Annotated in this window: 57 protein-coding genes and 1 pseudogene (1 of these 58 cut by a window edge); 35 read left to right on the top strand and 23 right to left on the bottom strand. The window is 69.5% G+C overall.

Translation table 11 applies throughout. The features are described from left to right. The 3 genes from DJ81_RS08050 to metG form a co-directional block, all read left to right on the top strand. Positions 1-624: the 3' portion of a thiamine-phosphate synthase family protein gene (locus tag DJ81_RS08050; RefSeq protein ID WP_094526654.1), read on the top strand. The gene continues 291 nt to the left of window position 1, outside the view; the window shows 624 of its 915 coding nt (coding positions 292-915); its start codon lies off the left edge, out of view; it ends in the stop codon at positions 622-624. 80 nt (positions 625-704) lie between these two features. Then, positions 705-1,157, top strand: a complete 453-nt coding sequence (locus DJ81_RS08045; RefSeq protein WP_094525366.1) for a pyridoxamine 5'-phosphate oxidase family protein — start codon at positions 705-707, stop codon at positions 1,155-1,157. 154 nt (positions 1,158-1,311) lie between these two features. Next, complete coding sequence (metG, locus tag DJ81_RS08040) at positions 1,312-3,501, top strand: methionine--tRNA ligase (protein ID WP_094589225.1); 2,190 nt, start codon at positions 1,312-1,314, stop codon at positions 3,499-3,501. A 25-nt stretch (positions 3,502-3,526) separates the two neighbouring features. On the opposite strand, the gene DJ81_RS08035 is transcribed toward metG, so the two are convergent. From DJ81_RS08035 to DJ81_RS08005, 7 genes and pseudogenes are all read right to left on the bottom strand, one after another. Next, complete coding sequence (locus DJ81_RS08035; protein ID WP_094589224.1) at positions 3,527-3,958, bottom strand: VOC family protein; 432 nt, start codon at positions 3,956-3,958, stop codon at positions 3,527-3,529. A gap of 82 nt (positions 3,959-4,040) precedes the next feature. Further along, positions 4,041-5,090, bottom strand: a complete 1,050-nt coding sequence (locus tag DJ81_RS08030) for a presenilin family intramembrane aspartyl protease PSH (protein WP_094589223.1) — start codon at positions 5,088-5,090, stop codon at positions 4,041-4,043. A 704-nt stretch (positions 5,091-5,794) separates the two neighbouring features. Further along, positions 5,795-6,497, bottom strand: a pseudogene (locus DJ81_RS08025) (nitrilase-related carbon-nitrogen hydrolase). Next, positions 6,494-6,922: a CoxG family protein gene (locus DJ81_RS08020; protein WP_094525370.1), complete on the bottom strand. Its 429-nt coding sequence runs from the start codon at positions 6,920-6,922 to the stop codon at positions 6,494-6,496. The pseudogene DJ81_RS08025 and the gene DJ81_RS08020 overlap by 4 nt, the downstream one beginning before the upstream one ends. A gap of 147 nt (positions 6,923-7,069) precedes the next feature. Beyond that, positions 7,070-7,297 carry a hypothetical protein gene (locus DJ81_RS08015; protein ID WP_094525371.1) on the bottom strand — a complete coding sequence of 76 codons (228 nt, stop codon included), beginning with the start codon at positions 7,295-7,297 and terminating at the stop codon, positions 7,070-7,072. Between the two features lie 52 nt (positions 7,298-7,349). Further along, positions 7,350-7,532 carry a hypothetical protein gene (locus DJ81_RS08010; protein WP_094525372.1) on the bottom strand — a complete coding sequence of 61 codons (183 nt, stop codon included), beginning with the start codon at positions 7,530-7,532 and terminating at the stop codon, positions 7,350-7,352. A gap of 125 nt (positions 7,533-7,657) precedes the next feature. Then, on the bottom strand, positions 7,658-8,689 hold the full coding sequence (locus DJ81_RS08005) for a phosphate uptake regulator PhoU (protein ID WP_094525373.1): 1,032 nt from the start codon (positions 8,687-8,689) through the stop codon (positions 7,658-7,660). A gap of 158 nt (positions 8,690-8,847) precedes the next feature. On the opposite strand from DJ81_RS08005, the gene DJ81_RS08000 reads away from it, so the two are divergent. Beyond that, positions 8,848-9,207 carry a response regulator gene (locus tag DJ81_RS08000; RefSeq protein ID WP_094589222.1) on the top strand — a complete coding sequence of 120 codons (360 nt, stop codon included), beginning with the start codon at positions 8,848-8,850 and terminating at the stop codon, positions 9,205-9,207. 48 nt (positions 9,208-9,255) lie between these two features. On the opposite strand, the gene DJ81_RS07995 is transcribed toward DJ81_RS08000, so the two are convergent. Beyond that, the gene (locus DJ81_RS07995) at positions 9,256-9,636 is read right to left on the bottom strand and encodes a hypothetical protein (protein WP_094525375.1); all 381 of its coding nucleotides are present in this window, start codon (positions 9,634-9,636) and stop codon (positions 9,256-9,258) included. A gap of 143 nt (positions 9,637-9,779) precedes the next feature. Here DJ81_RS07995 and aglJ point away from each other — a divergent pair, with 143 nt between their 5' ends. The 4 genes from aglJ to DJ81_RS07975 all read left to right on the top strand — a co-directional run bounded on the left by aglJ (position 9,780) and on the right by DJ81_RS07975 (position 14,061). Beyond that, positions 9,780-10,844: an S-layer glycoprotein N-glycosyltransferase AglJ gene (gene aglJ, locus DJ81_RS07990; protein ID WP_094589221.1), complete on the top strand. Its 1,065-nt coding sequence runs from the start codon at positions 9,780-9,782 to the stop codon at positions 10,842-10,844. 59 nt (positions 10,845-10,903) lie between these two features. Beyond that, positions 10,904-12,028, top strand: a complete 1,125-nt coding sequence (locus tag DJ81_RS07985) for an AI-2E family transporter (RefSeq protein WP_094525377.1) — start codon at positions 10,904-10,906, stop codon at positions 12,026-12,028. A gap of 81 nt (positions 12,029-12,109) precedes the next feature. Beyond that, a complete protein-coding gene (locus DJ81_RS07980; RefSeq protein ID WP_094589220.1) occupies positions 12,110-13,255 on the top strand; it encodes a cell division protein FtsZ in 1,146 nt (381 codons plus the stop codon). 71 nt (positions 13,256-13,326) lie between these two features. Further along, on the top strand, positions 13,327-14,061 hold the full coding sequence (locus tag DJ81_RS07975; protein WP_094589219.1) for a hypothetical protein: 735 nt from the start codon (positions 13,327-13,329) through the stop codon (positions 14,059-14,061). A 112-nt stretch (positions 14,062-14,173) separates the two neighbouring features. Here DJ81_RS07975 and DJ81_RS07970 read toward each other — a convergent pair whose 3' ends face one another. Beyond that, positions 14,174-14,389: a hypothetical protein gene (locus DJ81_RS07970; protein ID WP_094589218.1), complete on the bottom strand. Its 216-nt coding sequence runs from the start codon at positions 14,387-14,389 to the stop codon at positions 14,174-14,176. Positions 14,390-14,521: 132 nt separating this feature from the next. On the opposite strand from DJ81_RS07970, the gene DJ81_RS07965 reads away from it, so the two are divergent. From DJ81_RS07965 to DJ81_RS07900, 14 genes are all read left to right on the top strand, one after another. After that, positions 14,522-15,682 (top strand): 5-(carboxyamino)imidazole ribonucleotide synthase, encoded by a 1,161-nt coding sequence (locus tag DJ81_RS07965; RefSeq protein WP_094589217.1) that lies wholly within the window; start codon positions 14,522-14,524, stop codon positions 15,680-15,682. A 102-nt stretch (positions 15,683-15,784) separates the two neighbouring features. Beyond that, a complete protein-coding gene (purE, locus tag DJ81_RS07960) occupies positions 15,785-16,402 on the top strand; it encodes a 5-(carboxyamino)imidazole ribonucleotide mutase (protein ID WP_094525382.1) in 618 nt (205 codons plus the stop codon). 200 nt (positions 16,403-16,602) lie between these two features. Then, positions 16,603-17,019, top strand: a complete 417-nt coding sequence (locus tag DJ81_RS07955; protein ID WP_092562085.1) for an NADH-quinone oxidoreductase subunit A — start codon at positions 16,603-16,605, stop codon at positions 17,017-17,019. Continuing rightward, positions 17,019-17,717, top strand: a complete 699-nt coding sequence (locus DJ81_RS07950; protein WP_094525383.1) for an NADH-quinone oxidoreductase subunit B — start codon at positions 17,019-17,021, stop codon at positions 17,715-17,717. The genes DJ81_RS07955 and DJ81_RS07950 overlap by 1 nt, the downstream gene beginning before the upstream one ends. After that, on the top strand, positions 17,714-19,378 hold the full coding sequence (locus DJ81_RS07945) for an NADH-quinone oxidoreductase subunit D (protein ID WP_094589216.1): 1,665 nt from the start codon (positions 17,714-17,716) through the stop codon (positions 19,376-19,378). Before DJ81_RS07950 ends, DJ81_RS07945 begins: the two co-directional genes overlap by 4 nt. Next, the gene (locus DJ81_RS07940) at positions 19,378-20,451 is read left to right on the top strand and encodes an NADH-quinone oxidoreductase subunit H (RefSeq protein WP_094525385.1); all 1,074 of its coding nucleotides are present in this window, start codon (positions 19,378-19,380) and stop codon (positions 20,449-20,451) included. The genes DJ81_RS07945 and DJ81_RS07940 overlap by 1 nt, the downstream gene beginning before the upstream one ends. A 1-nt stretch (position 20,452) precedes the next feature. Next, complete coding sequence (locus DJ81_RS07935) at positions 20,453-20,914, top strand: NADH-quinone oxidoreductase subunit I (RefSeq protein WP_006113010.1); 462 nt, start codon at positions 20,453-20,455, stop codon at positions 20,912-20,914. A gap of 49 nt (positions 20,915-20,963) precedes the next feature. After that, positions 20,964-21,230, top strand: a complete 267-nt coding sequence (locus DJ81_RS07930; RefSeq protein ID WP_094525386.1) for an NADH-quinone oxidoreductase subunit J — start codon at positions 20,964-20,966, stop codon at positions 21,228-21,230. After that, on the top strand, positions 21,227-21,586 hold the full coding sequence (locus tag DJ81_RS07925; RefSeq protein WP_094525387.1) for a hypothetical protein: 360 nt from the start codon (positions 21,227-21,229) through the stop codon (positions 21,584-21,586). The genes DJ81_RS07930 and DJ81_RS07925 overlap by 4 nt, the downstream gene beginning before the upstream one ends. Further along, the gene (gene nuoK, locus DJ81_RS07920) at positions 21,586-21,906 is read left to right on the top strand and encodes an NADH-quinone oxidoreductase subunit NuoK (protein WP_008004452.1); all 321 of its coding nucleotides are present in this window, start codon (positions 21,586-21,588) and stop codon (positions 21,904-21,906) included. Before DJ81_RS07925 ends, nuoK begins: the two co-directional genes overlap by 1 nt. Before the next feature lies 1 nt (position 21,907). After that, complete coding sequence (gene nuoL, locus DJ81_RS07915) at positions 21,908-23,950, top strand: NADH-quinone oxidoreductase subunit L (RefSeq protein ID WP_094589215.1); 2,043 nt, start codon at positions 21,908-21,910, stop codon at positions 23,948-23,950. Then, positions 23,947-25,479, top strand: coding sequence for a NuoM family protein (locus DJ81_RS07910; protein ID WP_170938272.1), 1,533 nt, complete (start codon positions 23,947-23,949; stop codon positions 25,477-25,479). Before nuoL ends, DJ81_RS07910 begins: the two co-directional genes overlap by 4 nt. Then, positions 25,472-27,004 (top strand): NADH-quinone oxidoreductase subunit N, encoded by a 1,533-nt coding sequence (locus tag DJ81_RS07905; protein WP_094525389.1) that lies wholly within the window; start codon positions 25,472-25,474, stop codon positions 27,002-27,004. Before DJ81_RS07910 ends, DJ81_RS07905 begins: the two co-directional genes overlap by 8 nt. Before the next feature lie 93 nt (positions 27,005-27,097). Beyond that, positions 27,098-27,454 carry a hypothetical protein gene (locus DJ81_RS07900; RefSeq protein WP_094589214.1) on the top strand — a complete coding sequence of 119 codons (357 nt, stop codon included), beginning with the start codon at positions 27,098-27,100 and terminating at the stop codon, positions 27,452-27,454. Position 27,455: 1 nt separating this feature from the next. On the opposite strand, the gene DJ81_RS07895 is transcribed toward DJ81_RS07900, so the two are convergent. From DJ81_RS07895 to DJ81_RS07885, 3 genes are all read right to left on the bottom strand, one after another. Beyond that, on the bottom strand, positions 27,456-27,686 hold the full coding sequence (locus tag DJ81_RS07895) for an H/ACA ribonucleoprotein complex subunit GAR1 (protein WP_094526644.1): 231 nt from the start codon (positions 27,684-27,686) through the stop codon (positions 27,456-27,458). Positions 27,687-27,688: 2 nt separating this feature from the next. Continuing rightward, positions 27,689-27,967 (bottom strand): signal recognition particle subunit SRP19, encoded by a 279-nt coding sequence (srp19, locus tag DJ81_RS07890; RefSeq protein ID WP_094525392.1) that lies wholly within the window; start codon positions 27,965-27,967, stop codon positions 27,689-27,691. A 108-nt stretch (positions 27,968-28,075) separates the two neighbouring features. Next, the gene (locus tag DJ81_RS07885) at positions 28,076-29,974 is read right to left on the bottom strand and encodes an ATP-binding protein (protein WP_094589212.1); all 1,899 of its coding nucleotides are present in this window, start codon (positions 29,972-29,974) and stop codon (positions 28,076-28,078) included. A gap of 138 nt (positions 29,975-30,112) precedes the next feature. On the opposite strand from DJ81_RS07885, the gene alaS reads away from it, so the two are divergent. From alaS to citZ, 5 genes are all read left to right on the top strand, one after another. Further along, positions 30,113-32,893 (top strand): alanine--tRNA ligase, encoded by a 2,781-nt coding sequence (gene alaS / locus DJ81_RS07880; protein WP_094525394.1) that lies wholly within the window; start codon positions 30,113-30,115, stop codon positions 32,891-32,893. An 18-nt stretch (positions 32,894-32,911) separates the two neighbouring features. Further along, positions 32,912-33,718: an alpha/beta fold hydrolase gene (locus tag DJ81_RS07875; RefSeq protein WP_094589210.1), complete on the top strand. Its 807-nt coding sequence runs from the start codon at positions 32,912-32,914 to the stop codon at positions 33,716-33,718. Between the two features lie 94 nt (positions 33,719-33,812). Further along, complete coding sequence (locus DJ81_RS07870) at positions 33,813-34,529, top strand: type 1 glutamine amidotransferase (RefSeq protein WP_094525396.1); 717 nt, start codon at positions 33,813-33,815, stop codon at positions 34,527-34,529. 99 nt (positions 34,530-34,628) lie between these two features. Then, the gene (locus DJ81_RS07865) at positions 34,629-36,527 is read left to right on the top strand and encodes a PINc/VapC family ATPase (protein WP_094525397.1); all 1,899 of its coding nucleotides are present in this window, start codon (positions 34,629-34,631) and stop codon (positions 36,525-36,527) included. A gap of 127 nt (positions 36,528-36,654) precedes the next feature. Continuing rightward, entirely contained in the window at positions 36,655-37,806 is a 1,152-nt protein-coding gene (citZ, locus tag DJ81_RS07860; protein ID WP_094525398.1) for a citrate synthase, read from the top strand. A gap of 51 nt (positions 37,807-37,857) precedes the next feature. Here citZ and DJ81_RS07855 read toward each other — a convergent pair whose 3' ends face one another. The 3 genes from DJ81_RS07855 to DJ81_RS07845 all read right to left on the bottom strand — a co-directional run bounded on the left by DJ81_RS07855 (position 37,858) and on the right by DJ81_RS07845 (position 41,884). Next, positions 37,858-39,093: a digeranylgeranylglycerophospholipid reductase gene (locus DJ81_RS07855; protein WP_094525399.1), complete on the bottom strand. Its 1,236-nt coding sequence runs from the start codon at positions 39,091-39,093 to the stop codon at positions 37,858-37,860. A gap of 166 nt (positions 39,094-39,259) precedes the next feature. Further along, positions 39,260-40,123 carry a 2-oxoacid:ferredoxin oxidoreductase subunit beta gene (locus tag DJ81_RS07850; RefSeq protein WP_094525400.1) on the bottom strand — a complete coding sequence of 288 codons (864 nt, stop codon included), beginning with the start codon at positions 40,121-40,123 and terminating at the stop codon, positions 39,260-39,262. Positions 40,124-40,126: 3 nt separating this feature from the next. Beyond that, positions 40,127-41,884 (bottom strand): 2-oxoacid:acceptor oxidoreductase subunit alpha, encoded by a 1,758-nt coding sequence (locus DJ81_RS07845; protein WP_094589208.1) that lies wholly within the window; start codon positions 41,882-41,884, stop codon positions 40,127-40,129. Between the two features lie 297 nt (positions 41,885-42,181). On the opposite strand from DJ81_RS07845, the gene DJ81_RS07840 reads away from it, so the two are divergent. Further along, the gene (locus DJ81_RS07840; RefSeq protein WP_094589206.1) at positions 42,182-42,826 is read left to right on the top strand and encodes an FAD-dependent oxidoreductase; all 645 of its coding nucleotides are present in this window, start codon (positions 42,182-42,184) and stop codon (positions 42,824-42,826) included. Positions 42,827-43,154: 328 nt separating this feature from the next. Here the strand turns inward: DJ81_RS07840 and DJ81_RS07835 are convergent, their stop codons facing one another. Beyond that, positions 43,155-44,258 (bottom strand): pyridoxal phosphate-dependent aminotransferase, encoded by a 1,104-nt coding sequence (locus tag DJ81_RS07835; protein ID WP_094558531.1) that lies wholly within the window; start codon positions 44,256-44,258, stop codon positions 43,155-43,157. 149 nt (positions 44,259-44,407) lie between these two features. On the opposite strand from DJ81_RS07835, the gene DJ81_RS07830 reads away from it, so the two are divergent. Further along, positions 44,408-44,911 (top strand): metal-dependent hydrolase, encoded by a 504-nt coding sequence (locus DJ81_RS07830; RefSeq protein ID WP_094589205.1) that lies wholly within the window; start codon positions 44,408-44,410, stop codon positions 44,909-44,911. Positions 44,912-44,950: 39 nt separating this feature from the next. Here the strand turns inward: DJ81_RS07830 and DJ81_RS07825 are convergent, their stop codons facing one another. Continuing rightward, the gene (locus tag DJ81_RS07825) at positions 44,951-45,742 is read right to left on the bottom strand and encodes a PHP-associated domain-containing protein (RefSeq protein WP_241881348.1); all 792 of its coding nucleotides are present in this window, start codon (positions 45,740-45,742) and stop codon (positions 44,951-44,953) included. A 169-nt stretch (positions 45,743-45,911) separates the two neighbouring features. Here DJ81_RS07825 and DJ81_RS07820 point away from each other — a divergent pair, with 169 nt between their 5' ends. After that, positions 45,912-46,208: a hypothetical protein gene (locus tag DJ81_RS07820; protein WP_092561897.1), complete on the top strand. Its 297-nt coding sequence runs from the start codon at positions 45,912-45,914 to the stop codon at positions 46,206-46,208. 17 nt (positions 46,209-46,225) lie between these two features. Here DJ81_RS07820 and rocF read toward each other — a convergent pair whose 3' ends face one another. Further along, positions 46,226-47,131 (bottom strand): arginase, encoded by a 906-nt coding sequence (gene rocF, locus DJ81_RS07815; protein WP_094525406.1) that lies wholly within the window; start codon positions 47,129-47,131, stop codon positions 46,226-46,228. 104 nt (positions 47,132-47,235) lie between these two features. Here rocF and DJ81_RS07810 point away from each other — a divergent pair, with 104 nt between their 5' ends. After that, the gene (locus DJ81_RS07810; RefSeq protein ID WP_094526636.1) at positions 47,236-47,556 is read left to right on the top strand and encodes a hypothetical protein; all 321 of its coding nucleotides are present in this window, start codon (positions 47,236-47,238) and stop codon (positions 47,554-47,556) included. A 131-nt stretch (positions 47,557-47,687) separates the two neighbouring features. Further along, entirely contained in the window at positions 47,688-48,221 is a 534-nt protein-coding gene (locus DJ81_RS07805; protein WP_094525408.1) for an Rrf2 family transcriptional regulator, read from the top strand. A 145-nt stretch (positions 48,222-48,366) separates the two neighbouring features. On the opposite strand, the gene DJ81_RS07800 is transcribed toward DJ81_RS07805, so the two are convergent. The 5 genes from DJ81_RS07800 to DJ81_RS07780 all read right to left on the bottom strand — a co-directional run bounded on the left by DJ81_RS07800 (position 48,367) and on the right by DJ81_RS07780 (position 52,972). Next, positions 48,367-49,548: an NAD(P)/FAD-dependent oxidoreductase gene (locus DJ81_RS07800; RefSeq protein ID WP_094526635.1), complete on the bottom strand. Its 1,182-nt coding sequence runs from the start codon at positions 49,546-49,548 to the stop codon at positions 48,367-48,369. A gap of 80 nt (positions 49,549-49,628) precedes the next feature. Continuing rightward, positions 49,629-50,498, bottom strand: a complete 870-nt coding sequence (locus DJ81_RS07795; protein ID WP_094526634.1) for a nucleoside phosphorylase — start codon at positions 50,496-50,498, stop codon at positions 49,629-49,631. Positions 50,499-50,578: 80 nt separating this feature from the next. Next, entirely contained in the window at positions 50,579-50,980 is a 402-nt protein-coding gene (cdd, locus tag DJ81_RS07790; protein ID WP_094524592.1) for a cytidine deaminase, read from the bottom strand. Between the two features lie 73 nt (positions 50,981-51,053). Then, positions 51,054-51,644 carry a GNAT family N-acetyltransferase gene (locus tag DJ81_RS07785; RefSeq protein WP_094524591.1) on the bottom strand — a complete coding sequence of 197 codons (591 nt, stop codon included), beginning with the start codon at positions 51,642-51,644 and terminating at the stop codon, positions 51,054-51,056. A 101-nt stretch (positions 51,645-51,745) separates the two neighbouring features. Further along, entirely contained in the window at positions 51,746-52,972 is a 1,227-nt protein-coding gene (locus DJ81_RS07780) for a pyridoxal-phosphate dependent enzyme (RefSeq protein ID WP_094589204.1), read from the bottom strand. A 170-nt stretch (positions 52,973-53,142) separates the two neighbouring features. Here DJ81_RS07780 and DJ81_RS07775 point away from each other — a divergent pair, with 170 nt between their 5' ends. The 3 genes from DJ81_RS07775 to DJ81_RS07765 all read left to right on the top strand — a co-directional run. Further along, complete coding sequence (locus DJ81_RS07775) at positions 53,143-53,832, top strand: helix-turn-helix domain-containing protein (RefSeq protein WP_094524589.1); 690 nt, start codon at positions 53,143-53,145, stop codon at positions 53,830-53,832. Between the two features lie 89 nt (positions 53,833-53,921). Further along, on the top strand, positions 53,922-54,287 hold the full coding sequence (locus DJ81_RS07770) for a hypothetical protein (RefSeq protein WP_094589203.1): 366 nt from the start codon (positions 53,922-53,924) through the stop codon (positions 54,285-54,287). 139 nt (positions 54,288-54,426) lie between these two features. Next, a partial coding sequence (locus DJ81_RS07765; protein ID WP_094589202.1) for an NAD(P)/FAD-dependent oxidoreductase occupies positions 54,427-55,639 on the top strand: 1,213 nt, incomplete at its 3' end.

Here is a 55,639-nt window from a genome sequence, read left to right as displayed (position 1 = left end):
GAGGAGGGCGACCTCCTCGCGGACCTCCACGAGGAGGCGATGCCGGCGCTCGCCGACGCCGAGGTGGAGTTCTCGGTCCACGACCCGGACAGCGGGCTCCGCGAGCGCGAGCGGGTCCTCGGGTCGGTGCGGCGCGGGCTCCGCACCCTGACGAACGCCTCCGGCTTCGCCGCGCTCATTCCGAACGTCGGCGCCAACGTCGCCGAGTGCCTCGACGACGCCCGGACGATCGACGACGTCGCCGCGGTCCCCGGCCGCCTCGTCGACGTGAAGGGGCAGGCGATGGTCCCCGGCGAACCCGAGTTCGGCGTCAGCGAGCACGTCGCGACGGTCCTGCTCGCCGCCCGCGAGGCGGGGTCGACCGCCCGCGGCGCCGTGAACGTCCGGTACGACCCCGACACCGTCGCGGCGCTCGCCGCGTCGCACCCGACCGTCGAGTTCGACGCCGAACGCGAGACCAGCGAGGCGGTCGCCGGCGCGGTCGCCGCGGCCGACCTCCCGGCTGGCGACGACGCGGCGACGCTCGTCCTCTACCAGACCGGCGCGGTCGGCGTCGAGCCGATCGTGTACGTGATCGCCCCGACCGCGTCGGAGGCGGCCGCGGTCGTCCGCGGGATCGTGTAGGGGACGAGGCGGACCGACGCGGCCCGCTCTCACCGTGATCCGTGGCTGACATTCATTACCGCGCCCGTCCAACGTCAGGTATGACCGATCCCGACGCGGTTCGGATGGCGGACGACGAGCGCGACGAGTTCCTCGGGCGGTCGGGAACGGGAGTCCTCTCCCTGTCGACGGCCGCCGGCGATCCCCCGCACTCGGTCCCGGTGTCGTACGGATACGACCCCGTCGAGGAGGTGTTTTACTTCCGGCTCGCCGTCGGGGAAGAGAGTGGAAAGGCGAATCCGACCGACCGCGGAACCACGTTCGTCACCTACGGCGAGCGCGACGATCGGTGGAAGAGCGTGGTGGCGAGCGGTCGGCTGGTGTCGACCACCGACGAGTCGATCTCCACGGAGTCGCTCGCCGGGCTCGGACGGACGGACCAGATACCGATCGTCGACGTCTTCGGCGAGCCGGCGAGCCGGGTGGAGTTCGAGTTCTACCGGCTCGACCCGGACCGGCTCACCGCTCGCGCCGAACGGTCGATGGAACCCTGAGGGGCGTCCCCTCGGAACCGTCGCCGTGCCCGCGTGCGGAAGCCGTCTGAGCGATCGGCCGCGGCTTCCCCCCAGACCGAGCGACCCGCCTCGATTCCACCCGAAATCAGCGGGCTTTAGGCCCGTATCCACGACAACTCGATACACCCACCACATGAGCCACGACGACTTCCCCACCGACGACCCGGCGGTGGTGACCTGTGGACTGCCGTACGCCAACGGCGACCTCCACATCGGCCACCTGCGCACCTACGTCGGCGGCGACGTGTACAGCCGCGCGCTCGAACGACTCGGCCAGGAGACCGCGTTCGTCTCCGGCTCGGACATGCACGGGACGCCCGTCGCGGTCAACGCCGAACAGGAGGGCGTCTCTCCCGAGGCGTTCGCGCTCGACTGGCACGACCGGTACGCCGCGACGTTCCCGAAGTTCAACGTCGAGTTCGACAACTACGGCCACACTCACGACGAGACGAACACCGCGGTCACCCAGGAGCTCGTCCGCGACCTGGAGGACGCCGGTCACGTCTACGAGAAGGAGATCATGGTCGCGTACGACCCCGTCGACGACCAGTACCTCCCCGACCGCTACGTCGAGGGGACCTGCCCGTACTGCGGCGCGCACGCCCGCGGCGACGAGTGCGACGAAGGGTGCCAGCGCCACCTCGAACCGGGCGAGGTCGAGGACCCCGTCTCCACCATCACCGGCAACCCCGCCGAGTACCGCGAGCGCACCCACAAGTTCTTCGAGGTCTCGGAGTTCTCCGACTACCTCTCCGGCTTCCTCGACCGACTCGAGGGGACGTCGAACGCCCGGAACCAGCCCCGCGAGTGGATCGAGCAGGGGCTCCAGGACTGGTGTATCACCCGCGACATGGACTGGGGGATCGATTACCCGGGCGGCGAGGCGACGGAGTCGCCTCGGGGAGGCGGTGAAACCGCCGACAACGACCTCGTCCTCTACGTCTGGGTGGACGCCCCCATCGAGTACATCTCCTCGACGAAGCAGTACTCGGAGCGCGTCGGCGCCGACGCCTTCGACTGGGAGGCGGCCTGGCTGGAGGGCGCGAGCGACGCCCACCCCGAGGGCGGCGAGATCGTTCACGTGATCGGCCGCGACATCATCCAGCACCACACGATATTCTGGCCCGCGATGCTGGAGGCGACGGGCCACGCCGAGCCGCGCGCGGTGATGGCGAGCGGCTTCGTCACCCTCGGCGGGAAGGGGTTCTCCACGAGCCGGGACCGCGCCGTCTGGGCCGACGAGTACCTCGACGAGGGGTTCCACCCCGACCCGCTGCGCTACTACCTCGCGACCAACGGCGGCTTCCAGCAGGACGTCGACTTCTCGTGGGAGAAGTTCCGCGACCGCGTCAACACCGAGCTGGTGGGGACGGTCGGCAACTTCCTCTACCGCTCCCTCCTCTTCGCCCACCGCAACTACGACGACGCGCCCATCGCGGACGCGACGAGCGACGAGGTGCGAGACCGGATCGAGGAGGCGATCGACGACGTCGAGGCCGCGGTCAACGACTACTCCGTGCGCGCGCTCGGCGACGCCGTCACCGACCTCGCGCGGTTCGGCAACGAGTACATTCAGCGGAGCGAGCCGTGGAACCTCGTCGACGAGGACCCGGACGAGGCCGCGCGGGTGATCCACGACTGCGTCGCGATCGCGAAGGCGATCGCGGTGCTGTTCGAGCCGATCGCCCCCGAGAAGTGCGAGCGCCTGTGGGACCAGCTCGGCGAGGACGGCTCCGTCCACGAGGTCACCGTCGACGCGGCCCGCGAGGGGCCCGCCGGCGACCTCGCGGAGCCGACCGAGCTGTTCGAGCAGATCGAAGACGAGCGCGTCGAGGCGCTCAACGAGAAGCTGGAGTCGCGGGTCGCCGAGGCGGAGGCGGCCGACGGCGACGATGGCGACGGCGACGAAGGCGACGGCGATGAGGACGGATCGGACGACGAAGCGGCGACCGACGAAGACGCGACCGACGACACCGACATGACCGACATCGAGCCCCTCAGCGACGACCGCATCGGCTTCGACGACTTCCAGGAACTGGACATCCGGATCGGCCGGATCGAGGACGCCGAGGGGATCGAGGGCGCCGACGACCTCCTGAAGCTGCGCGTCGACCTCGGCGCCGAGACCCGGACGATCGTCGCCGGACTGAAACAGCTCCACGACGTCGACGACCTGCCCGGGACGAAGGTCGTCGTGCTCGCCAACATGGAGAAGGCGGAGCTGTTCGGCGTCGAATCGAACGGGATGGTGCTCGCTGCCGGCGACGAGGCCGACCTCCTCACGACCTACGAGGACGCCGGGCCGGGCACGAAAGTCAAGTAAGAACCGGTCTCGCTTTTCTCCGTCCTCAGGCGTCGAGCACTTCGATCAGGTTCCCGTCGGGGTCGACGACGAACAGGATCGTGGTCCCGCTCTCGGTCGTTCGCGGCTCGCTGAGGGTTTCGACGTCGCCGTCGAGACCGCGGTAGAACCCCTCCACGTCGTCCACGGAGAGCCCGAGGTGGATCGCGCCCGGTCGGTTCAGTTCCGGATTGGGCGTCGCTTCGCCCGCCGGTTCGTACGCGACGAGTTCCACGATCGTCTCGTCGCCCGCCCCGCCGGCGACGAGGTGCGCGAAGTCGGCGGCCGCGCCGTCGACGGCGACGGCGTCCGCGAACGCCTCGCCGCCCACGGCGAACTCGGCGGCGACGTCCAGATCGAACGTCTCGGTGTAGAAGTCGACGGCGCGGTCGAGGTCGGCGACCGTGACGCCGACGTGGTGCGGAGTCGGATCGGACACGGCTCGAACGACGGCGACCGACGGAAAAACGGTGTCGACCGGCGGGCGCGCCGACCGCCTCGCGCGGTCCGACTGCGGGCGCTCAGAGGAACCCGGCGAGCCCCATCGCGTCCGCGAGCGGGACCCCGGCGACCACGGAGCCGATCAGGTAGCCGCCGATGGCGCCCCCGTTCAAAAGCGGGAGTCCGGCGTGCGGCCGGCCCTTTATCACCCAACTCATCAGCACGAGGAGCCCCGCGAGGCTCCCGACCATCGCGAGCAGCGCGGGGAGGTTGATCCCAATCAGCGGGACAGCGAGCCCGGCCGCGGGGGAGAACGTCGCCGCGCTCGCGACCAACACCGCCGGGATCACGGCGTCGCCGAGGCCGATGAAGAACGCGTCGCGCTCCTCGATCGGCGTGGGGTCCGAGACGTCGGCGCCGTCGTCGTCCGCCCGCTCGCCGCCTCGATCCATCTCGTCGTCCCCGTCACTCCCGTCGCCCCCGTCACTCTCGTCGACCCCGTCGTCCCCGGCGACGGTCGCGCCGTCGGGACCGTCCGCGTCTTCCGCCTCGTCGCCGCCGAGAAGCGAGTACGACAGCGACAGCGGGATGACGAGCACGACGGGGATGTTCAGCTCCATCACTCCCTCCGCGAGCGACAGCATGTGCTCGGTGCCGTACACCGAGACGGCGTCGTAGACAGCGAGGAAGGCGAGCAGGATCAGCGCGGGGAGCAGGCCGAACGAGATGCCGAACAGCCCGGCCGCGCCGGCGCCCATCAACACCCCGGCCGTGTCGATCACGTACCACTCGGGGTAGACGAGGAGCCCGACGCCGACCGCGACGGCCGGCACGGCCGCGGCGAGTGGAGACACCAGCGCGGAGAAGACGTACCAGGAGAGCCACGCCGAGACGCCGACGATGAGGAGTCGGATCGCGCCGTCGAAGTTGTACTTGAACGCGGCGAGCATCAGCCCCGTCATGACGAGGATCGCGAGAACGTACACGAGGCTGTTCGTCGGGTCGTCCGGGTTCTCGACCGCCTGGTACCCGCTCTCGGCGAACTCGGGGACCAGCGCCAGCGCGCCGAGCTGGACGACGAGGAACAGGCCGACGACGAAGGCGACGCCGCGGTACTCGCGGGGGAACATTCGACCGACGGTTCGGGATCGGGGGGTTTCGTCCTTGCGCTTCGGTCCGGCCGCGTTCCGCTTCCGGACGAGTGACGGTCTCGGCGGACGGATCGGGGCCGACCCGGTCGAGGCGGGTTCGAACCGCGTCCGTCGCGGGAGGCACCCGATGCCGCGAACGACGGTATCGACTATCAGGTGCCGAGAACGTCGGAACGATAACTTTCGCCCGCGCCGCAGAACGGGTTCGGGTACGGTGTGGGAGCGGTCGGACCCGAACCCGAGGGCCGACGGACGACGGACGGTGGAAGCGAGTGTCCGGCCGTCCCGCCCGAAACTGGACGGGACAGCCGGTTTCGTCCGCGGCGTCTACGACCAGTCCGATTCGGAACAAGAAGCTACCGCTCGAATTATCGAGACCGATACTCGACGGGCCACAAATATCGTCCGGTGGCCAGTGAGAGGGAAGGCGGAACGGGAAGGCGGGACGCGGCGAACGGCGAAGGGTGGACGGGAGGCGGGCGGGCGGCAGCCGGACAGCGGACCCCCGGGCTGTCGTCGGCGTCGCCGCCCGAGTGGTCGGGACGGGCGCGCGTTGTTGTCGCCGAACTCCAACGAGAAAAGCGTCGGACTTCGGCGAATGCTCCTTAACGCTTCTCCGGTATAAACCGGACGGTCCGCGCTCGGCGGCCGCGGCTTCGGGACCGCCGCTCGGTGGTCGGCGGTCAGCGCCGGTCCCGCAGCGCGGGGAACTCCTCGCGCACCGCCGCCGCTCGCTCCGGATCGACCTCGGCCGTCACCGTGGCGGGCTCCTCTCCCGCGGACGCGAGCGCGGTCCCCCACGGGTCGTAGACGGCCGTCCGGCCACAGAGCGCGTCGCCGTCGAACGCGCCGTTTCCGTTGACGGCCGCGACGTACGCGAGGTTTCGATCGCCCGGGCCCGACCGAGCGTCCGCCAGTGCTCGACGCGCGGGTACGGCCACGCGCTCGGCACCAGCACGCACTCGACGCCGGCCTCGACCATGTCGCGGAACTGCTCCGGGAACCGGAGGTCGTAACACGTCGTGACGCCGACGCGGACGCCCTCTAAGTCGACGACCGGGACCCGTTCGCCGGGGACCATTCGATCGGTCTCCTCGGAGCCGTACCCGAACAGGTGGTGCTTCCGGTAGACGGGCCGGCGCTCCCCGTCGCGGTCGAAGAGCACGGCCGCGTTCGCGAGCCCCTCCGCCGCCTGGACGTCGACCCCGTCGGCCGCGGAGGCGGCCAGGTCCTCGACGACGGTCCCGGCGAGGACGTTGACGTCGGCGTCGGTCGCGACGGCCGCGAACCGGGACAGCCGGCCGCGCGGACTCGCTCGACCGCGTTCTCGACGTTGGCCGCGACGGCGCCGCCCTCGACGCCGAGCTGGACGCAGGCGATCCTCATTCGTTAGGGCCCATCGAGGCCCGCAGCGCGTCTTCGAGGTTGTCGAGCTCCGCGTCGAAGTTGCGCTCGAAGAACGACTCGACCCCCGGTAGTCGACCGTCGACGACGAACTCGTTCGCCAGCCGACAGCCGCCGTCGGTCTCGGTGATCGTGTGCTCGCCGGTCACGCGGAACGCCTTCGACTTGCCGACGAACTTCACTCGGTTCGGGGGGTCGCGCACGACTTCCTCGGTCTCGACGGAGATCGTCGACCGGATCATCGGGATCGGGAGCGCGACGTGCCACGTCGCGCGTCTCTCGTCGTGGACGTCGAAGGTGTCGACCACGCTGATCGCGCCGGCGCGCTTCTCGGCGTCCGAGATGAACGCCCACACGTCGTCCGCGGGCGCGTCGAACTCGAACGTCCGGGAGACTCGGACGGTCATACATTCCCGTTGGTGCTACGGGGGTTAAAAACACGCGAGTCCGGCAGCGGGGCCGAAGAGATTCGCCCCGGCCGCGACTGCGGAGGGGTCGATCAGATTCGCACCGGCCTCGATGGCGGAGGGACTCGTCGGACGCCCGAACCGCCCTCACCCTTGCGGCGTCACGCGCCACGTCGTCGACCGGGCCCGGCCCCACTTCTCGATGTCGACATCGTCGGATTTCTCGGCCAGTCGGGGGAGTCGCGAGCCGACCTGTTTGGCCGTGAGGCCGATGGCGTCGCCGATCGTCTTCGAGCGGACGTACCGCTCGCCACGGGTGACGCTGTCCGTGAGGTACGCGAGGATCCGCTGCTCTTCCTCGGTGTACTCGCTCATGGCGTGAACGTAGGCGTCAGACGTCCTTAACGGTTTCTCGTCGATCGGTCGCTCAGTCGAACAGCTGCACGGCGGCGACCGAACAGAGGGCGAAGACGAACGCCGCCGCGAACCCCCACGCGCGGCCCAGCTGCGACGGGTATCCGAACATCAGCGCCGTGCCAACGAGCGCGATGGCCCCCAACGCGAGCGCCACGCCGATCTCCATGTCAGACTCGATAGATCCCTCGCTCATACCCGTCGCTTCGCGGGCGGCTACTTAGTTCATACGAAGGGCGCGACGCCGGGCCACGTCGCGGGCGCGGCACTGGGCCACGTCGCGGGCCGACGGGGGTCGAAACCGGCGACTCGGACGACGCCTCAGATGATCTCGACGTGTTCCGACTCCTCGTTGAGCGCGAGGTTCGCGGCGATCTCCGCGTTTCGCATCGCGTACTCGGCGGTGTGCTGGAGGCTGACGAGCACTTCGCGGGTCATCAGAAGCGTGTCGTTGTCGAGGTCGCTCGGCAGCTCGCCGAGGATCTCCTGCTCGCGGTCCTCCAGCCGAGCGAACATGTCGCGGCACTCGACGGTGAGGTCGTAGTCGCGCTCGACGACGGCCCTGACCGCGAGCGCCGTCAGGTCGTCCACTTGATCGGTGAACTCGCGGATCTGCCGCATCGTGGCGCTGTCGACGTCGAGCGTGTGACCCTCGGCCTCCATCACGATGTCGGCGATGTCCTCCGCGTTGTCGGCGGTGAGCTCCAGGTTCTTCGCCACGGAGCGGTAGCCGATGAGGGGGAACCCCTCCTCCAATCCGACCGCGCGGGCGAGGTTCGGGTTCTGGTACGCCGTGAAGATGAGCCGGAGCAGCAGGACGAAGATCTTGTTCGCCTGCCGCTCGCGGTTGAGCGCGCGCTGCGCGAGGTCGGGGTTGCCGTGGGCGAGCGCCTTCACGGCCTCGCCGCGCATCGTCGACCCGGTGTTCTCCAGCCGTTCGAGCAGGTTGTCGAGGGTGAAGTCCTCGGGGTCGACCGAACAGCGGATGGAGATGTCCTCCGGCGTCTCCTCGATGACGCCGAGCCCCATCAGCTGCGTCTCGGCCTTGTAGACGGCGTTGATGTGTTCGCTGTCGAGGGTGCCCTCGCTCCGGACGTGGATCACGCGTCGCCCGAGCACGTACTGCGCGACGATGGCCCGCTCCAGCGACCGCGCGTCGAGCCCGTCGGCGTTGATGACGGCCTCCGACTCCTCCGAGCTCACCGACTCCGGGAGAACGGTGAGCGTTCCCTTTCCGCCCATCCGGAGCGACACCTCGTCGCCCTTGTTGACGCCGTGTTCCTGTGCCCACTCGGCGGGGAGGGTCATCGCCAGCGTCGACGGACCCAGCCGTTGGACCTTCCGCGTTTCCATGCGGTAAAGTACCGCGGGATACACCTTAACGTTGTTCCTATGTTCATTATACGCTTCGACGAATATACAAGGTGTTGTTGCGCGGAGCGGACGCACCGTCCGAGGTCGGGCGCCGGGCGATCCGCGCGCTTATGCCGTTCAATTGCCGATTACTCGCCATGACCGAGCGGGTACTCGTCGTCGACGACTCCTCGTTCCAGCGGACCGTGGTCCGGGACGCGCTGGAGGGGTCGTTCGACGTCGTCGGCGAGGCGGAGAACGGCGCTGAGGCCGTGGAGCTGTTCGAGGCGCACGAGCCCGACGCCGTGTCGATGGACGTCGTCATGCCGGAGATGACCGGGATCGAGTCGACGCGGGCGATCAAGGACCGCTGGCCGGACGCCGTGGTCGTGATGTGCACGAGCGTCGACCAGCAGGAGAAGATGATGGAGGCGGTGAAGGCCGGCGCCGACGGCTACGTCACCAAGCCGGTCGATCCCGATGAGCTGGTCCCGGAGCTGAAGAGCCACCTCGGCTGAGCGACCGGGATCCGGGTCGGTCCGTTTCCCCGGACCGAGTCGCCACCGTCACGCCGGGCCGAACGATCGGAGGATCGCCGAGAGCGCGCTGGCGAGCTCCTCGAACCGGTCCATCTGCATCGAATCCGTCGTCACCCAGACGCCGTGTTCCCCGGCGATAACCCTCGTGAGATACCCGTTTTCGAACACGCGGACGGTGAACTGGTAGTCGCCGAGCTGCGTGTTGGCGTACAGCGACTGCGAGTGGAACCCCTGGCGTTCGTTCTCCGCGAACCCGACGAGGTCCGCGGTGCGGCTCAGGTCGCTGCGGAGGTACAGCTGGGTGACCTCGTCCGCGGTGAAGTAGGTGAGGCTCCGGAGTTCGTCGCCGATCGCCGTCCGCGCCGCGCTGAGCAGTTCGTCGACGTGGGGATCGGGTGGATGCGACATGCTCACACGATCTGTCGTCGGACACATGAGCGTATGGGTGGCCGCAGGACCGTCGGCGCGGCTCGGCGATCGGAGCGTTCAGCTCCCGGGGATCGTCGCGTCGGAAGGGCAGAGTTTAGGGACTCGCCCGCCGTCGACCCGACATGAGCGACTACGACGACGTCTGCGTCCTGCTGCCCACGATGGACGAGGTCGAGACGGTCGCGCGCGTCGTCGAGGCCTTCCGCGACGCCGGGATCGGGAACGTCCTCGTCGTCGACGGCGGCTCCACCGACGGGACGCGGGGGGCCGCCGAGGAGGCCGGTGCGCGCGTCGTCGAACAGTCGGGCCGCGGGAAGGGGCAGGCCGTCCGCGAGGCGGTGCGCGACCACGTCGACGCGCCGTACGTCGTGATGGCCGACGCCGACGCGACGTACGACGCCGACGACGTCGACGCGATGCTCGACCCGCTGTTGGCCGGCGAGGTCGACCACGTCATCGGGAACCGGTTCGCCGACATGCGACCGGGGGCGATGACCCGCTTGAACCGGATCGGAAACCGGATCATCAACCTCGCGTTCCGCGCGATCCACGGCGAGGGATACCGGGACATCCTCTCCGGCTACCGGGCGTTCACCAGGGAGTCGTTCCTCCGGCTCCACCTCACCGCCGACGGGTTCGGGATCGAGACCGAAATGGCGGTCGAGTGCGTGAAGAACCAGGTGCCGGTCGCGGTCGTCCCGATCACCTACCGCGAACGCCCCGGGGGATCCGCGACCAACCTCCACCCGATCCGCGACGGCGGCGTGATATTCCTCGAACTGTACCGCAAGGCGAAGACGAACAACCCCCTGTTCTACTTCGGGAGCGTCGGCGCGGTCTCGACTGCCGCGGGGGCGCTCATGACCGCGTACGTCCTCTACGAGTGGCTCGCGTTCCGCGTGAGCCACGAGGTGATCGCCATCGGCGCCGTCGGCGCGACGGTCCTCGGTATCCAGCTGCTGATCTTCGGCGTGTTGGCTGATATGATCCTGTCGCTGCACCGCGAACAGGCGGCGCGGTTCGAGCAGGCGATGGAAGACCGTGGGATCGACCCGCGGAGCGACGGGGACGCCGGCGGTCGGTCGGTCGACGAGGATGTCGGCGGTCGGTCGACCGAGGGGGACGCCGGCGGCCGGTCGGTCGACCTCGACGACGACGGCCGGTCGGTCGACCTCGACGACGACTGACGGTCGACGGTCCGGTTCGAAGGCGTATATTTTATGTCGGCACACCGAGACGAGCGGCCATGGACCAGAAGCGGTTCGTCATCGCCCTCTTCGGTATCGCGGTCGCGCTCGTCGTGGGGTTCATCGGGTACCGGTTCGTCGCTCCGCTCACGGTCGCCGTGTTCCTGTACTACTCGACGCGGCGGCTCTTCCACAGGCTCGAACAGTTCCACCTCCCCGCGCGCGTCCGGGCCGCCGTCTCCCTGTCGCTCATCGGGGTTCCGCTGATCGGGCTCATCGGCTACACCGTGCTCTTGGTGCTGATCGAGGCGCGCCGGTTCATCGGGCGTTACCCGGTCGCCGAGACGGTCGGCGCGGAGAACTCCTGGGTCGGGGACCTGGCGGAGCTCTCGAACCCGACTCTCGACGGAATGGTCGCCGCGTACCGCTCCGGTCAGCTCGATCCGCTGATCGAGTTCGTCTCCGAGCAGGCGCCGCTGCTGGCGAGCACGCTCGGGGGGCTCGCGCTCAACCTCCTCATCGTCGTCGTCGTCACGTACTACCTCCTGCTCGACGGGTCGAAGTTCCACGAGTGGCTGCTCACGTTCGACGACGACGCGGTCGTCCGAGAGTACCTCGAGACGGCCGACGCCGAGCTGGAGGCGGTGCTGTACGGGAACCTGCTCAACGTCATCGCGATCTCGATCATCGCCGTCGTGACCTACACCGCCTACAACGTGGTCGCGCCGCCGCCGGTCGAGGTACCGTATCCGGCGCTCGCGGGCGCGCTCACCGGGATCGCGAGCCTGATCCCCGTGATCGGGATGAAGATCGTGTACGTCCCGCTGGCGGCGGTGACCTCGGTACCGACGCTCCTGGGCGGCGACGACCTCGCGCTGCTCGCCTACGTGGCCGTCTTCCTCGCCGTCGCGGCGGTCATCGTCGACACGATCCCCGACGTCGTGCTCCGGCCGTACTTCAGCGGGAAGACGACCCACGTCGGACTGCTCATGCTCGCGTACATCTTCGGTCCCGTCGTCTTCGGCTTCCACGGGCTGTTCCTCGCGCCGATCGTGCTGGTGCTGGCGCTCACCTTCGCGGACACGGCGCTGATCCGGTTGCTCGGCGGCAGCCCGGACGAGACCGACACCGACGGGCGCCCGGCGGCGGTCCCCCGCGGACAGCGGCGACTGGACGAGTTCTGACCGCCCGCACCGCGGCCGCGCGGGCTTCCGCTCGCCGCCGAGCCGAAGAGATAAGCCCCCGCTCGCCGACCGGAGTGACGTATGCGTCTTCACGTCATCGGTCTCGGCGGCGCCGGTGGCCGGATCGCCGACCGGCTCGCGGCCGATCACGGCGACGACCGGTTCCTGCACGGGTGTAACGCGTTCGACACGGACGCGGCGGCGCTCGACGCCCTGCGCTCGCTCGACGAGTCGCGGCGCTACCGCTTCGGCGACGCGGCCGACGGGAGCGGGCTCGACGGCGACCTCCACGCCGGCAGGCGGCTCGGTGACGCCCACGCGAGTGAGCTCGGCCGCGTCATGGACGACGAGAACCCCTCGGCCGCGGAGGCGTTCGTGATCGTCGTCGGCCTCGGCGGCGGCGCGGGGGCCGGGGCGGCGCCGGCGCTCGCCGAGGAGCTGTCGCGCTTCTACGACGTCTCGGTGTACGCCGTCGGGGCGCTCCCGACGCCGGCGGAGTCGGCGGCGAGCGAGGTCGATCCCGTCCGCGGGAGCGCGACCGAACCCGCGGAGCGCGAGCCGCGTCGCCCCCTCGCGGAGAAGAACGCGGCCCGGACGCTCGACGCGCTCTCCGACCGCTGTGCGGCCGTTTTTCCCTTCGACAACGACGCGTGGCTCCGCCCCGGCGAGACGCTCGTCGACGCCCGGGACCGGCTGAACGGCGTCGTCGCGGACCGGATCGCGGCGCTGTTCGGCGCCGGCGAGTCGAGCGACCGGGAGTCGACCCCGCAGCAGGTGCTCGACGCGAGCGACGTCGCCCGCGCGGTCGGCGACGACGGGGAGATCGCCGCGGTCGGCCACGCCACGCAGGCGGTCGAACCGCCTGAGTCGGGGTCGCGGTTCGGCCTCGGGCTGTTCGGCTCGGACGAACCCGCCGAGGTCGACACCGGCGAAGCGGTGTCGGCCATCGAGACCACGATCCGGAAGGCGGCCCGCGGCAAGTCGACGGTCGAGGTCCCCGACGGCCGCGCGGACCGGACGCTCCTCGTCGTCGGCGGCCCGCCGGCGTGGCTCAACCGACAGGCGATCGCCGACGGTCGGCGGTGGCTCGCCGAGGAGACCGGCTCGGACGCGATCCTGAGCGGCGACGCGCCGGAGCCGGACGGCGAGGGGGTGTTCGCCGTGGTGTTGCGCTCGGGGATCGACGAGCCGGCGCGAGTCCGAGAGATCCGGGAATCGATCGCGTGACCGGCGGCCGCGGGTCGGCTCTCCCTCCCCCGACCCGAACCGATTAACCCCTTGTGGCGCCCAGACCGATCGTGACCACGCACGCCGACCTCGGGCTCGACCTCGACGTGAGCGACACGGACGCGGTCGCCGACCGGCGCGACGAGATCGTCGCTGCGGTCCGCGATCACGCCGGAACGATCGCCTACCAGCTCGCCAAGCTCCAGGGGGGCGACTACGGTCGACGGGAGCTGTCGACGCAGGGCGGGGCGTGGACCGTCAAGCACGAGGCCGGGGAGCTGGAGTTCCTGCTGTTCTCGCCGAAGTCGGGCTCGGACGTGTACGTCATCTCGACGAAACAGCCGCCGGACCCGACCGACCTCGCGGCCGCCCTCGACGACTACGCGAACCTCGTCGCCGCGTGGAACGAGTACGTCGCGTCGCTGTCGGGCGTCCTCGACGGGGTGAGCGCCGAGTTCCCGGAGCCCGCCTCGACGGACGGAGTCGTCGCCGAGCGCGACCGCGTGCTGGGCGCGATCCGTCAGACCTGCACCCTCATCGCCGGCGAGATCCACCGCTACGAGGGCGACGATTACGGGACGTACACCGCCCGCGTCGACGGCGACCGCTGGGAGCTGAAGTGGGACGAAGGGACCGTCTCGTACCTCCGCGTCGGGGGTTCCGGCGGGCTCTACCTCCTCTCGCAGTATGAGGCGCCCTCCGCGGCCGACGTCCGCGAGTACGCCGACTCGTTCCGCGGATTCGTCGAGGCGTACAACGAGTTCGTCGACGACTTGGAGAGCGACCTGGCGACTGCCGAGCTCTGAGGGCGTCGCCGACGTGTCGGACGGGTGCGGCCACCGGACTCCGACCGCGTTCGCTCGGCGCTCCGGTCACTGGTCTCTCGCTCCGCAGGGCCTCATGTTCCGCTGAAAGGTCTCACGATCCGCTGAAGGCGCCGAACGTGTACTCCAGACCGAACATGACGAGCGCCATCGTGAGGGCCCGAACGAGGAGGACGTCCCCGCTCAACGCGCCTCCGACGGCGAGCACGCCGACGCCAGCCGACGCTCCCAACAGGGCCGCGTACCGCCCTCGGGAGAGGCCGCGCGCCCACTCGTCGACCCGCTCGTAGAGTCCCCGTATCGCGGTCACACCTGCGAGGAGCAATCCCGAACGGAAAACGGTTGCGTGGGCCCAGCCCCGCTCGAAAGTGCCCATATTCGTGCGTGTTTCTCGCTCCGATGTGGGAATATTTATGCAGTAACGTCGGGTACGCGGCCGTATATGTCGATCACTCTGCCGGGACCGACGCTCGGCGTCGTCGGCGGCGGACAGCTCGGTCGGATGATGGGCGAGGCGGTCGCACGGCTCGGCGTCGAGGTCGTCGTGCTCGACCCGACGCCGGAGTGCCCGGCCGCTCCCGTCGTCAGCGACCAGATCGTCGGCGACTTCGACGACCCCGACGCGGTCCACGAACTCGCGAGCCGGGTCGACGCGCTCACCTTCGAGATCGAACTCGCCGATCCGGACCTGCTGGCCGAGGCGAGCGCGGAGCACGACGTGCCCGTCCAGCCCGATCCCGCCACCCTCCGGACGATCCAGGACAAGCTGGTCCAGAAGGAGGCGCTCGCGGACGCCGGCATCCCCGTCCCGGAGTTCGTCGCGGTCGCGACCGCGGAGGGGCTCGAACGCGTCGTCGAGGAGTTCGACGGCGTCATGCTGAAGGCCCGCGAGGGCGGCTACGACGGCCGCGGGAACGTCCCCGTCGAGGACCCCGCGGACGCGGCCGACGCGCTCGACGAGGTCGGCGGGGACGCGATGGCGGAAGAGCTCCTCGACTTCGAGCGCGAGATCGCCGTGATGGGGCTGAAAGGCGCCGACGGGGAGACGCGTACCTACCCCGTGACGGAGACCATCCACCGGGAGGAGATCCTCCGCGAGAGCGTCGCGCCCGCCCGCGCCGACGACGCTGTCGTCGCCGAGGCCGAGTCGGTCGCCGGCGACGTGCTGGAGTTCCTCGACGGACGCGGCGTCTACGGGATCGAGCTGTTCGAGACCGGCGAGGGCGACGTGCTCGTCAACGAGATCGCGCCGCGCCCCCACAACTCCGGCCACTGGACCATCGAGGGCGCGCGGACCTCGCAGTTCGAGAACCACGTCCGGGCCGTCCTCGGATGGCCGCTCGGTCCGACCGACCTCGCCGCGCCCGCGGTCACGGCGAACGCCCTCGGTGACGTCGAGGAGACGGGACCGGCGACCCTCCGCGGCGCCGAATCGGTCCTCGCGGCGCCCGACGCCGACCTCCACTGGTACGGGAAGGAGGACGCGCGCCCGCTCCGGAAGATGGGACACCTGACGGTGACCGGAGACGGCGAAAGCGACCGCGACGCCCTCCTCTCGCGGGCGAGAGAACTCCGCGACGCGACGACGTTCCGGGGCGACTAGTCCTCCGGGCGTCTGATCCCCCGGGGCGACTGACGCCTCGCAGCACCCGGCGGCTGCGCCGCATCCGAGGGTTCCTTGTAGCCCTCCGCCGAACCCTCGTCCATGCCAACGGTGCAGGACCTCATCCGGCGGCTCGAAGCGGAAGCGGAGTCCGACGCCGATCCCGAAACGACTCCCGACGTGGGGATCATCATGGGCTCGGACTCGGACCTCCCGACGATGGAAGGCGCGTTCGACGCGCTCGACGAGCTCGGCTTCGCGGAGCAGACCGACTTCGACGAGGCGCCGGACGCCCGGTTCACCTACGAGAGCTACGTCGTCTCCGCCCATCGAACCCCCGAGTTGATGTACGCCTACGGGGAGACCGCCGGAGACCGCGGCCTCGACGTGGTGATCGCCGGGGCGGGCGGGAAGTCCGCTGACCTCCCGAACATGACCGCGTCGCTCGCGTACCCGATCCCGGTCATCGGGGTGCCGGTACAGGAGAAGTCGGTGGACTCCGTGATCGGGATGCCCACCGGGGCGCCGATCGTCGCCGTCGACGCCGGGAAGTCGTTCAACGCCGGTCTGTCGGCCGCACAGGTGCTCGCACGCGAGCACGACGCCATCGAAGAGCGGCTGATCGCGTACCACGAGGACCTCAAAGGCGGCGTCGCCGACGTCTCGGCCGACCTCCACGACCTCGGTATCGACGGGTTCCGCGCGCGAGACGAGGAGTAGCCTCGGACGGGTCTGCTGGAGTAGCCCCCGACGGATCGTCTCGGACGCGTCCGGACGACCGGGTCGACCGCGGAACCGAGCACGGACGGATCGGGTGTTGAGCGGTCTCGCGGTCGTCTGCGGCCTCCTTGCGGCGATGCCCTGAAGACTCAACGCTTATGAGGGGGCGGTCCAAACCTCAGCACGTTACGGAGACCTATATGAGCGATTGGATAGCGATCGGCGCCTTGGCGGCCGTCGGCCTGCTCATCCCGATAGGGATGATGACAGTGTCGGCGTTGCTCCGTCCGAGCGTGCCTGAGACCGGCAAAAGCACCACCTACGAGTCCGGCGAGACCCCGACTGGCGGGACGAAGATCCGGTTCAACATCCAGTACTACATGGTCGCGCTGTTGTTCGTCGTGTTCGACATCGAGACCGTGTTACTGTTCCCGTGGGCCGTCATCTACCGCCCGGCCATCCAGGCCGGCGTGCCGATGACTGCTCTGCTGTGGCCGATGTTGGCGTTCGTCGGGATCCTCGCGATCGGGCTCGTCTGGGCGTGGCGGTCGGGGGCGATCAGCTGGGCTCGGAGTCCCCGCGCGACCAGCAGAAAAACGGAGCGTGACCTCAACTAATGAGCAGCGATCAACCATTCATCACCGACGAATCGCAAGTCGTAACGGAGACCCGAGACGCCCGGATGACCGGGCAGGGAGACCGGTTTAACTCCCGCCTCCGTGAGGCGTTCGGCTCCTCGCCGTTCATCCTCACCAAGTTCGACAAGTTCCTGAACTGGTGTCGCGGCTCCTCCATGTTCATGCTGCAGTTCGGCATCGCCTGCTGCAGCATCGAGATGATGCACACCTACGCCGTGAAACACGACCTCGACCGGTTCGGGAGCGGGGTCCCCCGCGCGTCGCCGCGACAGGCGGACGTGATGATCGTCCCCGGGACGATCGTCTCGAAGTTCGCGCCGCGGATGAAGCGCGTCTACGACCAGATGCCCGAGCCGAAGTTCGTCGTCGGCATGGGCTCGTGTACCATCTCCGGCGGCCCGTTCCAGGAGGGGTACAACGTGATCAAGGGCGCCGAGGAGGTCATCCCGATCGACATCCACGTCCCCGGCTGCCCGCCCCGTCCCGAGGCGCTCGTCTACGGCGTCGTGAAGCTGCAGGAGCGCGTCGCCAACGGCGAGGCCGCGCCCGTGACGGTCAAGCCGTACGAACTGGAGGAGTTCTCCGACCTCGAACGGGACGAGCTCGTCGACAAGCTCGCCGACCAGATCGACGAGGACGAACTCGTCATGCGGTACAACTTCGCTGATTCGCCATGAGCCTCGAACGACCGGACACCACCGACGACGCGGCGCTCGAGCGCACTCCGGACGAACTGGAGGAGCTCCTCGGCGACCTCGTCGTCAAACGCGACGACCACCTGAACGCCCCCGGCTTCGTCATCCGACCGGACACCGTTCAGGAGACGCTCTCGACCCTGAAAGAGCAGGCGGGATACGACCACCTCTCGGTGGTCTCCGCGCAGGAGTACGAGAACCGCTACGAGTCGATCTACCACCTGAAGAAGTTCGACGACCCGACCCAGGAGGTCAGCGTCGTCGTCCCGGCCGACAAGGACGACCCGGTCTCTGAGTCGGCCGAGCCCGTCTTCCGCACCGCCGACTGGCACGAGCGGGAGGCGTACGACCTGATCGGCGTCGAGTACGACGACCACCCTGACCTGCGCCGGATCCTCCTGCCCGAGACGTGGCAGGGACACCCCCTGTCGATGGACTACGACAAGGACCGGCCGCAGATCGCCACGCTGCCGGAGCACGCGAACCCGCTGCAGGAGCACCACAAGGACTCCGAGTCCGACACGATGTTCCTGAACATCGGGCCGCACCACCCGGCGACGCACGGCGTCCTCCACCTGAAGACGACGCTCGACGGCGAACAGGTCGTCGACGTCGAGCCCGACATCGGCTACCTCCACCGCTGTGAGGAGCAGATGGCACAAGCCGGCACGTACCGCCACCAGATCATGCCGTACCCCGACCGCTGGGACTACATCTCGGCGGGGCTGCTCAACGAGTGGGCGTACGCCCGCGCGGCCGAGGACCTCGCCGAGATCGAGGTGCCGGAGTACGCGCAGGTCATCCGGACGATGGGCGCCGAGATGTGCCGGATCGCCGCGCACATGCTCGCGCTCGCCACGTTCGCGCTCGACGTGAACGGCGACTTCACCGCGACGTTCATGTACGCGATCAACGACCGCGAGCGCGTGCAGGACCTGCTGGAGGACCTGACGGGCCAGCGGCTGATGTTCAACTACTTCCGGCTCGGCGGCGTCGTCTGGGACCTCCCGGAGCCGCGCGAGGAGTTCTTCTCGAAGACTCGGGACTTCCTCGATCAACTGCCGGAGTCCGTCGAGGAGTACCACAACCTCGTCACCTCCAACGAGATCTTCCAGATGCGGACGATCGACACCGGGATCCTCCCGCCGGAGGTCGCGAAGAACTACGGTGCGACCGGTCCCGTCGCCCGCGGATCGGGAGTCGACTACGACCTGCGCCGCGACGACCCGTACGGCTACTACGACGAACTCGACTGGGACGTCGTCACGGAGGACGGCTGCGACAACTTCAGCCGCCTGCTCGTCCGGATGCGCGAGGTCGAGGAGTCCGCGAAGATCATCGAGCAGTGCGTCGACCTGCTCGAGGACTGGCCCGAGGAGGAGCGCAACATCCAGGCGAACGTCCCCCGCACGCTGCGGCCGGACGACGACGCCGAGATCTATCGGGCGGTCGAGGCCGCGAAGGGCGAGCTCGGCATCTACATCCGCTCTGACGGCACCGACAAGCCGGCCCGGTTCAAGATCCGGTCGCCGTGCTTCTCGAACCTCCAGACGCTGCCGGAGATGGCCAACGGCGAGTACATCCCCGACGTCATCGCGGCGCTCGGGAGCCTCGACATCGTGCTCGGGGAGGTGGACCGCTGATGGGGACGGCACCCGCACAGCTGTTCCCCGAGTTCCTCGCCGAGACGTTCGGGTTGCCGGGCGTGCTCGGCGAGGTCGTCGCGGCGCTGATCGCGGCGGCCGTCGTCGGGAACATCGTCCTCGCGTTTACCGGCGTCGCCGGCCCGTGGGCGAAACGGAAGATCACGGCGGCGTTCACCGACCGCATCGCGGTCAACCGGGTCGGGCCGTTCGGCCTCCTGATCATCCCGGCGTCCGCGGTCCAGCTGCTGGCGAAGGAGCTCATCGTTCCCGAGGGCGTCGACCGTCCCTCCTGGGACATCGCTCCGGTCATCCTGCCCGCGTCGGCGCTGCTCGGCTTCTCGGTGATCCCGATGGGTCGTCTCGGCCCGATCAACTTCCACCTCGCCGACCCCGAAGTCGGCTTCGCGCTGGTGTTCGCGTTCGCCTCCATCGCCTCGATATCCCTGGTTATGGCGGGCTACGCGTCGAACAACAAGTATTCGCTGCTCGGCGGGCTCCGCGCGGTGGCGCAGAACCTCGCGTACGAGATCCCGCTCATCGTCACGGCGATGTCCGTCGTGCTATTCGCGGGCACGCTCCAGATGAGCGGTATCGTCGGCGCGCAGACGACGACGCTGGTGACGATCGCCGGGATCGACATCCCGGCGTGGTACGCCTTCGTGAACCCGTTCGCGTTCGTGCTGTTCCTCACCGCGAACATGGCCGAGATCGGCCGGAACCCGTTCGACATCCCGGAGGCGCCGACGGAGATCGTCGCCGGCTACCAGACAGAGTACTCCTCCGCGTACTTCGTCCTCTTCTACCTCGGCGAGTTCGTGCACATCTTCCTCGGCGGCGCGATCCTCGCCGTGACGTTCCTCGGCGGCGCCTCCGGGCCGGGCCCGGAGAGCATCGGCTTCATCTGGTTCGTGGTGAAGATCTGGGGCTTCTTCCTGTTCACGCAGTGGGCCCGCTCCGCGCTGCCGCGCGTCCGTATCGACCAGCTGATCGAGATCGGCTGGAAGGGAATGCTGGTGCTGTCGTTCGCGAACCTGGTGCTCACGGCCGTAATCGTGGGGGTGATCGCGTAACATGATCGGACTCATGAAATCCATGGCGACGACGATGAAACACGCGCTGGACGGGACGACGTTCACGGTGGAATACCCGGAGGACGCGCCCGAGGTGAGCCCGCGATTCCGCGGGGTCCACAAGTTCAGCCAGGAGCGGTGCATCTGGTGCCGCCAGTGCGAGAACGTCTGCCCGAACGACACGATTCAGATCGTGCAGGACGACCAGCGTAACGGGGAGCAGTACAACCTCCACATCGGGCAGTGCATCTACTGCCGGCTCTGCGAGGAGGTCTGCCCCGTCGACGCGATCCTGCTGACGCAGAACTTCGAGTTCACCGCGGACACGAAGGACGACTTCGTGTTCAACAAAGAACAGCTCAAGAACGTCCCGTGGTACAAGGGAATCGACCCGCTGGAGTCCCGGAACCCCGATCGCGGCGCGTGGATCGGGGAGGGCGACGGCGAGGTCGACTACCAGTAGCGGGCGCGTCTCGAAATCTTCAAAGGGGTTCTCATAGGAGACAAACACAATGGTTTATCCTACCATCGCGTTCGGGCTGTTCGCCGCGGTCACGCTGGCGTTCGGCCTCGGGGTCGTCCTAGCGCGCGACGTGTTCCACGCCGCGCTGCTGCTGGGCGGTGCCCTGACGAGCGTCGCGGTCCACTACGTGATGCTGCAGGCGGAGTTCATCGCCGCCATGCAGATCCTCGTCTACGTGGGCGGGGTCCTGATCTTAGTCACGTTCGGCGTGATGCTCACGCGATCGGAGACGGAAACGGAGGTGAATAGCGCATGAGCGACGACGACTCGGGCCGCGGGGGACGCCTCGTCCCCGCCGCGGTGGTCGGGCTCCTCTTCGTCACGATGGCCCTGACGGCGCTCTCGGCGGACTTCACCGCAGGGGGTGCCGGCTTCCCGGCCGACGCGTCCGTCGTCCACAACATCGGGTACGCCCTGTTCAACCTCGGCGAGTACGACATCGCGACGATCCCCTCCGAGGGGTTCCTCGCCGCGTTCCTGATCGCCGCGGTCGCCCTCGACGTCGCCGTCGACGGCGCGGTGTACCTGGCGAAACGTGAGGAGGGCGGCTCGATCATCGCCGCCGTGGGACAGGCGTTTACCGACGGCGGCCGCGACGGAGGTGAGCGCTGATGACCGCCGTCGCCTCCTCGATTCCGCCGGAGTGGTACCTGCTGCTCGCGGCCGCCGTCTTCTGTATCGGCCTGTTCGGCGTGCTCACGCGGCGCGACGCGCTGTACTTCCTGATGAGCGTCGAGCTCATGATGAACGCGGCGAACATCAACTTCGTCGCGTTCGCGCTGTACTACGGCGACCTCACGGGACAGGTGTTCGCGCTGTTCGTCATCGCGCTCGCCGCCGCGGAGGTCGCAATCGGTATCGGCATCATCCTCGTGCTGTACCGCAACTTCGGGGTCACTGACGTGACCGTCCCAACGGAGATGAGGTGGTAACATGATAGACGTGTTCTCATACGTTCCGGCGATCGTACTCCTCCCGTTCTTCTCGTTCCTGATCGCGCTCGGTGCCGGCAAATACCTCCCCAAGGGGGGCGCGTTCGGCGGCATCGCGGCGACGGCGGGCTCGTTCCTGCTCTCGCTGTGGGTGCTCGCGACGGTCGCGGGGGGCGAGGCGGCGAATCGAACCATCTACACGTGGGCGAGCGCCGGCGGGGTCGGCCCGACGGACGTCGAGCTTTCCTTCGGCATCCTCGTCGACCCGCTGTCGGCGCTCATGCTCGTCATCGTGACGCTCGTCGCGCTGCTCGTGCACGTGTTCTCGCTCGGGTACATGAACGACGAGGGCGAGACGGGGCTCCCCCGATACTACGCCGGTCTCGGCCTGTTCACGGCGTCGATGCTCGGCTTCGTCGTCGCCGACAACCTGCTGATGGCGTTCATGTTCTTCGAGCTGGTCGGGCTCTGCTCGTACCTGCTCATCGGGTTCCACTTCCGGCAGCCCGGCCCGCCGTCGGCGGCGAAGAAGGCGTTCCTCGTCACCCGCTTCGGGGACTACTTCTTCCTCGTCGGCGTCGTCGCCGTGATCGGAACGTTCGGTACGGCGCAGTTCGCCGGGCCGGAGTCGTTCCCGCACCTCGCCGAGGCGGCGCTCGCCGGCGAGGGCTCGGTCGCGTGGACTCCCGGCGGACTCGACCTGCAGACGTGGCTCACCGCCGTCGGCCTGCTCGTCCTGGGCGGCGTCGTCGGGAAGTCGGCGCAGTTCCCGCTGCACACGTGGCTCCCCGACGCGATGGAGGGCCCGACGCCCGTCTCCGCGCTGATCCACGCCGCGACGATGGTCGCGGCCGGCGTCTACCTCGTCGCGCGGATGTACGGCTTCTACGCGCTGACGCCGACGACGCTCGCGGTCATCGCCTTCATCGGCGGCTTCACCGCGCTGTTCGCGGCGACGATGGGCGTCGTCAAAGACGAGCTGAAGCAGGTCCTCGCGTACTCCACCATCTCGCAGTACGGCTACATGATGCTCGCGCTCGGCGCGGGCGGCTACGTGGCCGCGGTCTTCCACCTGACCACCCACGCGTTCTTCAAGGCCCTGCTGTTCCTCGGCGCGGGCGCGGTGATCATCGCGATGCACCACAACGAAGACATGTGGGACATGGGAGGGCTGAAGGACAAGATGCCCGTCACCTACTACACCTTCCTGGCCGGGTCGCTGGCGCTCGCGGGCATCTTCCCGTTCGCCGGCTTCTGGTCGAAAGACGAGATCCTCTACGAGGCGCTCGTCCACGCGCCGGGCGAGCCGCTGCTGTTCGGCGGCTACCTGATGGGGCTGCTCGCGGTCCCCGTCACCGCCTTCTACACGTTCCGGATGGTCTTCCTGACCTTCCACGGCGAGCCCCGCACCGACACCGCGCGCGACCCCGAACCCGTCCGATGGAACGTGAAGGGGCCGCTGACGGTCCTCGGCTCGCTCGCGGTCGTCACCGGCCTCATTAACATGGTGCCGGTCCAGAAGGTCCTCGGACTGGAGGGGATCGACCTGCTCCACCGCTGGCTCGACAACGACTGGGGCGGAATTGAGGGGCTCTCCTCGCACCACTACGGCGACATCGGACCGTACAGTAGCGAGTACATCGTCGGCGGCGAGGTCGCCACGGTGCTCGTCGGTGCGGCCGTCTCGCTCGGACTGGCGCTGACCGGTCTGCTGGTTGCGTGGCGGCTCTACAACGTTCCGTCGCCGACGGAGCACACGGCGAAACTCGGCGGGATCAAAGACGTGCTGTACAACAACTACTACCTCGACGAACTGCAGGTATGGCTCGCGTATCGCACCGAGGACGTCGCCGGCGGCGCCGACACCTTCGACCAAGGTATCGTCGACGGCGTCGTCAACGGCGTCTCCTCGGTGAGTCTCATCGGCGGTGACCGGATCCGGCAGGTGCAGAACGGCGTCGTCTCGCAGTACGCCGCGCTGCTCACGCTGGGGCTGGTCGCGCTGATTCTCGTGCTCGGCGTCACCGGGGGGTGGTTCCTGTGATACTCGAAGCGCTCATCGCGGTCGTCTTCGTGAGCGCGCTCGTCGTCCTCCTCTCGCCGAACGAGTGGGCGGGCCGGCTCGCGTTCGCGCTGAGCCTGATCCCGTTCGCGGGATCGCTGTACCTCTGGTCCGGGTTCAACGGCTCCGGAAACGCTCTCACGGGCGGCGACATCGCCTACCAGACCCAGATCGAGTGGCTCGAAGTCGGCGGCCGCTCGGTCTCGTGGTTCGTCGGGCTGGACGGCATCAGCCTCCCGCTCGTCGTGTTGACGACGTTCCTCGTCCCGCTGGCGATAGTCAGCGCGTGGACGCCGATCGACTCGCGCCAGAGCCAGTTCTACGGGCTCATGCTGTTCATGGAGGCGAACCTCCTCGGCGTCTTCACGGCGCTGGACTTCTTCCTCTGGTTCGTCTTCTGGGAGGCCGTCCTCGTCCCGATGTACTTCCTCATCGGCGTCTGGGGCGGCCCGCGCCGGAAGTACGCCGCGATCAAGTTCTTCGTCTACACGAACGCGGCGTCGCTGCTGATGTTCATCGGGTTCATGTCGCTGACGTTCGCGCTCGGCGACTCCGTGACCTCGTTCGCGCTCCCGGAGATCACCGGCGCGATCGCCGACGGCGGACTCGGAACCTGGTTCGGCATCTCGCCGGACCGGATCGCGATGGTCGCGTTCCTCGCGATGTTCGCCGGCTTCGCGGTGAAGGTCCCGATCGTTCCGGTACACACGTGGCTGCCGGACGCCCACGTCGAGGCGCCGACCCCTGTGTCGGTGCTCCTGGCGGGCGTCCTCCTGAAGATGGGGACGTACGCGCTGCTCCGGTTCAACTTCACGATGCTCCCGGAGCAGGCGTCCGCGCTCGCGGTCCCGATCGCCGCGATCGCCGTCATCAGCGTCATCTACGGTGCGATGCTGGCGCTCGCACAGAAGGACCTCAAGCGCATCGTCGCCTACTCCTCCGTCTCGTCGATGGGGTACGTCATCCTCGGGCTCGTCGTGTTCACCGAGTACGGCGTCGGCGGCGCGACGTTCCAGATGGTCGCGCACGGCCTCATCTCGGGGCTGATGTTCATGGCGGTCGGCGTCGTCTACAACGCGACCCACACGCGGATGGTCGGCGACATGGCGGGGATGGCCGACCGGATGCCGGTCACGGTCGGCATCCTCGTCGCCGGCGCGTTCGGCTACATGGGACTGCCTCTGATGGCCGGCTTCGCCGGTGAGTTCTTCATCTTCGTGGGGTCGTTCTCCGCGCCGGCGCTCCCGTACGCGCCGCTGTTCACGGCGCTCGCGATGTTCGGCATCGTCATCGTCGCCGGCTACCTGTTGTCGGCGATGCAGAGCACGCTATTCGGGCCGTTCGAGCTCTCAACCGACTACGAGGTCGGTCCCGCGCCGTTCCACGACGTCGCCCCGCTTGCGGTCCTGCTGGTGGCGATCATCGTGCTGGGCGTCGCCCCCGACATCTTCTTCGAGATGATCCGTGACGCCGCCGTTCCCGTGGTCGAGGGGGTGAGCATCGATGGTTAACTCGCTCCCGCAGGTGACGGCGTTGCTGCCGGTGCTGCTGCTCGGGTTCACCGGACTCGCGCTGCTGCTCGTCGACACGCTCCGTCCCGACACGCGGTCGAACACTTCGATGGCGGTCGTGAGCGCGCTCGGCGCGCTGGCATCGCTGGCCGCGACGGTCTGGTTCGTCGCCTCCGGGACCGGGAGCGGCGACACCGGCGGCGCGATCCTGCTGTTCGCCGACGCGGTCAAGGTGGACACGCTTGGGCTGTTCTTCACGGCCATCTTCGCGTCCGTGACGTCGCTCGTCGTCGTCGCGGCCCACGACTACTTCCACGACCACCCGAACCCGGCGACGTTCTACTCGCTGACGCTGTTCGCGGCGACGGGCATGTCGCTACTCGCGGTCGCGAACTCGCTCGCGGTCGTGTTCGTCGCCTTGGAGATGGTGTCGCTGCCGTCGTACGTGCTCGTCGCGTTCCTGAAGCAGAACCGCGGGAGCGTCGAGGCGGGGCTGAAGTACTTCCTCGTCGGAGCGCTCTCCTCGGCGATCTTCCTGTTCGGCATCTCGCTGGTGTACGCGGCGACGGGGTCGCTGATGCTCGGCGAGGTCGCCGGCGTCCTCGGCGATATCGCCTCCGACGCCGACGGGATCGGCAGCCGAAGCGGGATCGCCGGCCTCGGGATCGTGATGATCCTCGGCGGCGTCGCGTTCAAGACCGCTTCCGTCCCGTTCCACTTCTGGGCGCCGGAAGCGTACGAGGGCGCGCCAGCACCCGTGAGCGCGTTCCTCTCGTCGGCGTCGAAGGCGGCCGGCTTCGTGGTCGCGTTCCGCGTGTTCACCGAGGCGTTCCCGGTCGGCGCGTCGCTGGCGGCCGACATCAACTGGGTGCTCGCCTTCGGGATCCTGGCGGCTGTGACGATGACGCTGGGGAACTTCGCGGCGGCCGTCCAAGAGGAAGTCAAGCGGATGCTCGCGTACTCCTCGATCGGCCACGCCGGCTACGCGCTCATCGGCGTCGCGGCGCTCTCCGCGGACGGGAGCGGTAACGGCGCCGTGATGGGCGCGGCGATGGCGCACCTGCTCGTCTACGGCTTCATGAACACCGGCGCGTTCCTCTTCGTCGCGATGGCGGAGCGGTGGGGCGTCGGCCGGACCTTCGAGGACTACGCCGGGCTGGCCAAACGCGCGCCCGTCGCCTCGACGGCGATGGCCGTGTTCATGTTCTCGCTGGCCGGGCTCCCGCCGTTCGCCGGGTTCTTCTCGAAGTACTTCCTGTTCATGGGAGCCATCGACAACGGCTTCCTGTGGCTAGCGGCGATCGGCGCCGTCAACAGCGTGATCTCGCTGTACTACTACAGCCGGGTCGTGAAGGCGCTGTTCATCGACGATCCCGCGTCGCCGACCGCGCTGGACACGATCGACGTGCGGCCGACGGCGCTGTACGCCGCGGTCGTCTTCGCGGCGGTCGCGACGGTGCTGCTGTTACCCGGCTTCGGCCCGGTCATCGAGACCGCCGAGGCCGCCGCGTCGGCGCTGTTCTAGCGGCGTCGCGGTTCGCGCCCGCTTTTCGTTTTTTCCGATCGATCAGCCGTCCGGTAACCGCAGGTATTCCCGCGTCCAGTGTTAATATCCAGTATGAGTAGGAATCGGACGTACCGCTGTCTGAACTGTCTGGATCACACCGTGAGCCGGGAGTTCGACACGTCGCACCTCTCGGTGACGTGTCCGAACTGCGGCTCGTTCGAGCGGTTCGTCAACGACGCGGTGTTTCAGCAGTTCCGCGCGTTCGAGGAGTCGCCGCCCGCGGAGCTCGACTGGGCGCGGCTGGACCGCACGGAGAAGTTGATCGTCTCGGAGCGGCTCGTCCGCTCGACGAAGACACTGGCCGACTTCGACGTCGTGGAGGGGGAAGCGACGGTCGGCGAGGACGAGGCAGCGGCCGGAGACGGGGAGGCTGTAGCCGAGGACGGGGAGGCAGCGGCCGGAGATTGAGTCAGCGCGCGTACAGCTTCCCGCCGACGAGCGCCGCGAGCCCGTCGCCGTCGTTCGGGGTGACGGCCACGTACGGCCGGTCGACTGGGCCGAAAACGTCGACGACGCGGCCGACCGTCGAGAGCGACTCGTCGACGACGGCCGAGCCGATCCGCGGCGGCTCCTCGCCGCGGTCGCCGCGGGCGATCGCGAGCCCCCCGGCGGTGCGGACCACGGTACCGACTCGCCGCATCGTCACTCGCGGATGACCCCGAGGTAGGCGGCGACCGCCTGCACGAGGTCGTTCTTCGCGGTGTCTTCGGTGCCGCGCACGACGACCGCGCCCCGCGGCTCGAACTCGCGTGAGTACGTCTTGTCGCGCTCGATCACAGCGTCGTAGCCGACTTGCTGGACCGCCTTAGCGATCTCGTCGACGGTGGGCTCGGAGATCGCGAGGTCCGCCGGCACGCGGCGGCCCTCCGAGCGCGACCGCTCGGCGTCGAAGTACGCGGGATAGACGACGTTCTCGACCATACCGGAGAGGCGAGCGCGCGGCCTAAGGTCGTTTCGGACCCGCGCGGCCGCAGACGCCGGGCGACCCGCGTCGCGGCCGCGGTCCCGCACCGGCGTCGTGGCACCCGGTTACGACGTTCTGAACTCGAATCTTGCGCCGCCGGACTCGCCGGTCACCGCGCGCGCCTCCCACCCGTGAGCCTCGGCGATACGTTCGCTGATCGCGAGCCCGAGGCCGGTCCCGTCCTCGTCCGTCGTGAAGCCGGTGTCGAACACGCGCTCCGTCTCCTCGGGGAGTCCGCAGCCGTCGTCCTCGACGAAGAACCCGGTCCCTCCGTCGCCGTCCGATCGGGGCGAGGCCTCGCCCACGCGGACGGTGAGGTCCTCCGCAGCGCACCCGTCGTCGACGGTGGTCGGTCGGCCGCCGGCGGACCCGAGTTCGACGCTCTCGCCGGGCTCCGCCCGGCCGTCAGTCGGGCCGTGCTCGACGCTGTTCCGGAACACGTTCTCGAAGAGCTCGCGCGTTCTGGCGGGGTCAGCGTCGAGGGTCACGTCCCCTTCCACGACCAGCTCGGCCCCGCCGGTGTCGACGCTCGCCCAGGCGTCTCTCGCGAGCGCCGCGATCGAGGCGCGCTCCGTCTCGCCGACCGACCGGCCCTGTCTGGCCAGCGAGAGCAGGTCGTCGACGAGCTCGCCCATCCGCTCCAGCGCCTCGCCCGCCTTGGGGAGGTGAGCCGTGTCGCCGGTGTCGCTCGCGAGCTCGACGTACCCCTGCGCGACGCCGAGCGGGTTCCGGAGGTCGTGCGAGACGATGCTCGCGAACTCGTCGAGCCGCTCGTTCTGCTCCCGGAGGGTGGCCTCGCGCTCGCGCCGGTCCGTGACGTCCGTGTAAATCGCGTACCCGGAGGCGTTCTCCGCGTCGAGCCGGATCGGGATGACGTGCAGGATGAAGTGGCGGAGTCCGTCCGCCGTCTTCCGGGTCACCTCTCGCCGGACGTTCTCGCCGCGTTGGAGCCGCTCGTTGAGGTCGATTGCCTCCTCGACCGCGCCGTCCTCAACCGGGACGATGTAGTCGTCGAGGGACTCGCCCCCGACTGCCTCCGCGTCGTAGCCGAACGTCTCCTCGAAGGCGTCGTTGACCCGGTGGACGACCGGTTCGCCGTCGACGTAATCGTACGCGACCGCGGGGTCCGGGACGTTCGAGAACAGCGCGAGCAGGCGGTCGCGCTCGCTCCGGAGCGCCTCGTCGGCCCGGATCCGATCGAGGGTCTCCTCGACGTGAGAAGCGAGCAGTCCGGCGAGGCGTCGATCGGCCTCGCTGAACCCGTCCGGGTCGTCCGTCACCAGTTGGAAGACCGTGTCGTCGCCGACGGGAAGGGTGAGAACCGTGTCGTACGGGCTCTCGGCGTTCGGATTCGGTTCCACGACCGGTTCGCCGGTCACCGCGACGGTCCCGGCGGCCCCGCTCCCGACTCGGACGCGGTTGCAGTCCTCGATCGGAACCTCGGCCGAGGCCGCGATCGGCTCGATCCACTTCCCGTCGCGCACGCCGACGAGGCAGTGGTGCGGCGGGAACACCTCGTCCGCGACGGCGATCGCGGCCCGGTGCGTTTCCTCCACGGACCGGACCGACGCGAGTCGCGTCGCCCCGGCGTTGAGTCGCTCGACCCGCGAGGGCGGTCGGGACGGATCGGACCGGACTGACCCGTCGCGCGCGAGGAGCCACCGGACGGTCGCCGCCACGTCGGCGGTCGTCGTCGACACGGCGTCGACGGTCGGGGCCGTCGCCACGTCACCGGCCGGGTCGTCTACGAGGGCGACGACCGGGAGGGACTCGCGGCCGTCGCGGACGCGAGCGAGCCCGGCGGCGTCGCTGACGACCGCGAGGTCGACGTCGCGCAGGCTCTCCTCGTCGACCTCGTTCGGCTCTGCGGATCGCGCTGTCGCGTCGTCGGGGAGATCGGCTGAGATGTGAGCATCGGTAGCGAGGACCAGTACCACCGGTCTTTCGCTCGGCGCGGCGTTCACTGTGCTCCGGTAACGGGTCGACGCGATGATAAGTATTCCCTTCGTCGGGGGAGCTCGAGACGCCCCGACTCGCGGGCCGCCGACCCGGCGCGACCCACCCCGGAACCCTTTTGCACGAACACGGGTCACGTTCCTGTAATGAGCGATCTCGAAGCGGAGTACCGTCTCGACTACTTCGAGGAGGAAGGGTTCGTCCGGAAGGAGTGCACCTCCTGCGGCGCGCACTTCTGGACCCGAGACGGCGACCGCGAACTCTGCGGGGAGCCGCCCTGCGAGGACTACAGCTTCATCGACGACCCCGGCTTCCCGGAGCCGCGGTCGCTGTCCGAGATGCGGGAGGCGTTCCTCTCATTCTTCGAGGAACACGGCCACGAGCGGATCGACCCGTACCCGGTCGCGGCGAACCGCTGGCGCGACGACGTCCTCCTGACGCAGGCGTCGATCTACGACTTCCAGCCGCTCGTCACCTCGGGGCAGACCCCGCCGCCGGCGAACCCCCTCACCATCTCGCAGCCGTGCATCCGGATGCAGGACATCGACAACGTCGGCAAGACCGGCCGGCACACGATGGCGTTCGAGATGATGGCCCACCACGCGTTCAACACGCGCGAGGAGGTCGACGAGGGCGAGTACGCCTACCACGGCGAGGTGTACTGGAAGGACGAGACGGTCGCGTACTGCGACGAGCTGTTCGAGAGCCTCGGCGCCGATCTGGACGAGATCACCTATATCGAGGACCCGTGGGTCGGCGGCGGCAACGCCGGGCCGGCGATCGAGGTCATCTACAAGGGCGCCGAGCTGGCGACGCTCGTCTTCATGTGCATGGAGCGGGACCCGGACGGCGACTACGAAATGAAGGACGGGAACACGTACTCGTTCATGGACACGTACATCGTCGACACCGGGTACGGGCTCGAGCGGTGGACGTGGATGAGCCAGGGGACGGCGACCGTGTACGAGGCCGTCTACCCCGACGCGATCGACTTCCTGAAGGAGAACGCGGGGATCGAGCACACGGAGGAAGAGCAGGCGCTCGTCCACCGCGCCGCGAAGCTCTCCGGTCGGCTCGACATCGACGACGTCGACGACGTGGAAGACGCGCGCGGCGAGATCGCCGACCGGCTCGACGTCGACGTCGACCGGCTCCGCGAGCTCGTCGAGCCCCTCGAATCCATCTACGCGATCGCCGACCACTCGCGGACGCTCGCGTACATGTTCGGCGACGGGATCGTCCCCTCGAACGTCGGCACTGGCTACCTCGCCCGGATGGTGCTCCGGCGGACGAAGCGGCTCGTCGACGAGGTCGACGTCGACGCCCCGCTCGACGAGCTCGTCGACATGCAGGCCGAGCGCCTCGGCTACGAGAACCGCGACACGATCCGCGAGATCGTCCGCACCGAGGAGCGGAAGTACCGCGAGACGCTCGAACGCGGCTCCCGCAAGGTGGAGTCGCTCGCCGACGAGTACGCCGGCACCGGCGAACCGATCCCGACCGAGACGCTCCTCGAGCTGTACGACTCCCACGGGATCCAGCCGGACATGGTCGCCGACATCGCGGCCGAGCGGGGCGCGACGGTCGACGTGCCGGACGACTTCTACGGGCTCGTCGCCGACCGCCACGAGGAGGCGGACGCCGACGAGGCGGAAGACGCGGCCGACGAGCGGCTCGGCGACCTCCCGGAGACGGAGAAGCTGTTCTACGACGACCAGGGCCGAACCGAGTTCGAGGCCGTCGTCCTCGACGTCTTCGAGCGCGAGGACGGCTACGACGTCGTCTTGGACCAGACGATGTTCTACCCCGAGGGCGGCGGCCAGCCCGCCGATCGCGGGCAGCTCACCGCCGGCGAGACGACGGTCGACGTCGTCGACGTGCAGGAGGAAGGTGGCGTCGTGCTCCATCGAACCGACGCCGACCCCGGCAAGGGGGAGTTCGTCAAGGGCCAGGTAGACGGCGACCGCCGCGACCGACTCCGCGCGCACCACACGGCGACGCACCTGATCGGCCACGCCGCCCGCGAGGTGCTCGGCGAACACGTCCGGCAGGCCGGCGCGCAGAAGGGGATCGACTCCTCGCGGCTCGACGTCCGCCACTACGAGCGGATCACCCGCGAGGACGTCAAGCGGATCGAGCGCGTCGCCAACGAGCTCGTCCGCGACGACGTGCCCGTGCGCCAGGAGTGGCCCGACCGCAACGAGGCCGAGGCCGAACACGGCTTCGACCTCTATCAGGGGGGTGTCCCGCCGGGAACGAACGTCCGGCTGATCCACGTCGGCGACGCTGACGTGCAGGCGTGCGCGGGCACTCACGTCGACCGGACGGGCGAGATCGGCGCCGTCAAAGTGCTGAAGACGGAACCCGTCCAGGACGGCGTCGAGCGGATCGTATTCGCCGCGGGCGGCGCGGCGATCGAGGCGACCCAGCGCACGGAGGACGCGCTGTACGACGCCGCGAGCGTGCTCGACGTCGACCCGCTCGACATCCCCGAGACGGCCGAGCGGTTCTTCGAGGAGTGGAAGGCGCGCGGCAAGGAGATCGAGTCGCTGAAAGAGGAGCTCGCCGCCGCGCGGGCCTCCGGCGGCGCCGACGCCGAGGAGGTCGACGTGGGCGGTGCCGCGGCCGTGATCCAGCGGCTCGACGGCGACGCCGACGAACTGCGCGCGACCGCGAACGCGCACGTCGACGACGGGAAGGTCGCGGTCGTCGGGAGCGGGGCGGACGGCTCCGCGAGCTTCGTCGTCGGCGTCCCCGACGGCGTCGACGTCAACGCTGGACAGGTCGTCGCCGACCTCGCCGGCCGCGTGGGCGGCGGCGGCGGCGGACCCCCGGACTTCGCGCAGGGCGGGGGCCCCGACGTCGACGCCCTCGACGACGCGCTCGCGGCGGCGCCGGACGTGCTTCGGAGCCTCCAAGAGGCCTAACCCACCCGCGAGTTCACCATGCCACACGCGAACAACGGCGGCGTCTCGGTCCGCTACGAGGTCGACGCGCCGGACGCGGGCGATCCCGACGAGGCGGTCGTGTTCTGCGGCGACGTCGGGCTCGGCGCCTGGCAGTTCGGCTGGCAGCACGCCGCGCTGGCGGGGCCGCACACGGTGATAACGCCCGAGACGCGCGGGGTCGGCCGGTCCGACGCGCCGCCCGGCCCGTACGCGGTCGAAGACCTCGCCGCCGATGTCGACGCGGTATGCGCCGCGGAGGGGATCCGGAACGCCCACCTCGTCGGATACGGCCTCGGCGGGATGGTCGCGCTCACGGCCGCGCTCGCCTCCTCGCGCCCGGCGAGCCTGACGGTCGTCGGCACGCCGCCCGCGGGCGACGCTTACAACCCCGACGGCGTGTGGGCCGATCCCACCGACCCGGCGGCGGTGGAGGGATCCCTCCACGGCCTGCTCTCCGTCGACTTCCGCGAGGCGCACCCCGACGCGCTCCCGCGGATCGCCGAGTGGCGGCTCGCCGAGGACGCCGACCGCGAGACGTTCGAGGCGCACCGCGCGGCCGTCGAATCGTTCGACGTCGCCGACCGGCTCTACGAGGTCACGACGCCGACGCTCGTCGTCCACGGGACCGACGACGCCGTCTGTCCGGTGTCGGCGGCGAAGACGCTCGCGGAGGGGCTCCCCCGCGGCAAGCTCCACGTGGTCGAGGGCGCGCGGCACTTCGTCGGCGTCGAGGCGTCGGCCGCGGTCAACGACGCGCTGGCCGGGTGGCTCGCGGAGCACGGCGCCGACCCGCTCTCCGGGTGACCCGTTCGGTCCCCTCGGATCGACCCCTCCCGGACGCCGGTAGCGCTTCCCGCCGCCGCAACCGTTTTGCGTCCGTCCCGCCTCGGTGCGGGCAATGACACGGCTTCGGTTCGCCCTGCTGAACGCGGCCCACGACGGCGCCGACACCCGGCGGAACTTCCGACGGGAGCTCGACGCCGACCTCGTCGAGTTCGACGCGGTCGACGGACACCTTCCCGACCACACCGACTTCGACGGCGTGGTGGTCACCGGCTCGCGGTCGTCGGTCTACTGGGACGAGGCGTGGATCCCCGCGCTCGTGGACTACGTCGCGGACGCCGCCGAGGCCGGCGTCCCGGTGCTCGGCGTCTGTTACGGTCACCAGGTGCTCGCGGAGGCGCTCGGCGGGCGCGTGGCGGGGATGGACGGCTTCGAGATCGGGTACAACGCCGTGCGTCGGCGCGGCGACGACGAGCTGTTCGACGGGATCGACGAGGAGTTCACGGCGTTCACCACCCACGGCGACGCGGTGATCGACCTCCCGCCGAGCGCGACGCTGCTCGCCGAGAACGACCACGGCGTCCACGCCTTCCGCGACGGCCACTGCTGGGGCGTGCAGTTCCACCCGGAGTACGACGTCGACACCGCCCGCGAGGTCACCGAGGGGAAACGCGAGCGGCTCGGCGACGCCCGGGTCGACGCCGTTCTCGACGGCATCACCCCGTCGGCGCACGAGGCCGCCTGCGAGGTGAAGGGCCTGTTCGACAACTTCACCGAGTACGCCCGGCGGCTGCGATCGGAGCGCGAGTCGCGGGCGGCGGCCGACGACTGAGCGGTCGCGCCCCGGCGGCCGCGGCGCTGGTTCGGCCCTGCAAAGCGGGACGCCGCGCGGGTCGAACACGCTTATACCGCTCCCGCCCGGAACCACGGTATGAACGTAGTACCGGACACCAGTGCGGTCGTCGACGGCCGCGTGTCCGAACGCGTCGCGGACGGAACCTACGAGGGGGCGACGGTCCTCGTCCCCGAGGCCGTCGTCGGAGAGCTGGAGTCGCAGGCGAACGACGGGCTGGAGTCGGGGTGGGACGGCCTGAGCGAGCTCAAGCGCCTCGCCGACCTCGCCGACGAGGGGACGATCGAGCTCCGGTACGTCGGCGAGCGCGCCGACGGGGACGCCCGATCGCACGCCCACGAGGGCGACGTCGACGCCCTGATCCGCGACATCGCGGCCGACCACGACGCGACGCTCCTCTCGAGCGACATCGTCCAGGCGGAGGTCGCCCGCGCGAAGGGGATCGACGTCGAGTACGTCGAGCCGGTCGCCCGCGGCGTCGTCGACGAGCTTCCGATTCAGGAGTTCTTCACCGACGAGACGATGTCGGTCCACCTCAAGACGGGGACGAAGCCGAAGGCGAAGCGCGGTGCCCTCGGCGAGATGCGGTACGAGATCATCGACGAGGAGCCGACGAGCGAGGCGCAGATGGACGAGTGGGCGACCGCCATCGTCGACTTGGCCCGCCAGTCCAACGAGGGGTTCATCGAGCTCTCCGACGACGGCATGGACATCGTCCAGTTCAGGAACTACCGGATCGCGGTCGCGCGACCGCCGTTCGCGGACGGGATCGAGGTCACGGCGGTCCGCCCGATCGCGAAGACGACGCTCGACGACTACGAGTTCGCCGACGAGCTCCGCGAGCGGTTCAAAGAGCGGAAGCGCGGCGTCCTGATCTCCGGGTCGCCCGGCGCCGGGAAGTCGACGTTCGCGCAGGCGGTCGCGGAGTTCCTCAACGACAGCGATTACGCCGTGAAGACGATGGAGAAGCCGCGCGACCTCCAGGTCGGCCCGGAGATCACCCAGTACGGCGCCCTCGGCGGCGAGATGGAGAACACGGCTGACTCGCTCCTCTTAGTCCGCCCCGACTACACCATCTACGACGAGGTGCGGAAGACGAACGACTTCGAGGTGTTCTCCGACATGCGGATGGCAGGCGTCGGGATGGTCGGCGTCGTCCACGCCTCCCGCGCCATCGACGCGCTCCAGCGGCTCGTCGGCCGCGTCGAGCTGGGGATGATCCCCCAGATCGTCGACACCGTGGTGTACATCGAGGCCGGCGAGGTCCACACGGTCTACGACGTGACGACCGAGGTGAAGGTGCCCGCCGGACTCACCGCCGAGGACCTCGCCCGCCCGGTCATCCAGGTGTCGAACTTCGAGACCGGCCGTCCGGAGTACGAGATCTACACGTTCAACCGACAGGTCGTCACGGTCCCGCTGAACGACGAGGACGGCGAAGGCGAGAGCGAGACCGGCGTCGGTCGCATCGCCAAACAGGAGATCGAACGCGAGATCCGCTCGGTCGCGCACGGCCACGTCGACGTCGAGCTCAGGGGGAACGACGAGGCGGTCGTGTACGTCTCCGAGGGCGACATCGGCACCGTCATCGGCAAGGGGGGCGGCCGCATCAGCGACATCGAGAACCGGCTCGGCATCGAGATCGACGTCCGCACCCACGACGAGAAGCCGGAGGATTCGCGCGGCACCGGTGCCGGCAGCCGCGGCGCGGCCGGAGGGGGAGACGGCCGAGGCGGACAGGTCGGCGAGGAGCGCGGCACCGTCGTCCAGCCGGAGATCACGTCCCGGCACGTCGTCATCGACGTCGACGACGGCGTCGGCGAGACGGTGGAGGTGCGCGCGGACGGCGAGTACCTGTTCACCGCCACCGTGGGGCGCGGCGGCGAGGTGCAGGTGTCCCGCGGCTCGGCCATCGCCGAGGAGTTGGAGGACGCGATCGACCGCAAGCGAACCGTGACGGTCGTTCCGGCTCGCTGACGCGGCCGATACGCCGCGTCTCGCCCGCCGATATCGGCGTCGTTCGACTCCCCGAGGTTCGTCGATCGTCGAACTTTATCCCTCCTGAAAGATAACGCTTTTTTGGCGGTGGTCGGAACGTCACTGCATGTCAGACGAGTTAAAGCGCGGGCTCGAAGGCGTCCTCGTCGCGGAGTCGGAGCTGAGCCACGTCGACGGCGAGGTCGGCAAGCTCGTGTACCGTGGGTACGACATCGAGGACCTCGCTCGCGGCGCGAGCTACGAGGAGGTGCTGTACCTCCTCTGGCACGGTTCGCTGCCGACGCGCGAGGAGCTCGACGCGTTCGCCGCGAACCTGGCCGCGGAGCGGGCCGTCGACGACGACGTCCTCGAGACGGTCCGGACCCTCGCCGACGCCGGCGAGCGGCCGATGGCCGCCCTCCGGACGGCGACCTCCATGCTGTCGGCGTACGACCCCGACGCGGACACGGACGACGACGATGTCACGGAGACGGCCCGCCGGCAGGGCCGTCGGATCACGGCGAAGGTCCCCACCGTCCTCGCGGCCTTCGAACGCGCGCGTCAGGGCGAGGCGCCGCTCGCCCCGAACCCGGACCTCTCGTACGCCGGGAACTTCCTCTACATGCTCACCGGCACAGAGCCCGACGCCGTCAGCGAGGAGACGTTCGACATGGCCCTCACGCTCCACGCCGACCACGGGCTCAACGCTTCGACGTTCACGGCGATGGTGATCGGATCGACGCTGGCCGACGTCTACTCCGGCGTCACCGGGGGGATCGGCGCGCTCTCCGGCTCGCTCCACGGCGGCGCGAACCAAGACGTGATGGAAGTGCTCTACGAGATCGACGACTCCGCGAAGGACCCGGTCGCGTGGGTGAAAGACGCCCGCGAGAACGGTCGGCGCATCCCCGGCTTCGGCCACCGCGTGTACAAAGTGAAGGACCCGCGGGCGAAGATCCTCCAGGAGAAGCTGCGGGACCTCTCCGAGTCGTCAGGCGACACGAAGTGGCTCGACTACACCACCGCGATCGAGGAGTACCTCACCGACGAAGGACTGTTAGACAAAGGTATCGCGCCGAACGTCGACTTCTACTCCGGCTCCGTCTACGACTCGCTCGGTATCCCGGTCGACATGTACACGCCCATCTTCGCGATGAGCCGCGCCGGCGGTTGGATCGCCCACATGGTCGAGTACCAGGCCGACAACCGCCTCATCCGTCCGCGCGCCCGGTACACCGGCCCCGAGAGCGCCGAGATCGTTCCGATCGACGAGCGGTAGACGGAGCGGCAGCGGTCTCTCGCGACGCGGCCGACCTCTAAACCGAGCGACCTACGCGCCCCACCGCTCCCGGGCGAACTTCGTCAACAACGGGAGGTCGTCGAGGTGGAGCAGCTTCGCCATCGCGGCCTTGTTCCCCTGATTCGCCTGTTCAAGCGTGTTGTCGTCGGTCCGGCGGAGGTCCTCCATGAACCGGTCGTACCGCTCGTTCGGCGCGAGGTACAGCAGTCGGGTGAGCATCAGCCGGGCGCGCATCCGCGGGGCCACGTCCCGGTGCCAGAGCCGCTCGTAGACGGCGAGGCTCTCGGCGTCGAGGCGCCGCTCCGAGTCGGTGAGACACCGGTCGATGGTGGCGGCCGCGGCGCGGGCCGACTTCATCCCCTTGTGGATCCCCTCGCCCCACAGCGGGTCGATGGTGGGCACGGTATCGCCGATCGCGAGGAACCGGTCGGTGTGCATCTCGTCGGGCATCTGGATGTGCGCGGAGCCGCGGTGGATCGTGTCGTCGATCTGTTCGGCGTCCGCGAACCGGGGATCGCGCTCGATCCAGTCGTTGAGGTAGCCGTCGACGGTTTTCCCCTCTTCGGCGAACTCGCGGTGGCGGTCGTTCTGGATGTAACAGATGCCGACCTTCGCGGTGTCCTCACCGGTCGCGAAGATCCACGAGTAGCCGCCGGGGGCGATGTCGTGGTCGAGCCGGAGCATCATCGCCCGCCGCAGGTCGGCGTACTCGGGGTGGTTCATCTCGACGCCCTCCATCTCGTACTCGATGCCGATCGCCTGGTTCTCCCGTTCGAGGTCGACCACGTCGAGCGCGCTCGCGATCGGCGCGGCCGGGCCGGTGGCATCGACCACCACCTCGGCGTACACCTCCTCGTCGCCGTCGTACCGAACGCCCTCGACGACCCCGTCGTCGTCGAGGATCGGGCGGGAGACGCGCGAGTCGAACCGGTACTCCGCGCCGTTCTCGCGGCCGTCCTCGACGAGGAAGCGCTTGAAGTCGGCGAACTCCAAGACCGCGCCGGGCTGGTAGCTCTCGTAGTAGCTGTTCGGCGACTCCAGGACCACGTCGTCGGTGTACGACATCACGACGTCGTCGGGGATCCCGAAGGCCGACATCATCGACGGGAAGGTCCCCGCGGTCGACTTGTTGCTCTGGCGGGGGAACTCGGCCTCCGGCTCCGTTTCGAGAACGACGACGTCGTAGTCGCGTGTCGCCAGGTCGCGGGCGCACTGCGCCCCCGCTGGTCCGGCGCCCGCGATAACGACGTCGTAGCGATCAACCATATACAACGTAATTCGGACCCACGTAATTAGGCTTGCTGAAACCGGTCACGAACAGGGCGTGAGCCGGCTCCGTCGCCGGAATTTGGCTCTCGGCCGAGGTCGGAATGTCGGGCGCTTCGGCGGTCGCCGGTCGTCAAAAAATCGGTCGCGAAGACGGACGGCGGCGTCAGTAGAACTCGCGGACGAGGTCGGTCGCGCCCTCGGGCGCGCCGTCCGGGATGACCGACATGTCCTCGTCGACGCCGTGCTGTTCGTGGTACGGCACCGACTCTTCGTTCTGGTAGATGACGCCCTGGTGTTCCTTCTCGGAGTCGAGGATGACGTCTTTCGCGTCGCCGCGGTCGGTCGGGTCGTGGTCCGTCTCCTTCAGGTCGACCAGCGAGTCGCGGAAGTAGTCGTACGTGTCGACGTCGTTGAAAGTGACGCACGGCGAGTAGACGTTGACGAAGCCGAACCCGTCGTGCTCGACCGCCTTCTGGATGATCTCCTGGTGGCGGAGCGCGTCGGAGGAGAACGACTGCGCGATGAACGTCGCGCCCGACGCCAGCGCCAGCGCGTGCGGGTTGACCGGGGGCTGCTTCGGCCCGTCGGGGGTCGTTGACGTCTCGAAGTCCTCGCGCGAGGTGGGCGACGCCTGCCCCTTCGTCAGCCCGTAGATGCGGTTGTCCATCACGACGTACGTCATGTCGACGTTGCGCCGGACGGCGTGGACGAAGTGGCCCGCGCCGATGGAGTAGCCGTCGCCGTCGCCGCCGGCGACCATCACTTCGATGTCGGGGCGGGCCATCTTGACGCCGGTCCCGACCGGAAGCGCGCGTCCGTGAACGCCGTGGAGCGCGTAGCTGTGCATGTACGTGCCGATCTTGCCGGAACAGCCGATGCCGGCGACGACGAAGGTGTTGTCGGGGTCGTTGCCCGTCTCCGCGAGGGCCTTCATCATCCCGTTCATGGTGCCGAAGTCGCCGCATCCCGGGCACCACGTCGGCTGCTTGTCGGACTTGAAATCGGTGAATCGAATGTCTGAGCTCATTGGTTACGCCTCCGCCCCCTCCGCGAGGGTCGCTTTGATCTCCGCTGCGAGTTCGTCGGCCTTGAATCGCACGCCGTTGTACTTGTTCACGCGGTCGACGCGCGCGAGCACGTCGTGCTCGACCAGGTCCGCGAACTGCCCCTGTTCGTTGCACTCGACGACGACGACGTTCTCCGCGGCCTCGACGTCGTCGGTGAGGTCCGGCCGCGGGAAGACGTACGGCACCGAGAGCACCCGCACGTCGAGCCCCTCGTCGTCGAGCATCTCGACCGCCTCGGCGAGCGCGCCCTCGTTCGACCCCCACGTGATCACGAGCGTGTCGGCGTCCGCGTCGCCGAACTCGCGCGGGCTCCAGTCCTCGCGCTCGCGGGCCGTCTCGACTTTCTGGTTGCGCTTGTCGACCTGTGCGACGCGCATCTCGGTGTCCTCGGTCCGGCGGCCCTGCTCGTCGTGTTCGAGCCCGGTGGACATGTGCGCGCCGTCGGCGGTGCCGGGGAACGCCCGCGGCGACACCCCGTCGTCGGTGATCTCGTGGGGCTGGAAGCCGCCGGAGTCGCTCATGTGGCCGTCGATGTCGGCCTCGTCGACGACGAAGCCGCGGTCGACCTCGACCGCGTCCATGTCGAACGTGTCCGGGGAGAACGTCTGCTCGGTGACCGCCATCGAGAGGTCGGCGGTGAGGTAGACGGGGAGCTGGTACTTCTCGGCGAGGTTGAACGCCTCGACCGTCTTCCAGAAGCACTCGTCGATGGTCGTCGGCGCGAGCACGAACCGCGGCACCTCGCCGTGGCCGCCGTACAGCATCTGGTTCAAGTCGCCCTGCTCCTGTTTCGTCGGCATCCCGGTCGAGGGGCCGGAGCGCATCACGTTACAGATGACGAGCGGCGTCTCCGAGGTGGCGATGAGCCCGAACGTCTCCGTCATCAGGTCGATCCCGGGCCCGGAGGTCGCGGTCATCGACCGCGCGCCCCCGCGGGCCGCGCCGAGCGCCATGTTGATCGCCGAGAGCTCGTCTTCGGCCTGCACGACGTGGCCGCCGTAGCGCTCGATCCGGCCGGTGAGGTACGTCATCACGTCGGTCGCGGGCGTGATCGGGTAGCCGGCGTAGAAGCGGCAGCCGGCGGCGATGGCGCCCATGCCGATGGCCTCGTCGCCGTTGAGGAGGACGTAGTCCTCGTCGGTGGTCTCTAAGTCGTAGTCGAACTCGTGGTCGTACTCCTCGCCGACGTACGACCGCCCCGCGCGGGCGGCCTCCTTGTTGTTGTCGACGAGCTTCTGGCCCTTGTCCGCGAATCGCTTCTCCAGGGCGGAGTCGAGGTTCTCGATGGGGAACTCGGCGACCTCGCAGGCCGCGCCGAGCGCGACGACGTTCCGCATGATCGCCCCGCCGGCCTCCTCGGCGAGCCGCTTGAGCGGGACGTCGATCCCGGTCATCTCCCCGGGGATCTCGACGTCCTGCATCGTGGTCCGCTCGCCGTCGTAGATGATCACCGACCCCTCGTGGAGCTCGTCGAGGTTCTCCTCGATGGTCCGGGGGGTCAACGCGATGAGCACGTCGAGCCGGTCAACGACGCTCTGTACCTTGTCGACGGAGGTTCGCACCTTATAGGCGGTGTAACCGCCACGGATCCGCGAGGCGAAGTCCTTCGACGTGAACACGTGTCGACCCGCCCGAGAGAGCGCTTGCGCGAAGATCTTCCCGGTCGAGTCGATGCCGTCGCCGGCCTCCCCGCCGACGGCCCAGTTGAAGTCCGCAGCCATGCTATGTCGCAGGTTTCGCCGGACTCATCAAAAGACTTCTGGAAGGAGCTACCAGCGGCTTTTCAAACATTCGTCCATATTTAATCGTATATATGGATATACAACAAAAAATCCCCATCTAAACCCGCCTCAGATGGACGTTCGTTTTCCATTTTTCCTCACGATCGACCCTCTGCGTCGCAGTCGGTTTTCGACGTTCGTCGAATCCCGAGCGCCCGTCACCGGCCGGTCGTCTCAGACGCGGGCAACACCGACGCGGACGGGAACACGTTTGTGTCCGCCGACCGGATCTGTCGTATGGACACGACAGCGACGGTCAGCGCGGTCGAGGCGGTCGGCCGCGACACGTACGCCCTCCGGTTCGACGCGCCGGACGGGTTCGCCGCCGAACCCGGTCAGTTCGTCAGGCTCGGCACCGAGATCGACGGCGAGTCGGTCGCCCGCTTCTACACCCTCTCGTCGCCCACGGTCGGGGACAGCTTCGAGGTCACGGTCGGCATCGATCCCGAGGAGGGCGGCGAGTTCTCCGCGTTCCTCGCCGACGCGGAGGCGGGCACGGAGATGACGCTCTCGGGCCCGTTCGGCGACCAGCACTACGACGGCGAGCCGCGAGCGGTCGTGATCGCGGGCGGCCCGGGCGTCGGCCCGGCGGTCGCCATCGCGGAGCGCGCGCTCGACGACGGCGCGGAGGCCGCGGTCGTCTACCGCGACGACGACGTGTCGCACGCGGACCGCTTGGACCGGCTGAAGGAGCGCGGCGCCGCGATCCACCTCCTCGACGCCGACGAGGAACTCGACGACGCGGTCGCCGAGGCGCTGACGGGCGTCGACGGCGAGACCGTCTTCGTGTACGGCTTCGCCGATTTGGTGGCCGACGCCGAGGCCGCAATCGACGCCGCCGGCGGCGACGCGGACGCCGCGAAGGTCGAGAACTTCGGCTAGACGCAGTTCGGTACGTTTCGGTTGAACGTTACTGAATCGCTGGTCGGGGATCGACGGAGAACACCGCCAAAGCCCCAGGCGCGAGGCGGGCGCACGCTCGCTGCGCTCCTCAGTCGTTCGCTGCGCTCACTCCTTACGGTTCTTGTGTCGCCTCCGCCCGCCTCGCGCCTGCCCCTTTGAATCCCACCCGTCCGCACCGTCCCGCACCTCAACCTCCCCAGCCTCGTCAGTCGCCCTCCGCGTCGCTCCGGGCGACTGACTCCCTCGCGCGTGCTGCTCGGCCGCCAGGCGGCCTCGCAGGCACGCGCCGACCGCGATCCGCCGCGGATCAGTCTCCGAAGTAGTCCGCCAGCCGCTCCGCGGCCTCCACGGCGCGGGGGGTGACGAGGGCGAACCGGATCCACTCGTCGCGCGCGCTGCCGAACGCCTCGCCGGGCATCCCGGCGACGCCGGCCTCGTCGACTAACCGCTTCACGTTCGCCATCGTCCCGGGGAAGCCCTCGAAGCGCGCCAGCACGTAGAAGGCGCCCTCGGGGCGGCTGTACTCCGCGCCGGCCGCGTCGAGCGCGTCGGTGAACGCGTCCGCCCGGTCCGCCAGCAGCTCGCGGGCCTCCGCGTAGTACTCGGGCGGCGTCTCCGCGAGCGCGTGGTGGACCGCGTACTGCGACGGCCGGGGGCCCGCGACGTTCACGAGCATGTGCCGCGTCTTCGCGTCGCCGACGTGGCCCGCCGGGAGTATCCCGTACCCCACTCTGAAGCCCGTGATCGCCATCGACTTCGAGAAGCCGCTGGTGACGATCACGCGGTCGGAGTCCAGCGTCAGCGCCGACTCGAAGCGGCCGGTCTGGTCGAAGTGGTCGTACACCTCGTCGACGAGGACGAGGGCGTCTACCGCGTGCGCGATCTCGACGACCTCGCGAACCGCGTCGAGGTCGTACACGGCTCCCGTGGGGTTGTTCGGCGTGTTCAAAACGATCAGCGCGGTGTCCGCGCTCGCGGCCTCGCGGATCGCCGCGACGTCGAGGCCGCCGTCGCGCTCGGTCGGGACGAGCGCCGCCTCGCCGCCGAGCATGTCCACCTTCCCGGGGTAGTACGGGTAGACCGGATCGAGGAGGACGGCCTCGTCGCCGGCGTCCCGATCGAACGCGCGCGCCATCGCGAGGTAGTTCGCCTCGCCGGTCCCGTTCGTGACGACGACGCGGTCGACGTCGACGCTCCGCCGCTCGGCGATCGCCTCCCGGAGCTCCAGCAGGCCCTCGCTCGGCGGGTACTGGAAGGCGTCCGGGGGGAGGTCGGCGTACTCGCGGAGCGCCTCCCGCAGCGCGGCGGGCGGCTCCCAGTCGGGGTTGCCGCTCACCATGTCGATGACGTCGCGGTCGGCCGCGGCCGCGTACTGCATCACGTGGAAGAACTTCGGCTCCTCGTACTCCATACCGACCGCTGGGCGGCGTCCGCCGTGGCTCTTTCGACCGGCGGCGCGCCCGAGTCAAACGGACGGCGCGCTCGCGCGACCGGCTGGACCGCCCTCCGCCGGTCGCCGGAATCCGGAGGTTTCACCTACGGTCCCAGCCACCCGGTGATATGAACAAACGCGGCCACGTCCTCAACGCCCTGCTGCTCGCGCTCGGGCTCGGCTTCGTCATCGAGCCCGGGCTCGACATGGCCACGGCGCGGACCACCGCCCAGATCACCGTGCCGATCGTGCTGGGGGCGCTGTTCCCCGACGTCGACACCGCGTTCGGTCGCCACCGGAAGACCCTCCACAGCCTCCCGGTGCTCGCCGTCTTCGTCGCGTACCCGATCGTCTTCGGGAACCTCCAGTACGTCTGGATCGGCGTGTTGACCCACTACCTCCTCGACGTCGTCGGGAGCCGCCGGGGGATCGCGCTGTTCCACCCGCTGTCGGACACGGAGTACGGCCTCCCCTCCGGCGTGACGACGAGCAGCAAGTACGCCGACCTCGTCACCGTCGTCATCACGACGCTGGAGTTGGCGGCGTTCTGGGCGCTCCACACCTACGTCGTGACGCTCGACCTCGATCTCTCGGCGGCCGCCTCGGAGGCGGCGGCGGGGCTCGGCGTCTGAGGCGTCTCACTTCTCTGCGATCGCGGAACGGCGGCCGCGTCACTTCGGTCGGTAGTCCGAGAGCGTCCCGGAGTAGACGCTCACGTCGTTGAACCGACCCTCGTACACGACGTTCGTCGGCAGGGTCGGCTCGTCGCCGGAGAGGAACAGCCGGTCGAGCTTCTCCCAGGTGTTCTCGTAGCCGAGGTGCGCGAACTCGAGGAGCCCGCGGAGCTGGTGGCGGACCCCGCCGCGGTGGACCACTGTCCGGGGACGCTCTTGTCGGAAGGCGTCGACGACCGCGTCGGCGTCGTCGAAGTCGCCCTCGAATTCGGTCCACGCCTCGCCGACGGTGCCGGGGAGGTGCGCGTACGAGGAGCCGAACCCGGGCTGATCGGTCACCTCCGCGATCCGTCGCGTCCGGCCGTTCTGGTGCGGGAGGAGCTTGGTGTTGTACGTCTCCACCGCTGCGAGCCGCTCGGCGTGCGCCGCGATCTCCGGGCGAGTCAGCGAGATGGTGGCGAAGCCGGGGTGGGGGACGAGCACGACGGCGTCCTGTCGCTCGAACTCGGCCATGGCCGCCTCGAAGGTGATGTAGTCGGGAACCGGCTCCTCCAGCCCGAGAACGAGGAGGTGCCGGCGGTTCCCCCAGTCGCCGGTGAACACCTCGCGAGCCGGGACGATCGTCAGGTCGTCGTCGGCGTACCGACCCGCGCGCTCTTGGACCGTCCGGAGCCGGGTGAAGTGTGGCGCGTACACGAGCGCGTCGATCCCCCGCTCCTTCGCGAGGGCCACGACGTCGTCGTCGAGCACCTTCACGTGGGCGTCGACGCGCGTTCTCGATCGGGTCACGAATGCACGATATGCGTCCCCGAGCAAAGGGGTATCGTTCGACGGCGAGCGGATCCGGTTCCGGCGCGGGGTACAGCGAGCGCGTCCGACGCCGACGCTCCCGGGCGGCGCCGACGACCCGTCGCCGCCGGGGGAAACGGTTAATCCCCCGCGGGAGCGACGGGAACACATGCCCCGTTGGACGTGCGGAATCGACGGCTGTGACGCCGCCTTCGACGACGTTGAGTCGGCCATCGTCCACCAGACCGACGGCCACCAGCGCCACGAGTGCAAGGTGTGCGGCACGATCGTCCCGGACGGCTACTTCGCGATCCGACACGCGTTCGACGAGCACACCCGCGCCGAGTTCGTCCGCGCCTACGACGCCGACTCCGCGGCCGTCCGTCGCCGCGAGGAGATCAAACGGGAGATCGAGCGCGAGGCCGACCTCCAGCGCGTCGTCGACGAGCTGGACCGCGGGGTCTGACCGCCGCGGGTCACTCCTTACAACACCCGCTTCCCGAACGCGCTCGCCGCCAGCTCCGTCGCGAGCTCGGCCGTCTCGTTGTGCTGGTCCAGCGTCGGGTTCACCTCGACGAGCTCCATCGACCGGAGGCTGCCGGCCTCGTCGACGATCTCCATCGCGCTGTGGGCCTCACGGTAGGTCACCCCGCCGCGGACCGGCGTCCCGACCCCGGGCGCCTCGTTGGGATCGAGCCAGTCGAGGTCGAGGCTGACGTGGACGCCGTCGACGCCGTCGCCCGCGGTCGCCATCGCCTCCTCGGTGACGTCGGTGATCCCGCGCTCGTCGATGTCGGACATCGTGTACGCCGCGAAGCCGTGCTCGCGGATGACCTCGACCTCCGACTCGTCGACGGAGCGGAGCCCGACGAGCGCGACGTTCTCCGGGGTGAGCCCGGGCGCGTTCGCCCACTCCGACCCCGCGAACTCGTCGAAGCCGAGCGCGGCCGCGAGCGGCATCCCGTGGACGTTGCCCGAGGGGGTCGTCGAGGGCGTGTTGAGGTCGGCGTGAGCGTCGAACCACACGGCCCCGATGTCGGCGTCGCGCGCGGACCCCGCGAGCGACCCGATGGCGATCGAGTGGTCGCCGCCGAGCGCGAGCGGGACGGCGCCGTCGGCGAGCGTTCCGCCCACTTCGTCCGCGAGGCGCCGGCAGACGTCGGCCGTCTCCCCGAGGAACTTCGCTTTCCCCCCGCTCGGGGCGTCCGCGTCCGGGTCGCGCTCCTCCGCGCGCGGGACCGCGAGGTCGCCGGCGTCGACGGTCTCGACGCCCGCGCTCGCGAGTTGATCGGCGAGCCCGCCGTACCGGATGGCCGACGGTCCCATGTCCACGCCGCGTCGGTTCGCCCCGTAGTCGGTCGGCGCGCCGATGATCCTGACGGTGGTCATACCAGTGGACGCGGCGTCCCGGCGCTTGAATGGCGGGGGTCCAGCCGGACCGACCGCCGGACGCGATCGCACACGGTTTTGTCGCCGCGTCCCGATCGTCGGGTATGAGCGGCACCGACGGCGGTTCCGGCGCTGTCGACGAGGGCGACGGCAGTTCCGCCGCCGCCGACGAGGACGACGCCGGAAGCGACGCCGCCGACGAGCCACCTCCCGAGTTCGACCCCGCCGACGTCAGCGGCAGCGACATCGAACCGATCGGCGGCATGATCGCCGTGGCCTTCACCGGGGCGGTGATCGGCCTCGTCGGCGCCGGGATCGCCCTGTTCGTGAGCGACCTCGGACTGGCCCTGATCGGGGTCGGCGTCGTCGTCGCGCTCTCGAGCCCGCTCGCGTACGTCCGGCTGCGCAGACGGTACGGGTCGTAGCCGTCGACGTACGGATCGTAGCCGTCGACGTACGGATCGTAGCCGTCGACGGCGCGGATCGGCGGATCTCGCACGATCGTTTATAATGGGCTTCCATCGCATTTAAGCGGTGCCGCAATCTATTCGCGACCATGTCATCGATCGAGCTCACGTCGAGTCAGAAAAGCATCCTCACGGCCCTCATCAACCTGTACGGGGAACAGGAAGACGCCGTCAAGGGCGAGGCGATCGCCGAGGAAGTCGACCGCAACCCCGGCACGATCCGCAACCAGATGCAGAGCCTGAAAGCGCTCCAGCTGGTCGAGGGCGTCCCCGGTCCGAAGGGCGGCTACAAGCCAACCTCGAACGCGTACGAGGCGCTCGACATCCAGCGCATGGACGAGCCGGCCGACGTCCCGATCTTCCACGAGGGCGAGGAGGTAACGGGCGTCAACGTCGACGGGATCGACCTCTCCAGCGTTCACCACCCCGAGCTCTGCCGCGCCGAGATCCACGTCCAGGGCTCCGTCCGGAGCTTCCACGAGGGCGACTCAGTCACCGTCGGCCCCACGCCGCTCTCGAAGCTCGTCATCGACGGAACCGTCGACGGGAAAGACGACACCGCGAACATCCTCATCCTCCGCATCGACGACATGCGCGCCCCCGACGAGCCCGCCGAGCACTGACGACCGCCGAAATCAACGGTCTCGCCGGCGACACCTCTCTTCCGCTCTCACACTCGACCCGCCGACGGCCAGAGCGCCGCCGCTGTCGAAGTCGAAAGCCGGTGACCGCGAAAAGCCGCTTCGACCGGTGTCGTGACCGCCGAGCCTACATGTCGCCGAACGCGCTCACGCCGCGCCCGGGCGAGGAGACCTTCGAGATCCACCGCACCGCGATGGACTTCTTCAGCAGCTTCGCCGGGGTGCCGCCGAACGTCTTGATCGGCATCCCGACCACGTCGTGAGCGACCGCCTTCTCGCCGACGGAGATGACGGTCCCCTTGTCCGAGTGCTCCCACGACTGGAGGGGCGCGCCGCGGGCGGCCCGCGCGAGGTTCTCGCCGGCGACCTCGGCGGCCTGCCAGGCGGCCTGCGCGGTCGGCGGCGCCACGTCGTCGTCGCCCTGCTCGACGAGGGCGGTGTCGCCGATGGCGAACACGCGGTCGTCGCTGGTGGTGAAGTCGGAGGCGGCGTGGACCCGGTTGGAGCGCTCGTCCTTCTCGACCTCGACGTTCTCCAGCTCCGGCTGGCCCGTGATCCCGCCGGTCCAGACTAAGACGTCGTGGGCGAGCTCCTCGGCCTCCTCGTCCCCGCCGCCGCCGAGGTAGACCGCGTCCTCGTCGGCCTTCGAGATGAAGTCGCCGGTGAGGATCTCCACGTCGGCGTCCTCCAGCCGCTGGCGGAGCGCGCCCTGAAGCTGGGCGTCGTTTCCGGGGAAGACCTCGTCGAGCCCCTCGACGAGCGTGATGTTGATGGGGGCGCGGTGCTTGTCGCGGTACTCCGCGATCTCGCCCGCGGTCTGGATACCGGAGAGCCCGGCACCGCCGACGATGACCTCGACGGGGTCGGACCGGGTCGCCTCGGCCGCGGCCGACCGCACGTCCTCGTGGATCGCCTTCGCGTCGTCGAGGCTCTTGAGCTGGTGGGAGTGCTCTTTCAGGCCGTCGATGCCGAAGAAGGCGGTCGTGGAGCCGACGCCGAGCAGCAGGTAGTCGTAGTCGACGGTCGTCCCGTCGTCCGTCTCGACGACGCGCTCGTCGGTGTCGACGTTGACGACCCGCCCCTGCACGAACTCCGACTCGGGCGATTTGATCTCGTCGACCGGGATGGTGATCTTGTCCGCGACCGAGGGGTTGCGGATGGCCCGGTGGACCTCGTGGAGAACGAGATGGTAGTCGTGCTCCGAGACCCACGTGAGCTCCGCCTCGCCCTCGCCGACCTCGTCTTCGAACGCCTTCACCGCACCCGCCCCGGCGTAGCCGGAGCCGACGACGACGACCTGTGTACTCATGCCTATCGTTCCGCAGTGCGCGGGTAAAGTCGCTTTGGAACGTCCGTGAGGGCGACGAGACCGGGGGACTGCTTTCCGGTCTACAGCGAGAGCCCGGCGTGCCAGCGGTCGGCGCTCGCCTCCCGCTTGACCTCGTCCATACGCGCGAGGAGCTTCACGGCGAGGCTCGCGGTCTCGGCCGCTCGCGACTCGCCTTCCGTGCGGAACTCGCCGGTCACGCGGTTCGCGTACACCGAACAGACCGCGCCGGCGCGGAGCCCGTACACGTTCGCGATCGTGAGGATCGCCGACGCCTCCATCTCGATGTTCTTCACGTTCGCGTCCCGCAACTCGGCGACCAGCTCGTCTGAGCCGGCGGCCTCGAACCCCTCGAAGCCGGGACGGCCCTGGCCGGCGTAGAAGGAGTCGGCGCTCATCGTCACGCCGGTGTGGTAGTCGTGGCCCAGCCGCTCCGCGGCGGCGACGAGCGCCGAGACGACCTCCCCGTCGGCGGCGGCCGGGTAGTCCTCGCGGACGTACTCGTCGCTCGTCCCCTCCTGCCGGACCGCACCGGTCGTGATCACGAGGTCGCCGACGTCCATCCCGGGCTGGATCGCGCCGCAGGAGCCGACTCGAATGAACGTGTCCACGCCCACCCGGGCGAGCTCCTCGACGGCGATGGCGGCCGACGGCGAGCCGATCCCCGTCGACGTCACCGAGATCGGCGCGCCGTCGTAGCTGCCCGTCGCGGTGCGGTACTCGCGGTGGTGCGCGACCTCGTCGTGGTCGTCCCACAGCGTCGTGACCTTGTCGACGCGCTCGGGGTTGCCGGGGAGGAGCACGGCGTCGGCGACGTCGTCTGGCCCCACCTCGACGTGGTAGCCGGCCTCGTCGTTGGGGTCCTCGCTGTCGCCCGCGGCGCCGTCGCCGCCGGCGGCGCCGTCGGCGGAGGTCTCGCTTTCGTCGGTCATGTCTCCGCCCTTCGGCGAGCCGTTTAAAAGTAGTTCCGTCTCGCGATCCGCCGCCCGGCGGCTCGGCCTCCCCTCCGCCCTCAGACGTCCCTCGCGTCGTCGAGCGTTCCCTCCGAGATCGTGTTCGGGAGCAGCTCGCCGAGCGTGTACGCGCTCGTCTCGCCGTCGCCCTCGTCGCAGACGACGACGAGGTCGTCGGCCGCGAACTCCGCGAGCGTCTGCCGGCACATCCCGCAGGGGGTGACGCCGTCTCGCACCCCGGACGTGACGGCGATCCGGTCGAACTCGCGGTGGCCGTTCTTCACCGCCTCCGCGAGCGCGACCTCCTCGGCGTGGAGGCTGTTGGAGTAGTTCGCGTTCTCGATGTTACAGCCGGTGTAGACGGTCCCGTCGGCGGTTCGGAGCGCGGCGCCGACGCGGTACTCGGAGTACGGGACGTGCGCGTCGTCGAGCGCGTCGCGCGCGGCCTCGATCAGGTCCATATCCGGTCGTCGGCCGGCGGGGCGATAAGCGGTCGGGGTCGCGGCCGCGCTCCGGGTGCGCCCTCGACGCGGATCACCGCCCGGTGTCGTACTTATACGTCGCCGACTCGGGATCGATCCCGAAGTCCTCGGGGGACTCCGTCTCGTCGCCGTCGGCCGACTCCGCCGGCTCGGCCTCCTTGAACGCCTCGCGGAAGCGGTCCGGCATCTCGAACGCGTCGACCGGGAGCCGCAGGCCGACGACGCCGCCGCCGAGGAACTCTCGCTTCTCGTCGAGCCGGTCGGAGAGCGCCGGCGGGAGCTCGTCGGTGTCGACCTCCTCGAAGCCGAACTGGGTCAGGTAGGCGGGCTGATCGGTGAGGACGTACACCGTCTCGAACCCGTCCGCGGCCGCGGTGTCGACGAGGCGCTCGACCACGTGCGCGCCGACGCCGCGACCGCGCCACTCGGGGAGCACGCCGATCCCGGTGAGCTCGATCCGGTTCTCCTCGCCCTCGTCGCCGCGGTGGAGCCGGAGCCGACCGAACCCGGCCCGGTCGCCCGACTCCTGGTCGACCGCGATCACGTAGTCCCGCGAACGGAAGGCGACGTCGTCGAGCCCGAGCCGCTCGATCGCGTCCAGTAACCACGCCTCGTCACGGTTTTTGGCGTCGCGGACGTACATACTCTCACGTACGCGGGCCGACGTAAAAACGGTTCCCCGGCCGACGTCGGCGACCGCGGCGGCGCGTGGAGGCCAGCCGGCCGCGCTCGCCGCCCCCGCGCTCAGATACCCTGTCCCATCAGGTGGCTGCGCAGCACGTCAGGCGTCTTGAGCCCGGCGTCGCTGTTGACCAGCACGACCGTCTCGTCGCCGTCGAAGAACCCGTCCCCCTTGAGCGCCCAGGCGCCGGCGGGCGCGGCGCCGCCGGTAGCGCCCATCTCCATGACCTCATTCTGGGCGACGGCGACCGCGCTCGCGAGCACGTCCTCGTCCTCGACGCCGACCGCCGTCCCGCCGCTCTCCGTGACCGCCTCGACCGCGGCCGCGCCGCCCGCGGGGTCGGCGATCTCCAGCTCGCCGCAGATCGTGTCGGGCGTCTCCCACGGCTCCGGTTCGTCGAGGCCGCGCTCGACCGCCGCCGCGATCGGCGCGCAGCCCGCCGCCTGCGCGGCGACGAGTCGCGGGACCGCGTCGACCGCGCCGACCCGCTCCAGCTCGGTGAACCCCTTGTAGACGCCCGCGATCACCTCGCCGGAGCCGGTGGGGACGACGACGACGTCGGGCGCGTCGCCGAGATCGGCGACCAACTCGAACGCGAGCGTCTTGGCGCCGTCGTGGCGGTACGGCGTCGCGAACTCGCCGAGGTCGGTGTAGTCGGTCTCCAGCTGCTCGTCGACCGCCGCGGCCGCCGCGGGGAACCGGCCGCCGACCACGCGCATGTCGCCGCCGTGGACGTTCGTCATCGCCTTGTTCGAGAACGCGCACCGCGAGGGGACGAACGCGTACGAGCGCAGGTCGGCCCGGCCCGCGTACGCCGCCATCGACTGCCCGGCGTTGCCCGGGCTCGCGCACGCGAGCGGTTCGACGTCGGCGCCCTCGGCCGCCCGCGCCGCGACCGCGGTGAGCGCGACCGAGAGGCCGCGGTCGAGCACGGTCCCCGTGGGGTTCCGCCCCTCGTCTTTGACGTACACCGAATCGACGTCGAGCTCGTCGGCGAGCCGTTCGGTCGGGACGAGCGGCGTCGCGCCCTCGCCGGCCGAGATCGCCGTCTCGGCCGGGAACGGGAGCAGCGCGTCGAAGCGCCAGTGGCCGCGCCCTGCGCCCGCCGGGCCGTCCTCGGGCGACCCCAACAGCGCCTCCGGGTCGACCGCGTCGTAGTCGTAGGCGGGGTCGAGCCCGCGCGCCTGCTCCTCGGCCGACACCGCCGTCGGGTCCGCGGTCTCGTGAACGCGGCCAGACGCGCGACTCTTCAGCCCGCGGAACGCCGTCGTCGTCTCCGTCGACTCCATACGCACCCTTGCGGCGGCGGCGACTAATCGCTTCTCACTCGACGCGCGGACGGGCGCGACGTCGCCGATTCGGAGCCGGTCTCTGCGGTCCGTCGGTCGGATCCGATCCGTACCGATCCGTGACTGTTGCTGAGAGGAACATATAAACTATTGTATTAGAAACATGTTCTATGACCATCCTCGTCGACTTCGGCATCTCGGTCGACCGCTTCGAGCTCGGCGGCTTCGTCGCCGACCTCGCGCTGGAGGCCGAGCTCGAACGCATCGTTCCGACCGGCGACCGCGTGATACCGTACGTGTGGGTCACCGGGGAGTCGGCGACGTTGGACTCGCTCACCGAGTCGCTAGAGGCCAGCGACAAGACGCGTTCGGTCGCCGTGCTCGACGAGCTGCTGATCGACGGCGCCGAGGAACGCCAGCGCCTCTACCGCGTCGAGTGGGTGACCGACGAGCTCGACGTCGTCAAAGGCATCGTCGACGCCGACGGCGCGGTGCTCGAAGGCAAGAGCACGAACGACTTCTGGCGGCTGCGGCTCCGGTTTCCCGACCATCAGAACGTCGCCGAGTTCTACCAGTACCTCGCCGACAACGACATCACGGAGTTCAGGATCGACAGCATCTACGAGCTGGAACAACGGTCCGACCGGGGGTCGAAGCCCTGGACGCCGGAGCAGCGCGAAGCGCTCTCCGCCGCCGCGGAGCGGGGCTACTTCGACGTTCCGCGCGACGCGAGTTTAGAGGAGATCGGAGCGGCTCTCGGGATCACCCAACAGGCCGCCTCGGAGCGCGTCCGGCGCGGGGTGCGAAACGTCGTCCACGACGCGTTGGACCTCCCGGACGCGCGTCGGAATCGCGGCTAATTAAGTATATAAAAGCGGCTTGTACGTGAAAGCCACCGACAGGGTACGGTTTGATTCGACTCCGCGACAGATCAACGAGCACTGATGACTTGGCGGCCATCTGCTATATCGACCGCGACCGCGGGAGCCGCCGCGATCGCGAACGAGACGACGACTTCCGGGTCGGGACCGCGACGGAGGTCGATCACACGAGCTTCGATTACCGAAGGACCGCGACCGTCGAGCGAGAGGGCAGGCGGCCGCGCCCGGTGCTCATGAGCGGTCGAGACCCGTCGGGGTCGGAGCCGGGTCCCGACGCGCGGGCGGGGCGATGCACCCACTGCGGCGCTCCCGCCTTCGGCCGCGTTTCGCTCGTCTTCGAGGCGGACTCCGGCTCCAGAGAGCTCGACCTGCGGCTCTGTGACCGGTGCGTGGATTCGTTCACCGCGGAACCGGACGTCCGGCTGGCGGTGTGACCGACGCGCGGTGTGACCGACGCGGTCCGGAGCGCGCGACGGCCCGGTTCCCGCCCCGCCGGCGCGACTCGCCGGTCGGCACTCGCCGGGTCGCGTCCGACTCGCCGCCGCTTATAAGCTCTCGACCCGAATCGGGCGTATGGACGGAGACGCCACCGTCGTCGGCGGCGGGCTCGCCGGGCTCGTCGCGGCGACCCGGCTCGCCGAGGCGGGCGCGGACGTGACGCTGTACGAGCGACGGCCCGATGTCGGCGGACGCGTGCGGACCGAGACCGTCGACGGGTTCACTATCGACCGCGGCTTTCAGGTGCTGTTCACGAGCTACCCGGCGGTCGCGGCCGAGCTCGACGCCGACGCCCTCGACGTCCGGCGCTTCGCTCCCGGCGCGACGATCTGCCGGCCGGGATCGCGGTCGACCCTCTCGGACCCCCTCCGCGATCCCCGCGGGGCGATCCCCTCGCTCTTGAACGACGAGGTCTCGTTTTCGGACAAGCTCCGGACGCTCGCGCTCCGGTACGACCTCTCGAAGCGGGACGAGGGCGACTTCTTCGCCGGGCGGGACGACTCCATCCGCGAGTACCTCCGCGATTGGGGCTTCGCGGACGACTACGTGACCAACTTCGTCGAGCCCTTCTACGGCGGGATCACGCTCGACCGGAGCCTCTCCACCTCGAAGCAGGTGTTCGAGTACACGTTCCGCGCGATGGGCCGCGGCGCCATCGGCGTCCCCGCCGAGGGCATGACGGCGATCCCCGAGACGCTCGCCGCCCGCGCCCGCGAGGCGGGCGTGACGATCGAGACCGGCGAGGACGTCGAATCGGTCCGAACTGCGGGCCAGGGGCGGATCCCGTTCCGCACGGGACGCGCCGACGCCGAGGGGGCCACCGTCGAGCTCGCGGACGGCTCGACGCGGGAGACGGACGCGGTCGTCGTCGCCGCCACTCCGCCGGAGGCCCGGCGGCTGACCGGCGTCGAGTCGATCCCCACCGAGGCCGTTCCCAACGTCACCGGCTGGTACGCGCTCCCCGCGGGCGAGTCGTTCGAGACCGGGAAGCGGATCCTGCTCAACGCGGCCGACGAATCGCCCAACGCCGTGATACCGATGTCGGAGGTCGCCCCCGAGTACGCCCCCGACGACCGCGCGCTGCTCGCGGCGACGTTCCTCGGCGAGGCGTCGCTGGACCGCCCCGCCGACGCGCTCCGGGACGACGTCCGCGACGCCTTGGAAGCGTGGTACCCCGACCGCGGGTTCGACGGGCTAGAGACGCTCGACGTCCACCGGATCCGGTTCGCGCAGTTCGCGCAGCCGCCCGGCGTCCACGCCGACCTCCCCGACCCCGACGACCCCGAGG

Origin of the sequence: Halorubrum sp. Hd13, from assembly GCF_002252755.1 — an archaeon.
Taxonomy (GTDB): Archaea; Halobacteriota; Halobacteria; order Halobacteriales; family Haloferacaceae; genus Halorubrum.
Note: the sequence above shows the minus strand (reverse complement) of the source record. Positions and strands in the feature narration are given on the sequence as shown.

Coding starts and splice junctions, on each gene's coding strand:
- DJ81_RS07950 (WP_094525383.1), top strand. CDS start 17,019: ATGAGCAGCGATCAACCATTCATCACCGACGAATCGCAAGTCGTAACG.
- DJ81_RS07830 (WP_094589205.1), top strand. CDS start 44,408: ATGAACAAACGCGGCCACGTCCTCAACGCCCTGCTGCTCGCGCTCGGG.
- DJ81_RS08005 (WP_094525373.1), bottom strand. CDS start 8,689: ATGGAAACGCGGAAGGTCCAACGGCTGGGTCCGTCGACGCTGGCGATG.
- DJ81_RS07850 (WP_094525400.1), bottom strand. CDS start 40,123: ATGAGCTCAGACATTCGATTCACCGATTTCAAGTCCGACAAGCAGCCG.
- DJ81_RS07855 (WP_094525399.1), bottom strand. CDS start 39,093: ATGGTTGATCGCTACGACGTCGTTATCGCGGGCGCCGGACCAGCGGGG.
- DJ81_RS08010 (WP_094525372.1), bottom strand. CDS start 7,532: ATGAGCGAGGGATCTATCGAGTCTGACATGGAGATCGGCGTGGCGCTC.
- DJ81_RS07840 (WP_094589206.1), top strand. CDS start 42,182: ATGGACACGACAGCGACGGTCAGCGCGGTCGAGGCGGTCGGCCGCGAC.
- DJ81_RS07870 (WP_094525396.1), top strand. CDS start 33,813: ATGACACGGCTTCGGTTCGCCCTGCTGAACGCGGCCCACGACGGCGCC.
- DJ81_RS07935 (WP_006113010.1), top strand. CDS start 20,453: ATGATCGGACTCATGAAATCCATGGCGACGACGATGAAACACGCGCTG.
- aglJ (WP_094589221.1), top strand. CDS start 9,780: ATGAGCGACTACGACGACGTCTGCGTCCTGCTGCCCACGATGGACGAG.
- DJ81_RS07930 (WP_094525386.1), top strand. CDS start 20,964: ATGGTTTATCCTACCATCGCGTTCGGGCTGTTCGCCGCGGTCACGCTG.
- DJ81_RS07940 (WP_094525385.1), top strand. CDS start 19,378: ATGGGGACGGCACCCGCACAGCTGTTCCCCGAGTTCCTCGCCGAGACG.
- DJ81_RS07775 (WP_094524589.1), top strand. CDS start 53,143: ATGACCATCCTCGTCGACTTCGGCATCTCGGTCGACCGCTTCGAGCTC.
- nuoL (WP_094589215.1), top strand. CDS start 21,908: ATGATAGACGTGTTCTCATACGTTCCGGCGATCGTACTCCTCCCGTTC.
- DJ81_RS07820 (WP_092561897.1), top strand. CDS start 45,912: ATGCCCCGTTGGACGTGCGGAATCGACGGCTGTGACGCCGCCTTCGAC.
- DJ81_RS08045 (WP_094525366.1), top strand. CDS start 705: ATGACCGATCCCGACGCGGTTCGGATGGCGGACGACGAGCGCGACGAG.
- DJ81_RS07945 (WP_094589216.1), top strand. CDS start 17,714: ATGAGCCTCGAACGACCGGACACCACCGACGACGCGGCGCTCGAGCGC.
- DJ81_RS07785 (WP_094524591.1), bottom strand. CDS start 51,644: ATGTACGTCCGCGACGCCAAAAACCGTGACGAGGCGTGGTTACTGGAC.
- DJ81_RS07875 (WP_094589210.1), top strand. CDS start 32,912: ATGCCACACGCGAACAACGGCGGCGTCTCGGTCCGCTACGAGGTCGAC.
- DJ81_RS08015 (WP_094525371.1), bottom strand. CDS start 7,297: ATGAGCGAGTACACCGAGGAAGAGCAGCGGATCCTCGCGTACCTCACG.
- alaS (WP_094525394.1), top strand. CDS start 30,113: ATGAGCGATCTCGAAGCGGAGTACCGTCTCGACTACTTCGAGGAGGAA.
- DJ81_RS07955 (WP_092562085.1), top strand. CDS start 16,603: ATGAGCGATTGGATAGCGATCGGCGCCTTGGCGGCCGTCGGCCTGCTC.
- DJ81_RS07800 (WP_094526635.1), bottom strand. CDS start 49,548: ATGAGTACACAGGTCGTCGTCGTCGGCTCCGGCTACGCCGGGGCGGGT.
- DJ81_RS07835 (WP_094558531.1), bottom strand. CDS start 44,258: ATGGAGTACGAGGAGCCGAAGTTCTTCCACGTGATGCAGTACGCGGCC.
- DJ81_RS07905 (WP_094525389.1), top strand. CDS start 25,472: ATGGTTAACTCGCTCCCGCAGGTGACGGCGTTGCTGCCGGTGCTGCTG.
- DJ81_RS08030 (WP_094589223.1), bottom strand. CDS start 5,090: ATGTTCCCCCGCGAGTACCGCGGCGTCGCCTTCGTCGTCGGCCTGTTC.
- DJ81_RS07795 (WP_094526634.1), bottom strand. CDS start 50,498: ATGACCGACGAAAGCGAGACCTCCGCCGACGGCGCCGCCGGCGGCGAC.
- citZ (WP_094525398.1), top strand. CDS start 36,655: ATGTCAGACGAGTTAAAGCGCGGGCTCGAAGGCGTCCTCGTCGCGGAG.
- srp19 (WP_094525392.1), bottom strand. CDS start 27,967: ATGGTCGAGAACGTCGTCTATCCCGCGTACTTCGACGCCGAGCGGTCG.
- DJ81_RS07780 (WP_094589204.1), bottom strand. CDS start 52,972: ATGGAGTCGACGGAGACGACGACGGCGTTCCGCGGGCTGAAGAGTCGC.
- DJ81_RS07895 (WP_094526644.1), bottom strand. CDS start 27,686: ATGCGGCGAGTCGGTACCGTGGTCCGCACCGCCGGGGGGCTCGCGATC.
- DJ81_RS07995 (WP_094525375.1), bottom strand. CDS start 9,636: ATGTCGCATCCACCCGATCCCCACGTCGACGAACTGCTCAGCGCGGCG.
- DJ81_RS07980 (WP_094589220.1), top strand. CDS start 12,110: ATGCGTCTTCACGTCATCGGTCTCGGCGGCGCCGGTGGCCGGATCGCC.
- DJ81_RS07900 (WP_094589214.1), top strand. CDS start 27,098: ATGAGTAGGAATCGGACGTACCGCTGTCTGAACTGTCTGGATCACACC.
- DJ81_RS07805 (WP_094525408.1), top strand. CDS start 47,688: ATGTCATCGATCGAGCTCACGTCGAGTCAGAAAAGCATCCTCACGGCC.
- DJ81_RS08000 (WP_094589222.1), top strand. CDS start 8,848: ATGACCGAGCGGGTACTCGTCGTCGACGACTCCTCGTTCCAGCGGACC.
- DJ81_RS07845 (WP_094589208.1), bottom strand. CDS start 41,884: ATGGCTGCGGACTTCAACTGGGCCGTCGGCGGGGAGGCCGGCGACGGC.
- DJ81_RS07925 (WP_094525387.1), top strand. CDS start 21,227: ATGAGCGACGACGACTCGGGCCGCGGGGGACGCCTCGTCCCCGCCGCG.
- DJ81_RS07865 (WP_094525397.1), top strand. CDS start 34,629: ATGAACGTAGTACCGGACACCAGTGCGGTCGTCGACGGCCGCGTGTCC.
- purE (WP_094525382.1), top strand. CDS start 15,785: ATGCCAACGGTGCAGGACCTCATCCGGCGGCTCGAAGCGGAAGCGGAG.
- metG (WP_094589225.1), top strand. CDS start 1,312: ATGAGCCACGACGACTTCCCCACCGACGACCCGGCGGTGGTGACCTGT.
- DJ81_RS07810 (WP_094526636.1), top strand. CDS start 47,236: ATGAGCGGCACCGACGGCGGTTCCGGCGCTGTCGACGAGGGCGACGGC.
- cdd (WP_094524592.1), bottom strand. CDS start 50,980: ATGGACCTGATCGAGGCCGCGCGCGACGCGCTCGACGACGCGCACGTC.
- DJ81_RS08020 (WP_094525370.1), bottom strand. CDS start 6,922: ATGACCGTCCGAGTCTCCCGGACGTTCGAGTTCGACGCGCCCGCGGAC.
- nuoK (WP_008004452.1), top strand. CDS start 21,586: ATGACCGCCGTCGCCTCCTCGATTCCGCCGGAGTGGTACCTGCTGCTC.
- DJ81_RS07985 (WP_094525377.1), top strand. CDS start 10,904: ATGGACCAGAAGCGGTTCGTCATCGCCCTCTTCGGTATCGCGGTCGCG.
- DJ81_RS07965 (WP_094589217.1), top strand. CDS start 14,522: ATGTCGATCACTCTGCCGGGACCGACGCTCGGCGTCGTCGGCGGCGGA.
- rocF (WP_094525406.1), bottom strand. CDS start 47,131: ATGACCACCGTCAGGATCATCGGCGCGCCGACCGACTACGGGGCGAAC.